The following is a 41671-nucleotide window of genomic DNA, read 5'->3' on the forward strand; positions in this document are numbered from 1 at the left end:
CGGCGGCGGCGCTGTCGGCGAGCGCCGTGGCGACCTCCGCCGGCAGCCGGCACGGCGCGAGCGTCGTGGTCACCGCCGGCCCGGGCGTCGCGGCGAGCACCTCACGCAGCCGTTCGTCCAGGTCGGCCTCACCGGCCGCGGTCGCGGTCCGCGCACCCGCAAGGGCGGTGAGGGTACGCAGATCGTCCGCGCACCGCTCGCGCAACGTCGCCGAGTCGGGTACGGCACCGAGGCCGACCATGGTGAGCGTGCCCAGGACGGTGTCGTGCAGGTCGCGGTTCTGCCGCCGTTCGTCCTCGCGGGCGGCGCGCGCCACCACCGCCTCGTGGGACAGCCGCTGGTAGTCGGCGAACGCGGCGTCGGCGCGGGCGATCCGGCGGCGCATCACCGCCGTCATCACCGCCGCGCTGCCGGTCTGCACCAGCAGTGTGCCGGCGTGCGCCCGAGCCTCGGCCGGGTTGCCGGCCAGCACGGTGCCGGTGACGTACGCGGCGGTGACCAGCAGGCCGGCCGGCACGGACCAGCGGGCCGGGGCGGTGGCCTGCGCGTTGATGACTGTCGAGCTGGCCAGCACCGCGATCCAGCTCGCCTCACCCGGCAGCACCTCCGGCGCGACGAGCCACGGTACGGCGAGTGCGGCGGCGGTGGTCAGCGCCACGTCACCGGCGACCAGCGCGCCGCCGATGCCGTGCCGCAGCGCGCGGAACGCGTACCAGACCGACCAGGCGGTGAGCACGGCGACGGCGGGGATCAGCAGCGCCACCCGCACCGGCGGCGTACGCACCGACAGCGCGACGACCGCGCCGACCAGACCGCAGGTGAGCCGCAGCAGCGCGGGCAGGGTCGTGAAGATCAGGCTGAACGCGTCACCCGCCGGGCGGGCCAGCAGGGGCCGGGGCAGGGGCATGGCGGCAGCGACCGGCATCGGGGAGATGTCCTTCCGGTTGCGACCCGGCCGGGTCCGCGCGGCATAGATTGACGCTGGAGAATAACATGGTTTGTCGCAACTGGTCACCCTTGGTGCTTGACGAGTTTCGCTCCGGCGTAAAGCAGCCGGCCGTCCGGCCCGGCGGTCAGCGGCGCGCTACGGCGAGCAGGTGGGCGCTGGCGCCGAGGATCGCGGCGTCCCGCTCGAACGTCTCGGCGCAGGCCACCGCGTCGGCGAACAGCCGCTCGTCCGGCCCGGTGCCGAGCGCGTTCAGCACCGGCCACAGCGGACCCTCCACCCCGTACACCTGCGGGTTGGGCAGGCCCGCCGCGACGAACTCGGCCGCCAACTCCTCCGGGCGGTGGAAGAACGCGGTGGTGAAGCCGGTGCGTGGATCGTTCACCCCGGTCTCGTACTCGGCGCGCAGCAACTGCCGGTTGTCGTCGTCCAGGCGGCCCTGCACGGTCAGGTCGATCAGCGCGGCGTGACGGCTGATCGCGGCCGCCACGATCGTTCCGCCCGGCCGGGTCACCCGCGCCGCCTCGCGCAGCGCGGCCACCCGGTCGGCCTGCCGCGGCAGGTGGTAGAGCGGTCCGAGCAGCAGCGTCGCGTCCGCCGCCGCGTCGGGCGCGGGCAACGCGCGGGCGTCACCCACCGACGCGGCGACAAGGGGGTACGCCGACCGCGCCGCCGCCACGTGCGCGGGCACCAGGTCGACCAGGTGCACCCGGTAACCGGCCGCGGCGAGCGGACCCGCGTACGCCCCGGGACCACCGCCGACGTCCAGCACGTCGGCCGGTGCGGCGGGCAGCAGGCGGGCGAGCAGATCCCGGGTACGTCGTGCCTCCAGCCGGCCCTGCGGCGACCCTTCCAGCCGGTCGGCCTCGACGTAGACCTCGGTGTAGTAGCGACTGACGTCCGGCTCGGGTGGACGGTGTGCGGGCATCAACCGATGGTCGTCGAGAAGCGGAACCAGGGCATCCGGATTACGGTTGCCCGCGTTTCCTACCCTGCGGGGTATGGCATACCAGCCGGCCATGGTGCCGCCGAAGAAGTCCAAGCGAACCCTCTTCATCGTGCTCGGCTTGGTGCTGGCGATCTGCTGCTGCGGCGGTGTGCTCAGCGGCTTCTTCCTCTTCCGGGCCGTGCAGGAAGCCACCGGCCCGGCGCGGTCCACAGCGGAGACGTTCGCCGAGGCGATCGTCGACCGCGACTATCCGGCCGCGTACCGGCAGCTCTGCACCCGCGCACGCGACCGGGTCAGCGAGGCGGACTTCACCCGGCAGCAGTCCTCCCAGCCGGAGTTCACCGGCTACGAGATCACCGGGCTCAACGTGTCCAACAACAACGGCCGGGTGAGCGGGGCGACGACCATCCGCTTCACCCCGGCGGTCGGCACCAACGTGACGCAGTCGTTCCCGATGGTCAAGGAGGACGGGGAGTGGCGGATCTGCGAGTGAGCCCGTAGCGGGCCTCCGCGCGTACCTGATCCACTTGTCGCATGGCCTCACCTTCCACCGCACCGCTCCCGCCGGCCGTCGCGGACCGGCTCGCCCGCGAACGCAACGTCTGGCTCTGCACGCTGCGCCGGGACGGCTCACCGCACATGACGCCGGTGTGGTTCGTCTACGCCGACGGCGTCTGGTGGATCGGCTGCGAGGCACGCAGCGTCAAGGCCCGCAACGTGGCGGCCGACCCCCGCGTCTCGCTCGCCCTGGAGGACGGTGTCCACCCGGTCGTCGCGGAGGGTGTCGCCCGACTGCACCGTGCCGACTTCCCGCCCGCGATCGTGGCGGCGTTCGCCGAGAAGTACGGCGGCTGGGACATCCGGCAGCCGGTCACGCCGGACGGGGAGCGGGTGCTGCTGGAGGTCCCCGTCCGGCGGTGGCTGCTCGCCGGCCGGGCACGCTAGTCCCCGGGGAACCCCCAGAAGTAGAGCTCGTTCGGGGCACCCGCCTCGTCGTGCAGCACGGCGTACCGGCCGAACCAGCGCTGCTCGGCCAGCGGCTCGAGCGCCTCGACGTGAGCGCGGGTCGGCCTCGCGACGCCCACGCGGGCGAGCGCCTCGGCCTCGGTCACCCGCTGGAGCGTCCCGAAGTCGGGCTCCTCGCCGTCGTCCAGCACCCACGTCATGTCCAGGATGGAGTGGGTGCCGGACTCCTGTACACGCTCGTCGCCGCCACCGCCCAGCGGCGCACGCGATCATGCCGGAGACCACCGACGAAATCGGCGGGTCAACGCGCCCAGGATTCCTGTGCCACCCTCTGCGCCATGTGTCTGTCGCCAAGCCTGGGAGTCGCCGCGGCCGTGGCCGGCCTGCTGTCGGTCGGAGCGGCACTGCTCGCCATGCCGGAGGCGTCGCTTCTCTGGGCGGTGGTCACGCTGGCGGCGCTGGCCGGCCACGCGCTCGCCGCCTCCGGTACGCCCCGGGTGCGGTGGAGCGTCGCCGCCGGCGCCGGGCTGTTCGCCCTGGTGGCAGCCAGCAACCTGCTCTGGCACCGGGAACGGGTGGCGGACGCGGGCGAGCCGCGGGGGAGCCAGGCGGCGACGCGGACGTACCTTGTGGAGAGCCTGCGGGAGGGCCTGGACCAGCAACGCCTGACCGCGTGGGGCTTGGCTCTCGGCGTACTCCTGCTTTCCGTTGCCGTGCCGGCGTCGCCGGCACGCGGCGGACGGCGGGGTGTGGTGACGACGGTCCTGGCGGTGGCCGTGCTCGTCTGGTGCGGGCTGAGCGTGGCGGCGACGCCCGGCGACCCGCCGCTGCCCGAGCTGCTCCTGGCGCTGCAGCCGGCGTTGCTCGCCGCGCTCGTGACCGCCGGGGTGCTGGCGTCGTCCGGATGGCGGGGTGACCGGCGCGGGCTCCTCACGGCGGGGATGGTCCTGCTGGCGGTGGTCGCCGTGCGGGCCTGCGCGGATCTCGCCTCCACGTGGGCGAGTTGGTGGGCGTTTGTCGAGCCCGCCAGGGACGCCTTCCTGCAACCGGGATTCATGGTGAGCGTGGGTGGCTCGGCGGGAGGTGCCCTTGAGGTGTCCTCGGCAGTGGAGACGGCTGTCGCTCTCGGCGGCGCGGGACTGGCGGTCGTCGGCGTGCTGCGTGCCTCCCGCGAGAACGCCCGTCCGTAGTCTCCCCCTTGCGCGGGTGGTCGCGCCTACGGGTGCGAATCGGTGATCGCGATGACCTCGTCGAGGCGGTCCAGCGCGGCCCGCAGGTCGTCGACCTTGGCCTGGATGCGCTCACGCTCGGCGCGCAGCATGGCCCGCTGTGCGGGGTCGGTGTGCCCGGAGTCCCAGCACGGCAGGAGTTCCGCGATCCGGCTGCTGGTCAGGCCAGCGGCGTACATCTGCTGGATGAAGCGCACCAGCGTGACCGTGTCCGGCCGGTAGAGGCGCTGGCCGGACGCGCTGCGCCGGGGGAAGAGAAGACCCTGCTCCTCGTAGTAGCGCACGGCGCGCACCGACACGCCGGCGTCGCGCGCCACCTCGCCGATGCGGATCAGCGGCTCGGTCACGGTGACCCCTCTCACCCCGGTCCCGGCGATCGACACTTGCCTCTGACGTCAACGTCAGGTTTTAGCGTACCGGGCATGGACATCAACGACTCGATCGCCCTCGTCACCGGAGCCAACCGCGGCCTGGGCCGCGCCTTCGCCCAGCGCCTGCGCGAACGCGGCGCCCGCAAGGTCTATGCGACCGCACGCCGGCCCGAGACCGTGGACCTGCCCGGCGTCGAGGTGCTGCCGCTGGACATCACCAGTCCCGCATCCGTACGGGCCGTCGCCGCTGCCGCCCCGGACGTCACGCTGCTCGTCAACAACGCCGGGATCCAGACCGGAACCGACCTGGTGACCGGTTCGCTGGACGCGGTGCGGCACGAGGTGGACACCAACGTGCTCGGCCACCTGGAGATGATCCGCGCGTTCGCGCCGGCACTCGCCCGCAACGGCGGAGGCGCGATCGTGAACGTGCTCTCCGCCATGTCGTGGTTCGGGACCAGGGGCGCAGGCGCGTACCACCTGACCAAGGCCGCCGCGTGGGCGATGACGAACGGCGTACGCCTGGAACTCGCCGACCAGGGCACGCTCGTGACGGCGGTACACCTCGGGCTGGCCGACACCGACATGTCCGCCGGCTGGCCCGTCGACAAGATCGCTCCGTCGGACCTGGCCGACGCGGCGCTCGACGGCGTCGAGGCGGGCGCCGCCGAAGTCCTCGCCGACCAGTGGAGCCACGACGTGAAGTCCCGGCTGACGCTGACGCCGGAGGAGTTCAACGCCGCGATGGACCGCGCCCTGGCGGCGCTGACGGCGGACTGAGATGTTTCAGCCGTCCCGCCCTGCCACGACGTGACGGACCCGCCCGGCTGTACGCTCCTGGTCGTGGCGGCCTTCGACCCGGAGTCGATCTCCGTGGCGATCTGCGTTGCGCCTTATGAGCAATGCGCCGGTGACCCTCGTCTGGCGTATGTCATCCTGCACCGGACGACCGGGTGGCTGCGCGACCACAGCTACCAGGTCATTTAACCGCACGCCTCGGCCTGGAGCACGGGGGAGGTCATGCATCGGGACAGGGCCGTGCTCTGGTTCCCCAGCTACGATGCGTTCGTCACGCACTGCCCGAGGTCCAGCCAGATTCTGCTGGACACCATGGTGCATCACTCCCAAAGCGCGAGCCCCGATTGGCCGACGTATGAGAGCGTCGTGGGTCCGAATCAGAGCTGGCCGATCCTTCGCAGCCCGTTGATGGAGTCGTCTACAAAACGACGCCATGAGTCCAAGTAACGGACCGGCCCATCGGGGTCTAGCTCCTCTAGTAGCCTCCTTCGATTATGAGGGAAGGCTGCCTGAAGGGACTTCCTGCGCCGCCCCGTCGTCTCCGATGCGGTAACGATCAGCTCCTTAAGGAGCGCCTTCGGATCAGCAATCCTCTCCGCTTCCCTAGGAGTTGGAATGTCCAAGCGTACTCGTCCATTCGGATTCCCGGCGACCTCCCTGATCAGCCTTTCGTCTAGCACGAGCCATGCTTCGGTCATGCGTACGGGAATTATAGAAACGTGGATGGCATGCGGTGTCACCTCGCTTATTGCGCTAACGATCTCAGACGTGCGTGCCTCTATGCCTGCTCCGTCCGCATCGCGATGAATAAAGAGGATCTGATATTCGCCACCCAACTGCAGGAGCGCGCGAAGCTTTCCGGCTATTGTCTTGTCTGTGGCTGGTAGCAACTCTGCGTCGGGTGTGGTGAGATGGATTTGGATGCCGCACTCAATCGCGATTCGCTCGATGTGGACCGCGATGCCCGCGTCGCTCGAACCTTCGCCAAGGAACGCTCCTCTCTGCATCACGCGGCATCCAGTTCTAGCGTTAGTTGGGCGCCGGGAGGCGCGACAAGGTATGGAAGAATGTCAGCCTTGGTGTAGGTGCCAGTTTCCCCGGTGGCACGCCATGTACCCGAAAGTGGTCTGAGAATAAGGCCTCGTGAGATCGTGCCATCTGGAGCGGAGCGATGCCCTACAGAGGCGAAGAGTAGATGTTCTGGCTTGACCAATTGTACGACGAATGGCGAGTGAGTGTTGATGATGACTTGGCGAAAGGGGTTGTCTTCTCCTGGCGCCTCTGACGTGTCTACCGCCAACTCTTGGACGAGCCGCACCATTGAGGGTAGGTTCGCCGGATGAATTCCGTTCTCGGGTTCCTCCATACAGAAGAGCCCTTCGGCCCCGGAGTCTTCCAGCAGTACGCAAAGGGCTAGGAAGCGCAAGGTTCCCTCAGAGAGGCTGCGTGCGGGAAGGCGGAGGCCCGAGCGCTCCTTTAAGTAGACCGTCAGCAACTCTCGTACGTCGTCTGCCACAACTTCGATTCCGTGAACTGAGATGCCTGTCAGTTCCGCTAGCCGATTCGCCACGCGGGAGTAGACCCGCTGGGTGTCCCCATTCGGATCAGAAGTGGCAATTCGGTATAGTGCGCCTGGCAAATGCCTGCCGTCCGCCTCCATGAAGCGCGGGTCCACGAACCGGTCCGAAGTTCTAAGGGCCGACGGCTCTAGCGCTAGCCTCCGCCACGATTGCATCTCACGTCGTGTCGCAAGAATTGTCGGATCGTCGCTTCCGGTTACGGTGCTGACAACTGTTCCGGGGGCCCGTGAGGCGGCCGATGGCCTCGGCTTTCCGCGGCTCCCTCCGTCCTGATGAATGCTGATTACCGGCTCGCCGTGCTCTTCGGATGTAGAAATGAAGGCGACGCCGCTACGGCGGCCCTGGAGAACGCTCGAACGGAAGTGTGATGCGCTGTGCGGAAACTTGAGACGAGAGGGTGCATCGCCGATGTTGATGTGACGAAGCGCTTCCTTCAATAGGCGTAGGCGTCCGATTCGTTCTACGCCGGTCGGGGGCTGGTAGCCGATCTCAAGCTCGTATCGTAGAAAAGAGATTGTAGGTCTTGCCACCCGTCCGAAGTCGTCTTCTACGGTAAGCGGCACAATCATCTCAGCAGCAAAGCTTATGCGGCGCCCTTCGGACTCGTACCCGTTCCAGAATAAATCGCGAGGATCGCCGACTCGCTCACCATGGACGCCTCTGACCTGCTGCGCTGCATCCATCATCGGCATATCGGAGAGTAGGCTCAGGAACTGAATCGCGTCGAATACGTTGGACTTGCCCGTTCCATTCGGGCCAGCAATGCACGTAAAGGCCCCGAGGCTGATATCCAATCCAAGTAGATTCTTGAAGCCGTTGACTTCCAACCGTGTAAGCATCGTGTCTCCTAAGATGACCGCTGGCAGCGTACCGCCATCTGCCACTAAAGGGCACGAGGCGCTTATGCCTGGTGGGTCGGGAGGCCTAGCCGTGGCTAGGCGAGCCGGACGAACGTGCCCGGACGTGACGTCGTCAGCCCTGGGAGGGCTCGCCCCGCAGGCCTGCTCGCGACTGCCCCCAAAACCGTCACCCCCTCGCACCAGTGTCTTCACCCAGTAGACAACCAGATGAGGAAAGTGCCTGTGCGCCCGGCAGGATTCGAACCTGCGGCCTTGGGATTAGAAGTCCCCTGCTCTATCCGCTGAGCTACGGGCGCGTGCCGACGGTCGTTGCGCCAAGAGGGTACCGCCGCTCCCCGCGTGCCCGGTGGTACGGGTCGGCGCGTCCGTTCCGCCCCTCAGCGTCCCACGCCGGGGCCCGGACCGGCACCACAGTTCCGGCGGGTCCGGCGCGGGCCGGGCGGGACGCGATCCGTACCCTCGTCGGATGCTGCTCGACCAGGAAACCGAGAACGAGATCGTCTTCGAGCTGTGTCAGCTCCTCGGGCGGGCGATCCTGCCCCTCACCGGCTCGGACGGCCCGGGCACACCGCCCGGCGTCCTCGGCACGGCCTTCTTCTACAGCGAGCTGGTCGGCGCTACGGACGACGGCGAGATCGCGCACGAGTGGCTGCTCACCGCCGACGCGCTCACCGACCGGGCGTACGGCGAGATCGGCTTGCGGCCCAGCGTCACCGACCCGGCCGAGGGTGCGGACGAGCCGATCGACCTGCCCGGTTTCGCCGACCACTGGCTGCACCTGCCGGAACTGGGGCTCGCCGCGATGCCGACCGGCGGTCTGCACGGCTGGGCCGACGATCGGGGCTGGCGCTGGCGTACCCAGCATGTCACCGAGGCGGTGGCCGCGCCGGCCGACGCGGTCGCGCGGATCGGCGCGGCGCCCGCGTCGGCGTTCGTGCTGGCCCTAGGGGTCGGCGACGGCGGGTCGCGGCCGTTGGAGGCGGTGGTCGAGCGGGTCGCCCGGGACGGCGGCGAGGTGCGGGTCACGACGGAACTGCCCGCCGGCTACGTGGGCGCGCCCGTGTTCGCGGTCGAGGCCGGGCCGGACGGCGGGCCCGCGCTGCGTTGCCTGGGCGTGGTGCTGCCGCCGCAGGCTGGTGGCCATCCGATCGCCACCTTCGACCGGATCCGCGCCGCGCTCACGGCGGTCGTCGCCGACTGAGCCGGGCGTCCCGGCGGCGGGACGGACCGGCCTCAGCCCTCGGCGTTCGCGTCGGCCGGCCGCCGAGGGGCCGGAGGCGTCGTGGGCTCCGGCTCGGTCGGCCCGGCGCGGAGGAATCCCTCCGCCCACCGTCCGACCTCCGCGAAGACCTTCTCGCGTACGCCGGGACTGGACAGCGTGAGGTCGTGCAGCCCGCCGTCGAAGCGGGCCAGCGTGACGTGCCGACCGAGGCGGGGCGCCCAGCGCACCATGTGCTCGACGTCGAGCACCGCGTCGGCGCCGGTGGCGCTGTCGTGCCACTTGGTGCCCCGGAAACTACGCGTGGAGCAGGCGAGCAGCACCGGCACCGGGATGTCCAGCCCGGCCCGCAGGCGACGTTGGCCGGTACGGATCGCGTTGAGCCAGCCGGCCCGGACCGGGAACCCGGCGAGCGGCTTCCAAGCCAGGTCGTACCGCCATTCGCCCCGGTGGTCGGCGTGCAGGCTCTCGCCGTACACCGTGCCCAGGCCGAACGGCAGGACACGCTGCGGCGCCCTGCGGCCCAGGCGGGAGACGGCGGCCGCGAGGGGCCGGCGGACCATCCAGGGCGCGTTGATGTCGAAGAAGGGGCTGTTGAGCACGATGCCGTCGACCAGGCCGGCGTCGCGGCGGTCGTGCGCCCACAGCGAGATGATCAGGCCGCCGGTCGAGTGGCCCATCGCGAGCAGGGTGTCGTGTCCCTCCTCGGCGCGGATGATCTCCGCGGCGGCGTCCAGCTCGGGGAAGTAGTCGCTCAGGTCGCGGCAGAAGTTCGGGGTCTGGTGCGGGAGCAGACTGCGGCCGTACTTGCGCAGGTCGAGCGCGTAGAAGTCCCAGCCGCGCTCGGCGAAGAAATCGGCCACGTGGGTCTGGAAGAAGTAGTCGACGAAGCCGTGCACGTAGAGCACGGCGCGGCCGGTCGGGCGGTCGGCGCGCCGCCGCACGAGGGTCGCGACCACCGGCCCCTCGTCGTCGGTGCCCAGCTCGATCGTCCGCCGCTCGTAGGGGGCGCCCAGCACGTCCGGTTCCACGACCGCGACGGTACGCCGCCTCGCTACCCGGCGGTAGCCCCCGTCCGCCCGCACCGGACGGACGGGGGCATACGGCCTCAGACGGTCTCGGCGTCCTCGCGCTCGGCTTCCTGCAACGGGGTGCCCTCGGGCTGGTCGACGGCGCGCAGGTGCTTGTTGTGGCGCGGCTCCTGCCGGGTCTTCGCGTCGTTGAGCTTGCGGCGCAGGTCGTCCCGGACGTCGTTGAGCGCGGCGTGCAGATCCTCCTCGGTCGAGGTGGTGACGATCTTCTGCCGCCCGGCGATCCAGCACTCCAGGGTCACCTTCTGGCCCCGGGCCTCGCGATCCTTGACGGACACCTCCAGCTCGGTGGCGTCGGCGTGGAAGCCGGCGAGCCGGGCGTCCAGGGTCCCGAACTGCTCGGCGATCCAGTTGCGGTCGCCCTGGGAGAACCCGGCGCCGACCCGCAGGCACTCGGCCACGGTCGCGGGGTTCGCCACGGCGCTCATCGCGCTGCCTCGCGGACGTCTCGGAGAAGCATGGGAGCTCCCTTTCTCTCGGTTGATCAAGTACTTACCCAACCGGCGTGATTCCGGAACGCCTGCTTGCCGGCTCCACTCGATCATGCGTCTTTGCAGCTCAGGCACGTAGGGCCGGTCGGCCTAGCAGATCGGGACCTTGATCAGGTGGTTGTCCACAGGTCGGTTCGTCATCCACAGGGCCGGGCCGGCGGGGTGGCCCGGGCCGGGCGTCCGGCCGACGCTCACCGGGACAAGTCGATCCCTGGGAGGGGCGATGTTCGATACGTACGTGACGATCGTCGGCAACGTGCTGACCGCGCCGGAGTGGCGCCGGACCACGCAGAGCGGGACGCTGGTGGCCAACTTCAAGGTCGCCTCGACCGCGCGCCGCCTCGACCGCGACAGCGGCCGCTGGGTGGACGGCAACAGCCTTCGGGTACGCGTCAACTGCTGGCGCCGCCTCGCCGAGGGGGTGGCCGCCTCGGTGGCGGTCGGTGACCCGGTCATCGTGGCCGGGCGCCTCTACACCCGGGACTGGACCGACGAGTCCGGCACCCACCGCACGCTCTACGAGCTGGAGGCGGTGGCCGTCGGGCACGACCTGTCCCGGGGCCGCGCCCGCTTCCTGCGCAACCAGCCCCGCGCGGCCACCAGCACGGTCGAGGACGCGGAGGCCGAGCAGCGGGTGCACGGCGAGGCGACCGAGCCGGTGCCGGATGCCCAGGCCCCGGCGACGTTCGACGACCGGCCCTTCGACGACGACTTCCCGCCGCCGGAGTACGGGGGCCGGGTCGGACTGGCCGGCACCGTCGAGCGGGTGGGCGAGCCCGACCCGTTCGACGGCCGGCCCGGTGTGCGGCAGGCCGCCGGCTTCGACCCCGGGTCGGGCGGCCCGGAGGAGGAGCTGGGCGACGCGGAGGACGACGGCCCGGTGACGGCCGAGGACGACGAACTGGGCGAGGTCACGCCGCCGGAGGCCGACGGGCCGGGTGGTGCCGGACCGGGTGAGGGCGAGCCGGGCGGCGCGAGCCCGGGCGGGACCGCGTCGGGGCGTCGCGGACGGCGGCGTACCCCGGTGCCCGCCTGACTCTTCGTCCGACGGGGGCGGGGGGTGGTGACGTCGGCGACACCACCCCGCGGTACGACTAGGCTGGCCGGCCGGAGGTGGTGACGGGTGCGGCAGGCGACCGCCATGGCGAACGCGACCGGGTTGGTGGCGGGCTACGCGCTCGACGCGCTGCTCGGCGACCCCCGCCGGTGGCATCCGGTGGCCGGCTTCGGCACGGCGGCCGGTGCGCTGGAACGGCGGGTCTACCGCCCCGACCGGGCGGCCGGCACCGCGTTCACGGCGCTCGCCGTCGGCGCGCCGGTCCTGCTCGGTGCCGCCGCCGCGCTGGCGACCCGGCACCATCCGATCGCGCGGGCCGCGCTGGTGGCCGCCGGCACCTGGACGGTGCTGGGTGGGCGCACGCTGCGGCACGAGTCCCGGGTGATGGCGCGGGCACTCGGCCGGGCCGACCTGCCCGCCGCCCGGGCCCGCCTGGGCAACCTCTGCGGGCGCGACCCGTCCGCCCTCGACGAGCCCGAACTCGCCCGCGCCACTGTCGAATCGGTCGCCGAGAACACCTCGGACGCCGTGGTCGCCCCGCTGGTCTGGGGCGCCGTCGCGGGCCTGCCCGGCCTGCTCGGCTACCGGGCGGCGAACACGCTCGACGCGATGGTCGGGCACCGCTCGCCCCGGTACGCCCGCTTCGGCACCCCCGCGGCCCGGCTGGACGACGCGCTGAACCTGCTGCCGTCCCGGCTCACCGGGCTGCTCACGGTGGCCGTCGCGCCGGTGGCGCACGGGGACCGCGCCGCCGCGTGGCACGTGTGGCGGCGGGACCGGGCCGACCACCCGAGCCCGAACGCCGGTCAGTGCGAGGCGGCCATGGCGGGCGCGCTCGGCGTCCGGCTCGGCGGCCGTAACGTCTACTTCGGCCGCGCCGAGACCCGGCCGTTCCTCGGTGACGGACCCCGCCCCGAGGCGCGGCACCTGAAGCGGGCCGCCCGGATCTCCGGTGCGGTCGGTGTGGCGGCGCTCGGCCTGGCCGCGCTCTACCCGGTGACGGTCGGGCGTGCGGCCGGGGCGGCCGGACGGGCCGCGCTTGGCGTCCTCATGCGTGCGGCCCGCCGGGGGAGCGGGCGTTGAGCGGCGGGCTGCTCGTCGCCGGCACCACCTCCGACGCCGGCAAGAGCGTGCTCACCGCCGGCATCTGCCGGTGGCTGCGCCGCCGGGGCGTCCGGGTCGCCCCGTTCAAGGCGCAGAACATGTCGAACAACTCCGCCGTGGTGGTCGGGCCGGACGGTCGCGGCGGCGAGCTGGGCCGCGCCCAGGCGATGCAGGCCGCCGCCTGCGGGCTCGACGCCGACCTGCGCTTCAACCCGGTGCTGCTCAAGCCGGGTAGCGACCATGCCAGCCAGGTGGTGCTGCTCGGCGAGGCGGTCGACACGGTCACCGCCGGCAACTACCACGAGGTACGGTCCCGGCTCGCCACCACGGCGTACGCGGCGCTGGCCGAGTTGCGGGCCGAGTACGACGTGGTGATCTGCGAAGGCGCGGGCAGTCCCGCCGAGATCAACCTGCGCGACGGCGACTACGTCAACATGGGGCTGGCGCGGCAGGCGGGGCTGCCAGCGATCGTGGTCGGCGACATCGACAGGGGTGGCGTGTTCGCCTCGATGTTCGGCACCGTCGCGCTGCTCGACGCGGCCGACCAGGCGCTGCTGGCCGGGTTCGTGGTGAACAAGTTCCGGGGTGACCGCGGCCTGCTCCAGCCGGGGCTGGACATGCTGCGCCGGGTCACCGGCCGCCCGACGTACGGGGTGGTGCCCTGGGCACTGGACCTGTGGCTGGACGCGGAGGACTCGCTCGCGTACGGGCGGGTTCTCGGCCGCCCGGCGGCGCCCCGGGGCACCGACTGGCTCGACGTCGCCGTGGTGCGGCTACCGCGGATCAGCAACGCCACCGACGTGGAGGCCCTCGCGACCGAGCCGGGTGTGCGGGTCCGCCTCACCGTCGAGCCGGCCGAACTGGCCGCCGCCGACCTGGTGGTGCTCCCCGGCACCAAGTCGACAGTCGCCGACCTGGCGTGGCTGCGGGAGACCGGACTGGCCGACGCGGTGCGGGCGCACGCCGCCGCCGGACGGCCGCTGCTCGGCATCTGCGGCGGCTTCCAGATGCTGGGCCGGGCGATCCACGACGCGGTGGAGAGCCGCCGGGGCACCGTACCCGGCCTCGGGCTGCTGCCCGTCGAGATCACCTTCGAGCCGCGCAAGACGGTTCGCCGGGCCGATGGCACCGCCGCCGGCGACGTGCCGGTGCACGGCTACGAGATCCACCACGGCCGGGTCACGGCCGCCGACCCGGGACTCGCGCCGCTGCTGCGCTACGCCGACGGCACCGGCGAGGGCGCGCGCCTCGGCACCGTGTACGGCACGCACTGGCACGGCGCCTTCTCCTCCGACGCGTTCCGCCGCCGGTTCCTGACCGAGGTGGCGGAGGCGGCCGGGCGTACCGGGTTCAAGGTCGCGCCGGACACGTCCTTCGCGGCGGCCCGGGAACGGACGCTGGACCTGCTCGGCGACCTGGTGGAGGAACACCTCGACACGGACGCGCTGTGGCGGCTCATCGAGTCCGGCCCACCGCCGGGGCTGCCGTTCGTGCCACCCGGCGCGCCACCGGCTCAGTAGCGCACGTCGGCCGGGCGGTCGGACATCGGCAGCCCGGCCTCCCGCCAGCCCTGCACCCCGCCGATCATGTCGGTGGCCTGCCGCAGCCCCAGCGTCTGGAGGCTGGCGGCGGCCAGGCTGGAGCTGTACCCCTCCCGGCACACCACGACGACCTCGCGGTCGTACCCGGTGGCCTCCGGGATGCGCCACGCGCTGGCCGGGTCGAGCCGCCACTCCAGCACGGTGCGGTCGATGACGATCGCGCCGGGCAGCTCACCCTCCTCGCGGCGCTGCGCCTCGGTACGCGTGTCGATAAGCAGCGCGCCGCCACGGACCGCCTCGACGGTCTCGTGCGGGGTCAGCCGGCGGAGACCGGCGCGGGCCTGTTCCAGGAGGGCGTCGACGCCCGGACACATCACGTCATGGAGCACCCCCCGATGATGCCCAGCGCGCAGCGCCGCCGCTCGGCGAAACGGTCCGCCCGGGTCGCAGTTTCCAGCGGACGGGGGAACGTTAGCGTCGGTCGGGTGAACGTGGCGGTGATCGAGGCGTACGCCGGGCTGGCCGGTCGGGTGCTGGCCGGTCCGGCGCGGTTGGGGCGTACCCGGCTGGTCGCCGTCGACGGGCCCAGCGGCGCGGGCAAGAGCCGGTTCGCGACGCGCCTCGCGGACGCCCTCGCGGAGCGGGCGGGCGGCGTGCGCCCGCCGCTCGTGCACACCGACGACCTGCTCGACGGCTGGGACGACCAGCTCACGTTCTGGACCCGGCTGGAGGAGCAGGTGCTCGGCCCGCTGCGGGCCGGCCGGGCGGGCGGGTACCGGCGCTACAGCTGGGTGCGCCGGCGCTTCCTGGACCGGGTGGTGCCGGTTCTGGCCGGTCCGGTGCTGATCGTCGAGGGGGTGAGCGCCGCCCGCGCCGCGGTGCGCCCCGAGCTGACGCTGTCGGTGCTGGTCACCGCGCCGGCCGAGCTGCGGTTGCGGCGGGCGCTGGCCCGCGACGGAGAGCAGATCCTGCCGGAGCTGCGCCGCTGGCACGCGGGGGAGCGGGCGCACTTCACCGCCGACGGTACGGCCGCGGCGGTGGACCTGGTCGTCGACGGCGCCCCGGACCTGCCGCACGACGCGGGCCGGTACTACGTGCGCGCGGGGCGGCGATCGGGCTCGGGCGACGTGGTGGGGTAAGGCCAGCATACGATTCCGGTCATGACCACTCCGATCCTCTCCGAGTCCGAGGTGCGGGCCGCCGTCGAGCGGGAACTGCCCGGCGTCCGTGCCGACCTCGAGCGACTCGTCCGCATCCCGGGCATCGCCTTCGAGGGCTTCGACCACTCGCACGTGGAGCGTTCCGCCGAGGCGGTGGCGGAGCTGCTGCGCGGCTGCGGCCTCGACACGCGGATCGTCCGGTCCGGCGGCCAGCCCGCGGTGATCGGCACGAAGGCGGCCCCGCCCGGCGCCCCCACCGTGCTCATGTACGCGCACCACGACGTGCAGCCGGTCGGCGACCTGTCGCTGTGGGAGTCGGACCCGTTCGAGCCGGTGGAGCGCGACGGCCGTCTCTACGGCCGGGGTGCCGCCGACGACAAGGCCGGCATCATGGCGCACGTCGCCGCGCTGCGCGCGTTCGGCGACCGGCTCCCGGTCGGCGTGGTGCTGTTCATCGAGGGCGAGGAGGAGTACGGCTCGGACTCGCTGGAGCGGCTGCTCGCCGAGCACCGCGACGACCTGGCCTCGGACGTCATCGTGATCGCCGACTCCACCAACTGGGACGTCGGCGTGCCGGCGCTGACCACCTCGCTGCGCGGCATCGTCAACTGCTTCGTGGAGGTGCGCACGCTCGACCACGCCGTGCACAGCGGCATGTTCGGCGGCGCCGTGCCGGACGCGCTCACCGCCCTGGTGAAGCTGCTCGGCACGCTGCACGACGAGGCCGGCGACGTCGCGGTGGACGGGCTGGTCGGCCGCGAGGGCGCCAGCGTCGACTACCCGGAGGACCGGTTCCGGGCCGAGGCCGGCCTGGTCGACGGCGCGACGCTGTTCGGCACCGGCCGGATCACCGACCGGCTCTGGACCAAGCCGGCGCTGGCGATCCTGGGCGTGGACGCGCCGTCGACCGGCGAGGCCCCGAACGCGCTGGTGCCGTCCGCGAAGGCGAAGCTGAGCGTACGGCTGGCGCCGGGCGACGACCCGAAGAAGGCGTACGCGGCGCTGACCGCGCACCTGGAGCGGCACGCGCCGTGGGGCGCGCAGGTGTCGGTGACGTTCGAGCACGACGGCGCGCCCTGTGTCATCGACGCCTCCGGGCCGATGTTCGACGCGGCCCGGTCGGCGTTCCGGACGGCCTGGGACGGCACCGACCCGGTCGACATCGGGGTGGGCGGATCGATCCCGTTCATCGCCACGTTCCAGGAGATGTTCCCGCGGGCCGCGATCCTGGTGACCGGTGTGGAGGACCCGCACGCGCGGGCGCACGGCCCGAACGAGAGCCTGCACCTGGGCGAGTTCGCCCGGGTGTGCCTGGCCGAGGCGCTGCTGCTGGCCCGGGTGGCGGAGGCCGGAAACCGCTCCTGAGGTGTCGAAACCGTAACTTCGGGGCCGATGTCGGAGTTTGTGGTGTGTCGGCGGGCGGGGTGTTATAGCCTTTCGAACATGCGTACGAACGACGAGATGGAGCGGCTTCAGGCCGCCGTCCGTGCTCTGGGGGACGTCGACGTCTCCGCGTGGTCCGAGGACACGCTCAACGAACAGATCGGCGAGCTCTCCGCCGCCCTGGTCACGCTCGACGCGCTGCTCACCCGGGTCGCCGAGGGCGTGCGCGGGCGCGGCCTGCGCATCGAGGAACCGGTCTCGGCCTGACCGTCGGCCCGGCGGCCCCGGCGCACCCTTGCGGTGTGCCGGGTCGCCGGATCCGCCCCGATGTCACAGGCGGCTGGCAGGATGTGGACGTGCGTTTCGCGGAGCTGGCGGCCACCTCGGCCGCGGTCGGCGCCACCAGCGGCCGTCGGGCCAAGGTGGAGCTGCTGGCCGCCGCGCTGCGCGGGCTGGAGCCGGGCGAGATACCGGCCGGTGCCGGCTACCTCGCCGGTGAGCTGCGCCAGCGTCAGACCGGTGTCGGCTGGGCGGGCCTGCGTGACCTGCCCCCGCCGGCCGCCGAGCCGACGCTCACCGTCGCCGCCGTGGACGCGGCGATCGAGGAGATCTCCCGCGTCGCCGGGTCCGGTTCGCAAGCCCGCAGGCGGGACCTGGTCGGCCGTCTCTTCGCCGCCGCCACCGCCGACGAGCAGCGCCTGCTGACCGGCCTGTTCCGGGGCGAACTGCGTCAGGGCGCGCAGGCCGGGCTGCTGACCGACGCGATCGCGCGCGCCGCCGACGTGCCGGTGACCGCCGTGCGCCGGGCCCTGCTGCTCGCCGGTGACCTGCGGGCGGTGGCGGTCGCGGCGCTCACCGGCGGCGCCGCCGCGCTGGCCGGTTTCGGGCTCCAGGTGGGCCGGCCGCTCGCGCCGATGCTGGCGCAGAGCGCGCCCTCGGTCGACGAGGCGCTCACCGCCACCGGCGTGCCGGCCGTGGTCGACGTCAAGCTCGACGGCATCCGCATCCAGGTGCACCGCTCCGGGGCGGACATCGCGGTCTTCACCCGCAGCCTGGACGAGATCACCGGCCGGCTGCCCCAGGTGGTCGCAGCCGTCCGCGCGCTGCCCGCACGCGAGCTGGTGCTCGACGGCGAGGCGATCGGGCTGGACGCCGCCGGCCGGCCGCTGCCGTTCCAGGAGACGTCCAGCCGGGCGGCCCGTCGCACCACGCCCAGCACCACCGGGCCGACGCAGGTCGCGCCCGCCGTGCTGGCCGCCGCCGAGCGCACCGGCGAACCGGTGCTCACGCCGTACTTCTTCGACCTGCTGCACCTCGACGGCGCCGACCTGATCGACGCACCCGGCCGGGAGCGGTGGGCGGCCCTGGCCCGCGCTGTCGACGGTTCGCTGCTCGTCGACCGGGTCGAGGTGGACGACGCGGAGCAGGCGGCCACGGCGTTCGCCGCGGCTGTCGACGCCGGTCAGGAGGGCGTGGTCGTGAAGGACCCGGCCGCGCCCTACGACGCCGGTCGGCGCGGCTCGGCCTGGGTCAAGGTCAAGCCGCGGCACACGCTCGACCTGGTGGTCCTCGCGGTCGAGTGGGGCAGCGGCCGGCGGGAGGGCTGGCTGTCCAACCTGCACCTCGGCGCCCGCGATCCGCGCACCGGCGAGTTCGTCATGCTGGGCAAGACGTTCAAGGGGCTCACCGACGAGCTGCTGCGCTGGCAGACCGAACGGTTCCTGTCGCTCGCCGTGGAGAAGGGCGACTGGGTGGTGCGGGTCCGGCCGGAACAGGTGGTCGAGATCGCGTTCGACGGGGTGCAGACGAGCAGCCGGTACCCGGGCGGCATGGCGTTGCGCTTCGCCCGCGTGCTGCGCTACCGCGACGACAAGACCGCCGCCGAGGCGGACACCATCGACGCGGTCCGCGCCATCCACGCCGGCCGGGTCACCGGCTGACGGCTCAGCCCGCCGACAGCGACCGGGCGTAGTTGACCTGGTTGTTGAGCTGCTGCACCTGGAACTGGTCGGTGACCGGGATCCGCGCGACGTACTGGTGCCCGCCGCTGCTCACCGTCACCTGCACGGTGCCGTAGTGCCGCGTCTCCTTGATCAGCAGGAACAGGAGGCTGAACACGGTCAGGCAGAAGAAGCCGAGGATCGCGGCGACGACGGCCCAGGGCGCGATCTTCTCCTCCTTCTGCCAGTAGTCGGTCACGTACCAGGAGGCGCCGGCGAGTGGCAGGACACCGGCCGGGGTACGGATCACCGGCGGCGTCACCACGATCTCGGCGATCTGCACGGCCACCGCCGACTGCGTGGGCGGCACCGGCCCGGGCGGCGGGTACGCCCCGGGTGCGGGCCCGTAGTACGGCGCGACCACCCCGGCCGCCGGCACCGGCGGCGCGGAGAACTGGGCAGGCGGCGCCGAGTATGGGGCGGGCGGCGCGGAGTATTGCGCGGGCGGTGCGGAGTATTGCGCGGGCGGTGCGGAGAACTGCGGCGCGGCCGGGAACTGCGCGGTGGGCGGCGGCGCGGAGAACGGTGCGGGGGTGACCGGTGCGTCCGGCGCGGCGATCACCGGGAACTGCTCGGTGGGGGGCGCGACGGCCGGCGGCATGGCCGACCACGGGTCGTACGCGGGTGGCTCGGCGGCCGGGGGCGTCGTGGCGTCAGAGGTCACCGCGACCCCCACGATTGACGATCATCCGCGGACCCTACCAACGTCCCCGCCGCCCGGTGTGCCGCCGGATCCACGGCCCGCCCTGCGCGGGAGCCTCATCGCTCGGAACGGATATGCCTGAGAGGCATGAACATGCCTCTCAGGCATATCCGTCGTGAGGAGTCCTTCGTCGATGGCGGCTACGGCGAGTAACGGGCGCCTGTGCAGAGGATCGACGAGGCGGGCCGTGCCCGGTGAGGCCTGTTCAGGCGGAGGTGGGAGTGGCCGGCTCGGCGGCGCGGTCCACCGGCTCACCCGGGGTGTCCAGCCCGGCCCGGCGGCGGGCCTCCCGGCGCGCCACCCAGCCGTAGCCGAACAGGCTCATCACCGCGAAGATCCACCACTGCCACACGTAGCCGAAGTTCTGCCAGTTGTTCGTGTGCCCGATCTGGACCGCCTGGAAGGCCGGGTCGGCCGCCGGCGTCTGCCCGTCGAGCAGCACGTAGCCGCCGGTCACCGGGTAGGGGAGCTGATCGGCCAGGCGGGGGATGTCGATGCGCCGGGCCTCCAGCTTGCCGTCGCGCCGGCTGACCGCGCCGCCGCCGCTCTCGCTGCCGACGACCCGGCCGGTCACTGTCACCTCGCCGGTCGGCGCCGCCGGCACCTCCGGCTGGACTGTCGCGCCGGCGCCCGGCACGGGCGGGATCCAGCCCCGGTCGACGAGCACCGCGGTGCCGTCGGTCAGCACCAGCGGGGTGAGCACCTCGAAGCCGACCGTCCGGTCGAGGGTCCGGCCGCGGATCAGGACGGTGTTCGCGCTGTCGTACCGGCCGGTGGCGGTGACCCGGCTCCAGGTGAGTTCCTCGGACGGCGCGGGACCGACGTCGCCGTCGCTGGGCGCGGGGAGCGCGTCGCGCAACGGCGCGGGTGTCATGGTGGCCCCGGCGTCGATGCGCTCGTTGACGGCCGTGCGCCCCCGGTAGCGGTCCAGCTGCCAGTTGCCCAGGAACACCATCACCGTGGCGGCGACGAGCGTGAGCGCGAGGTAGCCGAGCCAGCGCGGGGTCAGCAGGAACCGGTACACGTTGGCCAAGGCTACCCGTATGAGCGATGCCACTCGCCGCTGCCAGGCAGAAACGGCGGTGTGCGCGGCTCTCGCGCGCCGGGCCGGACGGGTATGGTCACGCGGGCGGAAACCACCCACATCAGGAGTCGATGATGACCGACGTGCCGCGCGTCGTGCTGAGTGCGCCCTCCTCGGGGCACGGCACCGGCGCCGTCTCCCTCGGCCTGCTCGCGGCGCTCACCGACCGGGGGATCCCGGTGGCCGGGTTCAAGGTCGGGCCGGACCAGGTGGACGCGGCGTATCTGGGGCTCGCCGCCGGGCGCGCCGGGCGCACGCTTGATCCGAGACTGGTCGGCCCGGAGCGGATCGCCCCCCTCTTCGCGTACGGCGCTGATGGCGCCGGGTTCGCGCTGGTGCAGGGCACGATGGGCCTCTACGACTCGGTCGCCGGACGACCCGAGAGCGAGTCCACGGCGGCAGTCGCCACCGCGCTGCGCAGCCCGGTGGTGCTCGTGGTGGACGTGGCAGCGATGGGCCAGTCGGTGGCCGCGCTGGTGCACGGTTTCCGGGCGTACGACGACGAGCTGTGGCTGGGCGGCGTGATCCTCAACCGGGTGGCCTCGCCCCGGCACGAGGCGCTGCTGCGTGAGGCGCTCGACGACGTGGGCGTGCCGGTCTACGGGGCGCTGCGCCGGCACGAACTGCCCCCGGTGCTGCCCGCCCGCCGGTACGGCACCGGGCCCGTGGTGCGCGCCGACGCGGACGCCGAACGCGGCGTACGCCGGCTCGGTGAGGCGGTGGCCGCCACCGTCGACCTCGACCGGCTGCTGGCGCTGGCCCGCTCCGCCCCCGCGCTCACCGTCGAGCCGTGGTCGCCGGAGCCGGCCGACGCCCCGCAGCCGTCGGGGGAGCGCCCGGTGGTCGCGCTGGCCGGCGGTCCGGCCGGCGCCTACAGCCACCCGGAGACCGCCGAGCTGCTGCGCGCCGCCGGGGCCGACGTGGTCACGCTCGACCCGTTGCGCGACGAGGCGCTGCCCGCCGGGGCCCGCGCGCTCGTCGTCGGCGGCGGGCTGCCCGAGACGTACGCGGAGCAGCTCTCCGCCAACCGCCGCCTGTGCATCGCGGTGGCCGAGCTGGCCCGTTCGGGCCGCCCGGTGATCGCCGAGGGCGCGGGCCTGCTGTGGCTGGCCCGCGAGCTGGACGGCCTGCCCATGTGCGGGGTGCTCGACGCGGTCGGCACGGTCCGGGACGGCCTGGTGGTCGGCTACCGCACGGCCACCGCCGTCACCGACAGCGTGGTGGCGGCGGCCGGTGCCACGGTGACCGGGCACAAGCAGCACGCCGCAGTGCTCACGCCGCGCGCCGGTGACCGGCCGGCCTGGCGCTGGGAGGGTGGCAATCCGGAGGGCTTCGTCCGGCAGGCGGTGCACGCCTCGCAGCTCGTGCCGCACTGGGCCGCGCATCCGGACATCGCGGCCCGGCTGGTGGCCGCCGCGCTGGCACCGGTGGGGGCGTCGGCGTGATCGGGCAGGTGGCGGTACGCCGTTTCCCGGCACTGACCGTCTCCACCCCGCGCATCGAGGTGCGGCACCTCGTCGCCGCCGACGCGGAGGCGATGGACGAGGTGTTCGCCGACCGGCAGACGCAGCGCTGGCTGCCGCTGGCCGATGCGTCCGGGCAGATCGACGGGCGGGCGTGGTGCACCGAGCTGGCCCGGCAGCGGCGGGACAGCGGCGACGGCGACCACTGGGCGGTGGTCCGCCGGGAGGACCAGCGGGTGGTCGGCTCGCTCTGGGCCCGCCGTACCGACTGGGGCGCCCGGCTCACCGAGTTGTCGTACGCGATCGCGCCGCACGCCCGGGGCTACGGCCTGGCGGTCGAGGCGGTGGACGCGGTGGCCATCGCGCTGATCCTGGAGCACGGGTTCCAGCGGGTGGAGCTGCGGGTGGCGGCCGGCAACGTGGCGTCTCGGCGGGTCGCCGAGAAGGCCGGCTTCAGTTACGAGGGCCTGCTGCGCAACGCCGGTTTCGTCAGGGGCGCCCGGGTCGACCTGGAGCTGTGGTCCTTCGTAGCCGCCGACCTCCGCTGACCACCCCCTGCGCCCAACCTCCTCCCGACGTCGATCAAGGAGTTCGCGTCTGCGGATCGGGCGATCCGTGACGCAAACTCCTTGATCAACTACCCGGGCGCACCCCCGGGCGGATCAGGGCGGGTCAGCCGACTATCCGGTCCGAGGGTGGGGTGAACTGGCGGGTGGGCTGGCCCTTCAGGGAGTCCCGCAGGGTCTGCGCCACCGCGTTCACCGGGATCTGCGACTGCCCGTCGCCCACCGCGTTGAACGGATTGTCCGGGTCGGCGATGAAGCTCGCCGCCGCCAGCTCCGGCGTGTAGCCGACGAACCACGCCGACCGGGTGCTGTCCGTCGTACCCGTCTTGCCGGCGACCGGGCGGCCGACCGTACCCCGGACGCTGTCGGCTGTCGACCAGCCGCCGCAGCTTCCCTTGGCCGGGGTGTCGCCGGTGGGGCAGCGCGCCGCGTCGGTGGCGGCGCGGGCCGCGTCGGCGTTCACCACCTGCCGGCACCGCGGCTTGGCCACCTCCCGTTGCACCCCGCCCGGCGTGGTGTACGTGGCCGGCGTGCCGTCCCGGTTCATGATCGCGTTGACCGGGATGGCCTCGCAGTAGCGCCCGTCGGCGGCGATGGCGGCGTACGCGTTCGCCATCTCCAGCGGGGTGGCGTCGGAGACGCCGAGCGTGAACGCGCCCCACTTCTTCGCCTTGCCCGGCGACGCCTGTTCCTTGTCCACGTCGGTACGCCAGCGCAGCCCCAGTTGCTCGGCCAGGCGCACCCCGGCGTCCGCGCCGATCTTCTCCTCCAGTTGGACGAAGTAGGTGTTCACCGACTTGCCGAACCCGGACCACATGGTCTGCCGGCCGGTCATCGCGCCGCTGGCGTTGGACGGCGCCCACCCGTCGTAGACGGCCGACTTGTACGTGTACGGCGAGTCGTACGCGGTGGACAACGGCATCCCGGCGTTGAGCGCGGCGAGCATCGGGAACATCTTGAACGTCGAACCGGCCTGGTAGCCCGGTAGCGTCCCGCCGCCGAGCAGCGGCGCCACCGTGTTCGGGTAGTTCGCCTTGACCTTCGGCCCGGCCTCCGGGTTCGAGCTGTTCGGGTTCTCGGCCAGGTCGAGCGAGTAGTTCCGGTTCACCGCCATCGCCTTGATCCGCCCGGTGCCGGGCTCGGCGACCACGATGCCGTTGGCGAACGGGCTGCCGGTGTTGTCCTTGGCACCCACGTTCTTCTCCGCCGCCGCCTGGGTCTTCGGGTCGAGCGCGAGCACGATCCGGTAGCCGCCACGGCGCAGCTTGTCCATCCGTTCCAGCCGGTTCTCGCCGAACGCGGGCTGGGAACTCCACCAGTTCTTCAGGTAGTCGCAGTAGAAGCCCCAGCTGCGGTGGCCGCCGTCGATGGCGGCGCAGTCGTTGGGCGGGTCGGTCAGCTTCAGCTTGATCGGCTGGCCCTTCGCCGCGGCGGCGGCGTCGGGCGACAGGTAGCCGAGGCGGGACATGTTGTCCAGCACGTAGTTGCGCCGGCCGGTGGCCTCCTTCTGGTCGGAGGTGATCGGGTCGTACTCCGACGGCGACTTCACCAGCCCGGCCAGCGTGGCCGCCTCGACCGGGGTGAGCGTGGCCGGCGTCTTGGAGAAGAAGATCTGCGAGGCGGCGTAGATCCCGTACGCCCGGTGACCGAAGTAGGCCGAGTTGAGGTAGCGCTCCATGATCTGCTCTTTGCTCAGGTGCTTCTCGATGTCCAGCGCCATGCGCATCTCCTTGACCTTGCGCAGGCTTGTCTGCTGGGTCGCCTCCTGGACCTCCTTGGGCGTGGTCGCGCTGTCCCGCAGCGCCATCCGCACGTACTGCATGGTGATCGTCGAGGCGCCCTGGGATACGCCGCCGGATCGGGCGTTGGAGACGAAAGCGCGCGCCACGCCCTTCGGGTCGACGCCGTGGTGCTGGTAGAAGCGGTTGTCCTCGGCGGCGACGATCGCCTGCTGGATGTTCGGCGACATGTTCTCGATCTTGGTGTACTGCCGGTACTCCTCGTAGAACATCGTCAGCACCGTCTTGCCGTCGGGCGCGTAGACGTACGAGGTCTCGGCCGGCAACGCGGTCTTGAGGATGTTCGTCTTCTGTTCGATCGCGTGCGCGGTGGCCTTGGCCCCGATGCCGGTGACGGCGACCAGCGGGTACAGGGCGGCGGCGACCACGATGCCGGCGATCAGCCCGGCGCGGAGAAGGGGAACGAGACGGCCAGCGGAAGCAAGGGGACGACTGCTCACGGGGTCAAGCTATGACATTTCCGATTCGGAAATGAGAAGAACTCATAAACCGGCGGACCGTGACGCGACCCACGCCGGGATGCGCTGTCCCGGGCGGCGGCTACCCGGCAGGATCGCGGACATGCCCGCAGCACCGACCGGGAGCGCCGCCGCGCTCGACGAGCCCGACCTGGGCCACCACGGGGACGCCGAGGCCACGCCCGGCCTGGTGGACCTGGCCGTGAACGTGCGCCGCGCCCCGATGCCGGACTGGCTGGCCGACCCGATCACCGCCGCGCTGGGCGACCTGGCCGCGTACCCGGACCCGGCGCCGGCCCGCGCCGCCGTCGCTCACCGGCACGGGCGACCCCCGGAAGAGGTACTCCTCACCGCCGGCGCCGCCGAGGGATTCGTCCTGATCGCCCGCGCGCTGTCCGGCGTCCGCCACCCCGTGGTGGTGCACCCGCAGTTCACCGAGCCGGAGGCCGCGCTGCGGGCCGCCGGGCACCGGGTGGACCGGGTGCTGCTCGACCCGGCCGACGGCTTCCGCCTGGACCCGGCCCGCGTCCCCGGCGACGCCGACCTCGTCATGATCGGCAACCCCACGAACCCGACCTCGGTGCTGCACCCGGCCGACACCATCGCCGCGCTGGCCCGCCCCGGCCGGGTACTCGTGGTCGACGAGGCGTTCGCCGACACCACCGCCGCACCCGGCGTCGACGGCGAGCCCGAGTCGCTCGCCGCTCGCCGCGACCTCCCCGGCCTCGTGGTGGTGCGCAGCCTCACCAAGACCTGGGGCCTGGCCGGGCTGCGGATCGGCTACCTGCTCGGCGACGCCGCGCTGCTGGCCCGGTTCGCCGCCGCGCAGCCGCTCTGGGCGGTCTCCACCCCGGCGCTCGCCGCCGCCACCGCCTGCGCCGCGCCGGCTGCCGTCGCCGCCGAACGCGCCATCGCCGCCGAACTCGCCGCCGACCGCGACCACCTGGTGGCCCGCCTGTCCGGCCTGCCGGGGGTACGCGTGGCGGGCCGCCCCGCCGCCGCCTTCGTCCTGATCCACGTGGCCGGCGCCGCCGACGTACGCGAGCGGCTGCGCGCGCACGGCTGGGCGGTACGCCGGGGCGACACGTTCCCCGGGCTCGGCCCGGACTGGCTCCGGATCGCCGTACGCGACCGGGGCACCACCGACGCGTTCATCGAGACGCTGGCACGGATCCTGGAGGCATGATGCTGGAGTCCACAGTCGCGGCGATCCGGCCGCTGGACGAGGACGCCATGGCGGCGGCCCGCGAGTTGCAGGGGCGGCTGACCAAGCCCGCCGGCTCGCTCGGCGCCCTGGAGCCGCTCTCGGTACGCCTCGCCGGGCTGGCCGGCGCCTGCCCGCCGCCGCTGCCCGAGCCGGCCGCGGTGGCGATCTTCGCCGGTGACCACGGCGTGCACGCCCAGGGCGTGACCCCGTGGCCGCAGGAGGTCACCGCCCAGATGATCGCCAACTTCCTGGCCGGCGGCGCGGTCGTGAACGCGTTCGCCCGCCAGGCCGGCGCCTCGGTCACGGTGGTGGACGTCGGCGTGGCCACCCCGATCCCCGGCGCCGAATCCGCCGATCCGGCCGGCCCGCGCCTGGTGTCCGCGAACGTCCGCCCCGGCACCCGCGACATGACTGTCACCGCGGCGCTCACCCGGGACGAGGCCCGTACCGCCGTCGAGACCGGCATCCGGGTCGCCGGCGAGCTGATCGACGCCGGGGCGGGCATCCTGCTCACCGGCGACATGGGCATCGGCAACACCACCCCGTCCGCCACGCTCATCGCCGCGTTCTCCGGCGTGGACGCCGAGGCGGCCACCGGGCGGGGCACCGGGGTCGACGACGAGACGTACGCCCGCAAGGTGGCTGTGGTGCGGGCCGCGCTGGCCCGGCACGAGCCCGACCCGGCCGACCCGCTGGGCGTGCTGGCGACCGTCGGCGGGCTGGAGCACGCCGCGCTGACCGGCCTGATCCTCGGCGCCGCCGCGCGCCGCGTGCCGGTGCTGCTCGACGGCGTGATCGCCGTCAGCGCCGCGGTCGCCGCCGCCGCGTTCGCGCCGGACGCGGTGGGCGCCATGGTCGCCGGGCACCGCAGCGCCGAGCCGGGCGCCACGGCGGCACTGCGGCACCTCGGCCTGGAACCGCTGATCGACCTGGGACTGCGGCTCGGCGAGGGCACCGGGGCGCTGCTCGCCCTGCCGGTGGTCACCGGCGCGGTCCGGGTACTGCACGAGGTCGCCACGTTCGACTCCGCCGGGGTGGCGGAGAAGTGACCGAGCCGGCCGGGCCGACGCCGCCCAGCCCGTACCCGCTGGGGTTGCGGCTGGGCGGGCGGCGCGTGGTGGTCGTGGGCGGGGGAGCGGTCGCCACCCGGCGGGTCCCCGCGCTGCTCGACGCCGGCGCGGACGTGCTGCTGGTGTCGCCCGAGCTGACCCCGGCGCTGCGCGCGCACGTCGACGCCGGGCGGCTGCACTGGGAGCCGCGCCGGTTCGCCCCCGACGACCTGGACGGCGCGTGGCTGGTCCAGGTGGCTGTCGACGACCGGGCCGCCGCCGCCGCGGTCAGCGCGGCAGCGGCCGAGCGGCGGATCTTCTGCGTACGCGCCGACGACCGGACGGCGGCGAGCGCGTGGACCCCGGCGGTGACCCGGCACGGCCCGGTCACCGTGGCGGTACTCGGCGGTGGCGACCCCCGCCGAGCGATGGGCGTCCGCGACGCCATCCGCGCCCTGCTCGGAAGGAGGGGCCCCCTTTTAACCCCTGCGGTAGAGGAGGGGCCCCCTGTTAACACCGGCGGGCGCGTCGCACTCGTCGGATCCGGGCCGGGCGACCCGGAGCTGATCACCGTGAAGGGGTGGCGGCTGCTCACCGAGGCCGAGGTGGTCGTCGCCGACCGGCTCGTGCCCGGCCTGCTCCTGGACGAACTGCGGCCGGACGTCGAGCTGGTCGACGCCTCCAAGATCCCGTACGGGCCGTCGCGTGCCCAGGAGGAGATCAACCGGATCCTGGTGGACCGGGCGCGGGCCGGCAAGGTGGTGGTACGGCTCAAGGGCGGCGACCCGTACGTCTTCGGCCGTGGCGGCGAGGAACTGCTGGCCTGCGCCGAGGCGGGTGTGCCGGTGACAGTCGTGCCCGGTGTGACGAGCGCGATCGCGGTGCCCGAGGTGGCCGGCGTGCCGGTGACGCACCGGGGCGTGGCGCACGAGTTCACTGTGGTGTCCGGGCACCTCGCGCCCGACGCGCCCGCGTCGCTGGTGCGCTGGGACGCCCTCGCCGGGCTGCGCGGCACGCTCGTGATCCTGATGGGCCTGAAGAACCTCGCCGCGATCAGCGCCACGCTGATCGCGCACGGCAAGCCGGCGGAGACTCCCGCCGCGGTGATCCAGGAGGGCACCACAGCCGCCCAGCGGATGCTGCGATCCACACTGGGCGCGGTCGCGCAGGACGTCGAGACCGCCGCCCTGCGTCCACCCGCGATCGTGGTGCTCGGCGACGTGGTCCACGCCCTGACCCCCGACGCCCCGACGCGCGCCTGACCTCGGCCTGACCTCGGCCTGACCTCGTCGATCTTGCACTTGGTGCCCACCAGGCGCCCGTTATGGCCCTTATGTCGGGGCGGTAAGTGCAAGATCGCCGGGCCGGGGACGGGGGACGTCAGTCCCCCGCCCCGGTCGGGTCACTGCTTGAGCATGTTGTCGAGCAGCAGGGCGCAGCGGATCAGGCCGAGGTGGCTGTACGCCTGCGGGTGGTTGCCCAGCCCGCGCTCGGCCAGCGGGTCGTACTGCTCCGGCAGCAGCCCGGTCGGACCGGCCGTGTCGACCATCTGGGTGAACAGCTCCTCGGCGTCGCTGCGGCGGCCGGTGCGCAGGTACGCCTCGATCAGCCACGACGTGCAGATGTGGAAGCCGCCCTCCCGGCCGGGCAGGCCGTCGTCCCAGTGGTACCGGTAGACGACCGGACCGCTGCGCAGCTCCGCCTCGATCTTGAGCACGGTGGAGAGGAAGCGCGGGTCGTCGCCGGCGAGCAGCCCGGAGATGCCGATCCACAGCGACGAGGCGTCCATCTCCTCGTACCCGTAGGCGACGCTGTAGGCCTCGGCCTCCGGGTGCCAGCCGTGCTCCAGCACGTTCGAGGCGATCCGGTCGCGCAGCTCGACCCACTCGGGCCGGTCCTCGCCGCCGTGGCGGCGGACGACGTGCAGCGCGCGGTCCACCGTCATCCAGAGCATGACCTTGGAGAAGACGTGGTGCCGCGGGGGGAGGCGGGCCTCCCAGATGCCGTGGTCGGGCTCGTGCCAGCGGCGGCGTACCGCCTCGACCATATTCTCCAGCACCCGCCACTCGTCGTCGCGGATCGAGCCCCGGGCGTCGGCCACCGCCGCGATCAGGTCCGCGACCGGGCCGAAGACGTCGAGCTGAAGCTGGTGGTTGGCGAGGTTGCCGACGCGTACCGGCCGGGAGCCGGCGTAGCCGGGCAGCGTGTCGATGACCGCCTCGGCGCCCAGCTCGAAGCCGTCCACCGTGTAGAGCGGGTGCAGCCGTTCCGGGTGCCCGCCGGTGCGCTCGACCACGCCGTCGATCCAGCGCAGCAGCCCTTCGGCCTCCTCGGTCGAGCCGAGGTCGACAAGCGCGCGGGCGGTCATCGCCGCGTCCCGCAGCCAGCAGTAGCGGTAGTCCCAGTTGCGGACACCGCCCAGCTCCTCGGGCAGCGACGTGGTGGCCGCGGCGAGGATCGAGCCGGTCGGTTCGTGGCAGAGGCCGCGCAGCGTCAGCGCGCTGCGGGCGACCAGGTCCCGGGCGGTGGCGGGCAGCCGCAGTGAGGCCACCCAGTCCTTCCAGGGCTGCTCGGCGGCGGTCTGCCGCTCGTGCAGCGGCAGCCGGTGCGGCTCCAGGCTCTGCGTGCCGAAGCGCAGCTCCAGCACCACCTGGCCGCCGGCCGCCGACAGGTCGACCACCGCCTTCGCGGTCTCGTACCCGGCGTCGTTCGTGACCTCCCACTCGACGCCGGGAGAGTGCAGCGCGACCGGCTCGTTGGAGCCGAGCACCAGCAGCCCGTCGTCGAGCGGCTGGAGCTGCACCGCCACCTGACCGAACTCGGGGCGCGGCGCGAACTCGACCCGGGCCCGCCCGGTGCCGCTGAGCACCCGGACCAGTGTCGAGTCGCCGCTGACCACTGCCGGGTCGTCCGGCGTGGTCTCCCGTACCGGAAGGTCGAGCCAGTCGGTCACGGTCAGGCCGGACCAGCGGGTCTCGACGGTCATCGTGTTGCTGCGGTAGCGCTGGCCCAGCGGGATGCCGCCCCGCTCCGGGCCGACCGTGAAGTGCCCGGCCGGGCTGCCGCCGACCAGGTCGGCGAAGATCGCCGCCGAGTCCGGCTTCGGGTGGCACAACCAGGTGATCTTGGCTTCCGGCGTGACGAGCGCGACGGTACGGCCGTTAGCGAGCATCGAGTGCCGCTCGATCGGCACCGCCCGCTCGCCGAACAGCCAGTGCCGCCGCGTCTCCAGCAGCAGACCCAGCGCGCGGGCCGCCTCGATCGGCTCGGCCACCCGGTAGTCGGCCCGCGTCTCCCCGGGACCGATCTTGATGCCGACGTCCGGCCCGGTCAGGTTGCCGAAGGCGTTCTCGTCGGTGACGTCGTCGCCGATGAACAGCACCGCGCTGGCGGCGAGCTGGGTACGGAGCTGGTCGACGGCGGTGCCCTTGTTGGTCACGACCACCGACAGCTCGATGACCTCCTTGCCCTGGGTGACTGTCACGCCCTCCCAGGTCGCGGGGCCGTTGCGGACCGCCTCGACGGCCCGGGCGGCGACGTGCGGGTCGACGCCGCGGGTGTGCACGGCCACGCTGGCCGGCTTGCGTTCCAGGCGGATGCCGGGGTGCTCGGCGGCGATCTCGCGCAGCGCCTCGCGGAGCCGGTGCCGGACCGCGATCAGCTCGGGGGTGAGCCGCTCGACGAAGCCGATGTCGAACTCCGAGCCGTGGCTGCCGACCAGGTGCACCTCGCTCGGCAGCCGGGAGAGTGTGGCCAGGTCGCGCAGCGCCCGGCCGGAGACGACGGCGACGCTCGTCTGCGGCAGAGCGGCGAGCGCGCGTACGGCCGCCACCGACTCGGGCAGCGGCACCGCCTTGCTGGGGTCCTCGACGATCGGCGCCAGTGTGCCGTCGTAGTCGCAGGCGACCAGGAGTTGCGGAACCCGGGCGATACGGCCGATGGCGGCACGCAGTTCGGGATCCAGCACGCCGCCGTGGGCGGCGGCGGGGGCGGGCGAGGTCACGCAGCCTCCGTATCGGGGACGCCGAGCTCGCTGAGGAACGACTTGGCCCAGTGGCCCACGTCGTGGCTGCGCAGATGGCGCTGCATGACGCGCATCCGGCGGCGGGCTTCGGGCTTTTCGACATGCACGGCCCGCAGCAACGCGTCCTTCACCGCGTCCGGGTCGTGCGGATTACACAGGAACGCCTGGCGCAGCTCTGTCGCGGCGCCGGCGAACTCACTGAGCACGAGCGCGCCGCCCTGGTCGGCGCGCGATGCGACGTACTCCTTGGCCACCAGATTCATTCCGTCTCGCAGCGGGGTCACCATCATCACGTCGGCCGCGACGTACATCGCGGCCAGTTCGGAGCGACTGTACGACTGATGCAGATAATGCACTGCAGGCACGCCGACCCGGCCGAATTCACCATTGATCCGGCCAACCTCGCGTTCCACCTTCACCCGAAGTGCCTGGTAGTGCTCCACACGCTCACGGCTGGGCGTGGCGACCTGCACCATAACCGCGTCCGGAACTGTCAACTTTCCGTCAGCGAGGAGTTCGCGGAAGGCCTTCAGCCGGAGTTCGATGCCCTTGGTGTAGTCGAGCCGGTCGACGCCCAGGATGATCGTCTTCGGGTTGCCCAGCTCCTCGCGGATCTGCTTGGCCCGGGCCTGGATCGCCGGGTCCTCGGCCAGCCGCTCCATCTCCTTGGTGTCGATCGAGATGGGGAACGCGCCCGCCTTCACCTGCCGGCCGTCGACCTGGATCATCTGGCCCTCGTAGCGCAGGCCGAGCAGGTGGCGGGCCAGGCGGACGAAGTTCTGCGCCGCCAGCCGCTGCTGGAAGCCGACCAGGTCCGCGCCGAGCAGTCCACGCAGGATCTCGGTGCGGAACGGCATCTGCATGAACAGCTCGATCGGCGGGAACGGGATGTGCAGGAAGAAGCCGATCCGCAGGTCCGGCCGCAACTCGCGGAGCATCGCCGGCACGAGCTGGAGCTGGTAGTCCTGGACCCAGACCGTCGCGCCCTCGGCCGCCACGTCCGCCGCGGCCTCCGCGAACCGGGCGTTCACCAATCGGTACGCCTCGCGCCAGCGCCGCTTGTATGCGGGCGTCTCCACCGCGTCGTGGTAGAGCGGCCAGATCGTCGCGTTCGACTGGCCCTCGTAGTAGCGCTCCAGTTCCTCGGCGCTCAGCGGCACCGGGTGCAGCCGGATGCCCTCCAGGTCGAACGGCTCGGGCGCGGCGCCGGTGCCGCCGGCCCACCCCACCCAGGTGCCCTGGTGCTCGGCGAGCACCGGGTGCAGCGCGGTCACCAGCCCGCCGGGGCTGCGCCGCCACTGCCGTCCCTCGGGTGTGCTCACCTCGTCGACCGGCAGACGATTGGCCACTACGACAAAGGAGCTACGGACGGTCACGATCGGCCACCTCCGGGTACTGACGGGTCCACCGCGATGAGCGTACTGAGCGTAGCTGCGGCGTCTGATCCCCCGTGCCGGAGTTACCTACCCGTCCCAGAACCGCCGAACCCACCGCGTGATCTTGTCGACACCGGCGGCTCAGAGGTCGATGATCGGCCACTCCTTGGGGAGCACCTCACCGAGCAGTTCCCGCCGGTCCGTCACGATCGGCACGAGCGGGTTGGCGGCTGCCTCCATGGCCAGCTGCGCGAGGTCCATCCGGCCGGTCATCCGGCGCGACCAGCCGCCGAGATACGCACACATGTCCGGTTCCACCGGGGTGATCTGTACTTGCGGCAGCGCGGCCAGCAATTCGAGAAGCTCCCACTGCGCGGCCGTGGCCTGCTGATGCGCGTGCGCCAGGCAGAGGGCGGGCACCAGCACGTCACGCGCGTAGTCGGCAGCCTCGGCGATCCTCGCGCCGACGTCCTTGGCGCCCGAGGCGTAGGCCAGCAGTGCGGCCGTGTCGAGCGCCAGGCCGAACTGCGTCACCGGCGTGCCTTCGCCCTGGCCGCAAGGACCTCCGACTGGAGCTTGGTGGCCTGCTCGCGCAGCTCGGGCGTGATGCTCGCGGCGAGTTGCTGCATCTCCGCGTGGGCCCGGTCCACGTCCTCCTCGGCGATCGTGACACCGGCGCGAGCGAGCACCACCCGCGTCTGTTCGCCGGCCATCTGACGGCGCACGGCACGTGCCACGAAGGCGGACACATTCGGCTCCTTGGCCAGCCGCTCCGCGACATCGTCCGGAAGGCTCACGGCGATCTTCTTGGTCATACGTCAAGGCTATTCAGTCATACCTGCGCTGGCAACGCGGCACCCCGCCGTACCCCTGGGGTGGGGTGATGTGGGCGTGGCGGTCCGTACCTGTCAGGATTGACGACGGCGTGCGCGCGGCCGGCTCCCGGCCGGCGGCGGCAGGCGGAGATCGACGCCCGCGCCCCGCACCCGACAAGCCCGCGATCGCAACCCGACGGAGGTAGCCCGCACCGTGGCCCAGTTCATCTACGTCCTGGACAAGGCGCGCAAGGCGCACGGCGACAAGGTCGTGCTCGACAACGTGACGCTGAACTTCCTGCCGGGTGTCAAGATCGGGGTGGTCGGTCCGAACGGCGCCGGTAAGTCCAGCCTCCTCAAGATCATGGCAGGGCTGGACCGGCCGAGCAACGGCGAGGCCCGGCTCATGCCCGGCTACTCCGTCGGCATGCTCGCGCAGGAGCCGCCGCTCAACGACGCCAAGACGGTCCTCGGCAACGTCGAGGAGGCGGTCGCCGAGACCAAGGCCAAGCTGGAGCGGTTCAACAAGATCGCCGAGCAGATGGCCACGGACTACTCCGACGAGCTGATGGAGGAGATGGGCAAGCTCCAGGAGGAGCTGGACGCCTCCGACGCGTGGGACATCGACTCCAAGCTCGAACTCGCGATGGACGCGCTGCGCTGCCCGCCGCCGGACGCCGACGTCACCAAGCTCTCCGGTGGTGAGCGCCGCCGGGTGGCGCTGTGCAAGCTGCTGCTGGAGGCGCCGGACCTGCTGCTGCTCGACGAGCCCACCAACCACCTGGACGCGGAGAGCGTGCAGTGGCTGGAGCAGCACCTGGCCAAGTACGCCGGCACCGTCCTGGCGATCACCCACGACCGGTACTTCCTGGACAACGTGGCCAACTGGATCCTGGAGCTGGACCGCGGCCGGGCCTACCCGTACGAGGGCAACTACTCCACCTACCTGGAGAAGAAGGCCGCCCGGCTGTCCGTCGAGGGACGCCGCGACGCCAAGATGAAGAAGCGCCTCTCCGAGGAGCTGGAGTGGGTCCGCTCGAACGCCAAGGCGCGGCAGACCAAGTCCAAGGCCCGGCTGGACCGCTACGACGAGATGGCCGCCGAGGCGGAGAAGACCCGGAAGCTGGACTTCGAGGAGATCCAGATCCCGCCGGGCCCGCGCCTGGGCAACACGGTCATCGAGGCGCAGAACCTGACCAAGGCGTTCGGTGACCGGGTGCTGATCGACGACCTGTCGTTCTCGCTGCCCCGCAACGGCATCGTCGGCATCATCGGCCCGAACGGCGTCGGCAAGACCACGCTGTTCAAGACCATCGTCGGTCTGGAGCAGCCGACCAGCGGCTCGGTCCGGGTCGGCGAGACCGTCTCGCTGTCGTACGTCGACCAGAACCGGCAGGGCCTGGACGGTGACAAGACCGTCTGGGAGGTCGTCTCCGACGGGCTGGACCACCTCATGGTGGGCAAGGTCGAGATGCCGTCGCGGGCGTACATCGCCGCGTTCGGCTTCAAGGGGCCGGACCAGCAGAAGCCGACGAAGGTGCTCTCCGGCGGCGAGCGCAACCGGCTCAACCTGGCGCTGACGCTGAAGATCGGCGGCAACGTGATCCTGCTCGACGAGCCGACGAACGACCTGGACGTGGAGACGCTGTCCAGCCTGGAGAACGCGCTGCTGGAGTTCCCCGGCTGCGCCGTGGTCATCTCCCACGACCGGATGTTCCTGGACCGGGTCGCCACGCACATCCTGGCCTGGGAGGGCGACGACCAGAACCCGGCCAAGTGGTTCTGGTTCGAGGGCAACTTCGAGGCGTACGAGAAGAACAAGGTCGACCGGCTCGGCGCCGAGGCGGCCCGTCCGCACCGGGTGACCTACCGCAAGCTCACCCGTGACTGACCGCTTCGTCTACCACTGCGCGCTGCGCTGGTCCGACCTGGACGCGTACGGCCACGTCAACAACGCCCGCTTCCTCACGCTCTACGAGGAGGCCCGGGTGGCGATGATGTTCGCCGGCGGCCGGGCGTGGGGAGTGGGCTCGTTCGCCGACGGGGTGGTCATCCGCCGGCACGAGGTCGACTACCTGCGCCCGGTCGACTACGCGCTCGGCCGGGCCAGCGCGGAGGCCGCCCCGACGGTACGGATCGAGCTGTGGGTGGATCAGATCAGGGCCGCCTCCTTCTCGGTCGCGTACGAGCTGTACGACGGCGACACGCTGGCCGGCACCGCCCGGTCGCTGCTGGTGCCGTTCGACCTGACGGCGCAGCGCCCGCGCCGGATCTCGCCGGAGGAGCGGGCGTTCCTGCTCCGCTACGCGCCGGGGCTGAGCGGATGACCGGGCACGGGTTGACCGGAACGGCCGACGCCGGGGCCTTCCTGGCCCGGCTGGTCCGGCTCGACCCGGCCACACTGGTGCGGCTGCGACCGGTGCCGGGCGCGGGCCGTACCGCCCTCTGGGCGCGGCTGCCGTGGGGCGTGCTCGTGGTCCGTACCGTGCCCGGCACCGCCCCCGGTGACGTCACGGTCGCCGCGGGGGAGCTGCTGGCCGAACTCTCCGCCGAGGGCGAGGCGCTTCCGGTACGCCGGGACGACGGCTGGCGGTGGCAGCTCCCGCCGGCGGCGAGCCGGGCGGTGGAGGCGCTGCCCGGCGCCGAGCTGCGCCGGATCGCGGAGGCGGCGGCCGGGACGCTGCGCGAGGCGGCCACACACGGCGTGGCGGGCCGCGCGGTCGGGCAGCGGGTGCTGCGGGACGCGCTGCTGGACCACGTCGCCGTGGTGGTGACCCCGGACGAGGCGCCGCGGACGCCGGTGGAGGTGTCGCAGCGACTGGTGCAGGCGCTGGTCCGGATGGGTTTCCTCGGCACCGGCGCGGACGACGTTCAGGTGCGGACGGCTGGTCGATGGGTCGGACTCGTCGGACCGTTCGGGGCAGCCTGGTCGCGGACCGTCGCCGATCTTGCACTCAGGCCGACGCCAGGTCATCCGAACGGATGACCCCGCGTCGTCCTTCCGGTTTGGGGCGGTCGTTGGGGGGATGCCTCAGGCCGCCTGTCCGGGTACCGTCCATCCTCGGATCCAACGCACCGTAGGCGTCCGGATCCGCTGGGGAGTGAGGTGCGCGAGCGATGCCGTGGTGGTCATGGCGCCCTGGTCCCGCCGCTGGCGGGGAGCCGGAGACTCGAAGCGGGACCACAGTGGATGACACCATCCGGGTCGGACCACCGACCCCTCGCCAGCCGGGGGACGACGTGGCGCCGCCCGAGCGGCCGGCCCTCGCGGACATGCCGGCCACCGTCGCGCCGGTCACGCTGAGCCGGGTCTGCGACGCGCTCGACCTGCTCGACGTGCGCTATCTGGCCGACGGCGACGGCAACCTGCTGGCCATGTGGGAGCGGCACGCCGTGCTCGTCGCGCTGGAGGGCCCCGAGGACGAGATCCTCGTGATGCGGGCCCGCCCGCACGCGACGGTCCCGCCGGACTGGGCCGACCGGGCCTACCGCGTCGTGAACGAGTGGAACCACACCCGGCGCTTCTGCAAGGCGTACATCGGTGACCCGACCGAGCGCGGTCAGCTCCCGATCTACGCCGAGTTGCAGGTCCCGCTCGGCGCCGGCGCCCACGACGCGCTGCTGGTCGAGATGCTCGACTGCGGCGCCGCCGTCGCGGTGACGTTCGTCGACTGGCTGCACGACGAGGGCGCCCTGCTCTGAGCCGGGCTCAGCCGGCCGGGTCCTCCATCACGTTCACCATGAAGTAGGCGGCCCGCTCCAGGTAGTCCCAGAGCGCCGTGGCGAGCTGCGGCGGCAGGTCCAGCGCGTCCACCGCCCGGCGCATGTGGTGCAGCCAGGCGTCCCGCTCGGCCGCGCCGATCCGGAACGGTGCGTGCCGCATCCGCAGCCGCGGGTGGCCGCGCTGCTCCGAGTAGGTGTGCGGGCCACCCCAGTACTGGATGAGGAACAGGGTCAGCCGGTCCGCCGCCGGGCCCAGGTCCTCCTCCGGGTACATCGGCCGCAGCAGCGGGTCGTCGGCCACACCGGCGTAGAACTCGTCCACCAGCTTGCGGAAGGCCGGTTCACCGCCGATCGCCTCGAAGAGGGTCATCGACTCGCCTGGGGAAGTCACGCTTCCATCCTGCCAGGTGCGGCCCGGCACCCGCGCCCGCCCGCCGGGCGGCGCGGATCACGTCACCGCGTGCCGGCGTCGGCCGTGCTCCCGGTTCCGGTCACCGGAGGCGGGGCCGGGCGCGTGGGAGTGCGCCGGTCCGCCACCGGCCGCCGACTCCGCGCGGGCGGCCGCGACGGCCTCGTGGATCACCTGTGGCCGGGGCCAGGCGAGCGCCGCCACCGACATGATCAGCACCCCCGCGGCGCTCCACACGCCGACCACCGACGGGACCGAGAAGCGCTCGGCGAGCGCGCCCGTGGCCAGCACCGCGGCGCCCTGGATGATCTGTGTGCCGCTGGCCATGACGCCGAACGCCCGGGCCCGGAAGCCCTCCGGGAGCGCTTGCACGAACAGGCCGTTGGCGACCGGGACGAGCCCGGCGACGGCGAAGCCGCAGCCGGCGGCCAGCAGCGCCACCACCGCCGGCGGCGGGTTGAACAGCGCGGGTACGAGCGTCGCCGGCGCGATGATCATCAACGGTCGCATCAGCGTCAGCCGCCGGTCCGGGCCGACGAGCCGGCTGATGGTCAGCCCGCCGAGGATGTATCCGACCGGGACGGCGGCCATGATCAGACCTTGGGCGGTGCCGGCGTCCATCCGGCCGTCGGTCCGGTCGGCGGCCCAGCCCGCGGCCAGTCCTTCGGGGACGATCGAGAAGAGCATCGCGCTGAACACCAGCACCGCGATGGCGCGCAGCACCGGCCGCTCGAAGACGATCTGGAAGCCCTGGACGGTCTCCCGCAGCAGGTGGCTGCGGTGCACCTCGGTCATCGCCGGTGGCCGCTCGCGTACGCCGAAGCGGACGATCGCGGCCGACACGGCGAAGGTCACGGCGTTGACGAGCAGCGCGGTGTTCGGGTTGAGCGCCGCCACCGTGGCGCCGATCAGGTAACCGACGACCTGGGCGGCCTGGCCGGCGCTGGTGAACGCGGCCAGGCCCACGACCAGCCGGTCCCCGGTCAGGATGTGCGGCATCAACGCGGACCGCGCCGCCTGGCTCGGCGGGTTCGCGAGCGTGGCCAGGAAGATCAGCGCGAAGATCGACCAGGTCGGCATCCAGGGCATCGCGACCAGCGCCATCAGCGCCATCCGCAGCAGGTCGCAGACGACCATGACCCGGCGGTAGTGGTGCCGCTCGGCGAGCGCGGAGAGCAGCGGGCCGCCCACCAGCCAGGGAAGGTAGCTGGCGGCGAACGCGGCGGCGGAGAGCGCGACCGAATCGGTCTCGCGCAGCACGAGCACGGTGACCGCGGCGCGGGCCAGATAGTCACCCACCCAGGAGAGGGTGTTGGCGGCGAAGATGGCGCGGAACTCCGACTGACCGAAGACGTCCCGGAATGTGGCCGGGGCCTCCCGGGCGGGTCGCGCGTCGGACACCGTCGCCTCCATCGTTCCTGGTCGACCACTTGTGATGGCCCGACCGGGAACCGTCGTCAGATCGATCGATCAGCGAGGACACGAGCACGCCCCCCGGTGGAGCGTGTGCACCGGATTCTGCCCGATCGTCTGACAACTGGCTAGGGCGAACGGATCGATCGTCGCATCTCCGACTGAACGAACGGACGATACCCGAGGGGCCGCGCGGTGCGGAACCCCGGAAATCGTCCGGCTCGTCCGGCGGCTCAGGTGGGTCCGCCGGTACCGGTACCCTCGGCGGCGGGCGGCGCCGGCGGCTGGACCGGGAGGCCGGGGAACAGCCGGGCAGCCGCGATCTGCGCGACGATCCCCGAGTTCTCCAACGCCTCCGCGAGGCGGCGGCGCAGCTCACGCCCGACCGCGAACTGCCCGTCAGCGGTGGTCTTGACGACGGTACGGATCACCGCGCCGTCGACAGTCATCTGCTCGACGCCCAGGACCTCCGGCTGCTCCACGATGCTCGGCGCCAGCTCCGGGTCCAGCGCCACCGACGCCGCCGCGGTACGCAGCACTGCGGTGGCATCCTCGGTGCCGGCGAACCCGATCGGCAGGTCGACCACGACGAGCGCCCAGCCCTGGCTCTTGTTCCCGACGCGGACGATCTCGCCGTTGCGGATGTACCAGAGCACGCCCCGGCCGTCCCGGACCGTGGTGACCCGCAGCCCGACCGCCTCGACCACGCCTGTGGCCTCGCCCAGGTCGACCGTGTCGCCGACGCCGTACTGGTCCTCGATCAGCATGAACAGGCCGGCGATCAGGTCCTTGACCAGGCTCTGCGCGCCGAAGCCGAGCGCCACGCCGGCGATGCCCGCGCTGGCCAGCAGCGGGGCCAGGTCGAAGCTGAACTCCTTGAGCACCATCAGCAGCGCGATGCCGAAGACGAACGCGGTGACCATGCTGCGCAGCACCGACCCGATCGCCTCGGCCCGCTGCCGCCGCCGCTCCGGCACGAACTGGTCCGGGTCGAGCGTGGCGCTGGGGATGCGTTCCCGCAGCGGGCGGAGCATGGTCGGCACCGCGCCCTGGGTGGTGGTCCGCACCAGCCGGTTGATGGTCCGGTGCAGCGCCCATCGGGCGGCCACCGCGATCAACAGGATCAACGCGACCCGTAGCGGCTTCAGCAGGACCCAGTAGCTGCTCTCGGCGAACCAGGCGGAGCCGGTGAGCCGGTACAGGAACTCGCAGGAACTGCTGCCCTGGCAGTCCGGCTTCCGGTCGGAGAAGGCCGACAGCAGGGCGGAGATCAGGTCGGAGACGTTCACCCTGCTTTCGTACCGCACCGGTGACGGGCGGCGGACACCGCCACCTCGGCGAAGTGTCGCTACCGGAGGGGGTAGCCCGGATTAGTACGTGCAATCCGGGGCGCGATCAGGGACTATTGGCGCAACGGACGTCGGTGATCCGGCCGGCGTCGGAGCCGTTCCGCGCTGTCCGCGGGGCGGGTCCGGCGCAGACGAGGCGGGAACGACTGGACCGGGAGGGTGAGCGCGATGCCTGACATACGACCCACGGCGGGCTCCGGTGCACTCGTTCTCAACGCCACCTACGAGCCCCTGTGCGTCGTGTCGGTGCGTCGTGCCGCGATCCTCGTCCTCAGCGCCAAGGCGGTCTGCGTCGCCGACGGCGAGGGCATCCTGCACAGCGCGCGCAACGCGTTACCGGTGCCCTCGGTGGTGCGCCTGACCCGCTACGTCCGGGTGCCGTACCGCACCCACGTCGGGTTGTCCCGGCGGGCGGTGTTCGCCCGCGACGGGTGGCGGTGCGCGTACTGCCGGGGGCCGGCCGAGACCATCGACCACGTCTTCCCGCGCAGCCGGGGCGGCCGGCACGCCTGGGAGAACGTGGTCGCCGCGTGCGCGCGGTGCAACCACACCAAAGGCGACAAGACGCCCGCCGAGCTGGGCTGGCGGCTGCACCACCTGCCGGCCGCGCCCAAAGGAGCCGCCTGGCGGGTGCTCGGGCACCGCGCCCCCGACCCACGCTGGGCGGACTGGCTCGACCTGCGCGAGCCCGAGCCCGAGGCGGCCTGACCGGCCCGCTCAGCGCGCCTTGACCAGCGCGGCGTAGACGACCAGGTTGTCCGCGTACCCGGTCTCGCCGCCCACCCAGCGCCCGCCGCAGGTGATCAGCCGCAGGTTGGGCCGGCTGAAGTCGCCGTAGACGTCCTCCACCGGCAGCTTCTCCTTGCCGTACCGCTCGATCGACGTCACCTCGAACACCGCCACCGAGCGGTCCTCGCGGGTCACCTCGATCCGGTCGCCGTCGTCGAGGTCCTTCAGCCCGTGGAAGACGGCCGGACCGGTGGTGGTGTCGACGTGCCCGACGAGCACCGCCGGGCCGTACTGGCCGGGCGTGGGGCCCTTGTCGTACCAGCCGACCTCGCCTGCGCGCTCCACGTCCGGCACCGCGATGCTGCCGTCGGGCGCGATGCCGACCCGGTGCACCGGCGCGCGCAGGTTCAGCTTGCCGATGCTCAGGTCCGTCGGCGGGCTGGCCGGCAGGACCGGGAACTTCTTCGGTGGCGGGCGTAGGCCGGCCACGATCCGGTCCGGCAGCACGCTGACGCCGGTCACCCGTTCCACGCCGAGCATCGCGACGATCAGGGCCATCACGCTCGCCACCACGAGCACCGGGATCCCGGGGCTGCGGCTCGGGGCGTACCGGCGGGTGGTGGTCCCGGCGGCGCGGGCCGGGACCGGCCGGGACTGCGGGTCGGCGGTGGCGACGCTGGCCGAGAACGCGTGCCCGGCGACGTGGGCGAACCGGCGCGCGGCGCGGGACGTCAGCCGCAGCGCGGCCCGGAGCCGGCC

43 protein-coding genes and 1 tRNA gene are annotated in these 41671 nt (G+C 72.7%); 23 read left to right on the plus strand and 21 right to left on the minus strand.

The features are described from left to right. On the minus strand, nucleotides 1-925 hold a 925-nt coding region (locus AC2CHG_RS11240), incomplete at its 3' end, for an ATP-binding protein (RefSeq protein ID WP_484524686.1). A 148-nt stretch (nucleotides 926-1073) separates the two neighbouring features. After that, nucleotides 1074-1874 carry a class I SAM-dependent methyltransferase gene (locus AC2CHG_RS11245; protein ID WP_355508975.1) on the minus strand — a complete coding sequence of 267 codons (801 nt, stop codon included), beginning with the start codon at nucleotides 1872-1874 and terminating at the stop codon, nucleotides 1074-1076. Nucleotides 1875-1947: 73 nt separating this feature from the next. On the opposite strand from AC2CHG_RS11245, the gene AC2CHG_RS11250 reads away from it, so the two are divergent. Together AC2CHG_RS11250 and AC2CHG_RS11255 are read left to right on the plus strand one after the other, a co-directional pair. Further along, nucleotides 1948-2388: an Rv0361 family membrane protein gene (locus tag AC2CHG_RS11250; RefSeq protein WP_484524687.1), complete on the plus strand. Its 441-nt coding sequence runs from the start codon at nucleotides 1948-1950 to the stop codon at nucleotides 2386-2388. Nucleotides 2389-2429: 41 nt separating this feature from the next. Beyond that, nucleotides 2430-2840 (plus strand): TIGR03618 family F420-dependent PPOX class oxidoreductase, encoded by a 411-nt coding sequence (locus AC2CHG_RS11255; protein WP_357209716.1) that lies wholly within the window; start codon nucleotides 2430-2432, stop codon nucleotides 2838-2840. Here AC2CHG_RS11255 and AC2CHG_RS11260 read toward each other — a convergent pair. After that, on the minus strand, nucleotides 2837-3061 hold the full coding sequence (locus tag AC2CHG_RS11260; protein ID WP_484524688.1) for a hypothetical protein: 225 nt from the start codon (nucleotides 3059-3061) through the stop codon (nucleotides 2837-2839). The two genes, AC2CHG_RS11255 and AC2CHG_RS11260, sit on opposite strands and share 4 nt — an antisense overlap. 138 nt (nucleotides 3062-3199) lie before the next feature. Between AC2CHG_RS11260 and AC2CHG_RS11265 the strand changes: the two genes are divergently transcribed. Beyond that, nucleotides 3200-4051, plus strand: a complete 852-nt coding sequence (locus tag AC2CHG_RS11265; RefSeq protein WP_484524689.1) for an aminopeptidase — start codon at nucleotides 3200-3202, stop codon at nucleotides 4049-4051. Nucleotides 4052-4077: 26 nt separating this feature from the next. Here the strand turns inward: AC2CHG_RS11265 and AC2CHG_RS11270 are convergent, their stop codons facing one another. Beyond that, complete coding sequence (locus AC2CHG_RS11270) at nucleotides 4078-4437, minus strand: MerR family transcriptional regulator (protein WP_128138284.1); 360 nt, start codon at nucleotides 4435-4437, stop codon at nucleotides 4078-4080. 75 nt (nucleotides 4438-4512) lie between these two features. Here AC2CHG_RS11270 and AC2CHG_RS11275 point away from each other — a divergent pair, with 75 nt between their 5' ends. Then, the gene (locus tag AC2CHG_RS11275; RefSeq protein WP_484524690.1) at nucleotides 4513-5241 is read left to right on the plus strand and encodes an SDR family oxidoreductase; all 729 of its coding nucleotides are present in this window, start codon (nucleotides 4513-4515) and stop codon (nucleotides 5239-5241) included. A 63-nt stretch (nucleotides 5242-5304) separates the two neighbouring features. After that, the gene (locus AC2CHG_RS11280) at nucleotides 5305-5448 is read left to right on the plus strand and encodes a hypothetical protein (RefSeq protein ID WP_484524691.1); all 144 of its coding nucleotides are present in this window, start codon (nucleotides 5305-5307) and stop codon (nucleotides 5446-5448) included. A gap of 188 nt (nucleotides 5449-5636) precedes the next feature. Here the strand turns inward: AC2CHG_RS11280 and AC2CHG_RS11285 are convergent, their stop codons facing one another. The 3 genes from AC2CHG_RS11285 to AC2CHG_RS11295 form a co-directional block, all read right to left on the minus strand. Further along, nucleotides 5637-6269, minus strand: coding sequence for a hypothetical protein (locus AC2CHG_RS11285; RefSeq protein ID WP_484524692.1), 633 nt, complete (start codon nucleotides 6267-6269; stop codon nucleotides 5637-5639). After that, nucleotides 6266-7678 (minus strand): AAA family ATPase, encoded by a 1413-nt coding sequence (locus tag AC2CHG_RS11290; RefSeq protein WP_484524693.1) that lies wholly within the window; start codon nucleotides 7676-7678, stop codon nucleotides 6266-6268. The genes AC2CHG_RS11285 and AC2CHG_RS11290 overlap by 4 nt, the downstream gene beginning before the upstream one ends. A gap of 244 nt (nucleotides 7679-7922) precedes the next feature. Continuing rightward, nucleotides 7923-7995, minus strand: a tRNA-Arg gene (locus tag AC2CHG_RS11295). A gap of 170 nt (nucleotides 7996-8165) precedes the next feature. Between AC2CHG_RS11295 and AC2CHG_RS11300 the strand changes: the two genes are divergently transcribed. Continuing rightward, nucleotides 8166-8900: a hypothetical protein gene (locus AC2CHG_RS11300; RefSeq protein WP_262014114.1), complete on the plus strand. Its 735-nt coding sequence runs from the start codon at nucleotides 8166-8168 to the stop codon at nucleotides 8898-8900. A 32-nt stretch (nucleotides 8901-8932) separates the two neighbouring features. Here AC2CHG_RS11300 and AC2CHG_RS11305 read toward each other — a convergent pair whose 3' ends face one another. Both AC2CHG_RS11305 and AC2CHG_RS11310 read right to left on the minus strand, forming a co-directional pair. Then, nucleotides 8933-9949 carry an alpha/beta hydrolase gene (locus AC2CHG_RS11305; protein ID WP_262014115.1) on the minus strand — a complete coding sequence of 339 codons (1017 nt, stop codon included), beginning with the start codon at nucleotides 9947-9949 and terminating at the stop codon, nucleotides 8933-8935. A 77-nt stretch (nucleotides 9950-10026) separates the two neighbouring features. Next, nucleotides 10027-10437, minus strand: a complete 411-nt coding sequence (locus AC2CHG_RS11310) for an HPF/RaiA family ribosome-associated protein (RefSeq protein ID WP_484524694.1) — start codon at nucleotides 10435-10437, stop codon at nucleotides 10027-10029. A gap of 286 nt (nucleotides 10438-10723) precedes the next feature. Here AC2CHG_RS11310 and ssb point away from each other — a divergent pair, with 286 nt between their 5' ends. The 3 genes from ssb to AC2CHG_RS11325 all read left to right on the plus strand — a co-directional run bounded on the left by ssb (nucleotide 10724) and on the right by AC2CHG_RS11325 (nucleotide 14181). Beyond that, nucleotides 10724-11536 carry a single-stranded DNA-binding protein gene (ssb, locus tag AC2CHG_RS11315; protein WP_484524695.1) on the plus strand — a complete coding sequence of 271 codons (813 nt, stop codon included), beginning with the start codon at nucleotides 10724-10726 and terminating at the stop codon, nucleotides 11534-11536. An 87-nt stretch (nucleotides 11537-11623) separates the two neighbouring features. After that, nucleotides 11624-12640, plus strand: a complete 1017-nt coding sequence (locus AC2CHG_RS11320) for a cobalamin biosynthesis protein (protein ID WP_484524696.1) — start codon at nucleotides 11624-11626, stop codon at nucleotides 12638-12640. Beyond that, nucleotides 12637-14181 carry a cobyric acid synthase gene (locus AC2CHG_RS11325; RefSeq protein ID WP_484524697.1) on the plus strand — a complete coding sequence of 515 codons (1545 nt, stop codon included), beginning with the start codon at nucleotides 12637-12639 and terminating at the stop codon, nucleotides 14179-14181. The genes AC2CHG_RS11320 and AC2CHG_RS11325 overlap by 4 nt, the downstream gene beginning before the upstream one ends. Here the strand turns inward: AC2CHG_RS11325 and AC2CHG_RS11330 are convergent. Continuing rightward, nucleotides 14175-14576: a rhodanese-like domain-containing protein gene (locus AC2CHG_RS11330; RefSeq protein WP_194800739.1), complete on the minus strand. Its 402-nt coding sequence runs from the start codon at nucleotides 14574-14576 to the stop codon at nucleotides 14175-14177. The genes AC2CHG_RS11325 and AC2CHG_RS11330 overlap by 7 nt on opposite strands. A 111-nt stretch (nucleotides 14577-14687) precedes the next feature. Between AC2CHG_RS11330 and AC2CHG_RS11335 the strand changes: the two genes are divergently transcribed. The 4 genes from AC2CHG_RS11335 to AC2CHG_RS11350 all read left to right on the plus strand — a co-directional run bounded on the left by AC2CHG_RS11335 (nucleotide 14688) and on the right by AC2CHG_RS11350 (nucleotide 18685). Continuing rightward, nucleotides 14688-15341: a uridine kinase family protein gene (locus AC2CHG_RS11335; protein WP_484524698.1), complete on the plus strand. Its 654-nt coding sequence runs from the start codon at nucleotides 14688-14690 to the stop codon at nucleotides 15339-15341. Between the two features lie 21 nt (nucleotides 15342-15362). After that, nucleotides 15363-16727, plus strand: coding sequence for a dipeptidase (locus AC2CHG_RS11340; RefSeq protein ID WP_262014120.1), 1365 nt, complete (start codon nucleotides 15363-15365; stop codon nucleotides 16725-16727). 78 nt (nucleotides 16728-16805) lie between these two features. Further along, nucleotides 16806-17012 carry a hypothetical protein gene (locus tag AC2CHG_RS11345; RefSeq protein ID WP_030273275.1) on the plus strand — a complete coding sequence of 69 codons (207 nt, stop codon included), beginning with the start codon at nucleotides 16806-16808 and terminating at the stop codon, nucleotides 17010-17012. A gap of 89 nt (nucleotides 17013-17101) precedes the next feature. Further along, nucleotides 17102-18685: an ATP-dependent DNA ligase gene (locus AC2CHG_RS11350; RefSeq protein WP_262014121.1), complete on the plus strand. Its 1584-nt coding sequence runs from the start codon at nucleotides 17102-17104 to the stop codon at nucleotides 18683-18685. Between the two features lie 4 nt (nucleotides 18686-18689). Here the strand turns inward: AC2CHG_RS11350 and AC2CHG_RS11355 are convergent, their stop codons facing one another. Both AC2CHG_RS11355 and AC2CHG_RS11360 read right to left on the minus strand, forming a co-directional pair. Next, complete coding sequence (locus tag AC2CHG_RS11355) at nucleotides 18690-19409, minus strand: hypothetical protein (protein ID WP_484524699.1); 720 nt, start codon at nucleotides 19407-19409, stop codon at nucleotides 18690-18692. A gap of 244 nt (nucleotides 19410-19653) precedes the next feature. Then, complete coding sequence (locus AC2CHG_RS11360; RefSeq protein ID WP_484524700.1) at nucleotides 19654-20472, minus strand: SURF1 family cytochrome oxidase biogenesis protein; 819 nt, start codon at nucleotides 20470-20472, stop codon at nucleotides 19654-19656. Nucleotides 20473-20606: 134 nt separating this feature from the next. Between AC2CHG_RS11360 and AC2CHG_RS11365 the strand changes: the two genes are divergently transcribed. Together AC2CHG_RS11365 and AC2CHG_RS11370 are read left to right on the plus strand one after the other, a co-directional pair. Further along, the gene (locus AC2CHG_RS11365; RefSeq protein ID WP_262014124.1) at nucleotides 20607-21977 is read left to right on the plus strand and encodes a cobyrinic acid a,c-diamide synthase CobB; all 1371 of its coding nucleotides are present in this window, start codon (nucleotides 20607-20609) and stop codon (nucleotides 21975-21977) included. Further along, the gene (locus AC2CHG_RS11370) at nucleotides 21974-22543 is read left to right on the plus strand and encodes a GNAT family N-acetyltransferase (RefSeq protein WP_135241673.1); all 570 of its coding nucleotides are present in this window, start codon (nucleotides 21974-21976) and stop codon (nucleotides 22541-22543) included. The genes AC2CHG_RS11365 and AC2CHG_RS11370 overlap by 4 nt, the downstream gene beginning before the upstream one ends. A gap of 124 nt (nucleotides 22544-22667) precedes the next feature. Here the strand turns inward: AC2CHG_RS11370 and AC2CHG_RS11375 are convergent, their stop codons facing one another. Further along, nucleotides 22668-24800 carry a transglycosylase domain-containing protein gene (locus AC2CHG_RS11375; protein WP_484524701.1) on the minus strand — a complete coding sequence of 711 codons (2133 nt, stop codon included), beginning with the start codon at nucleotides 24798-24800 and terminating at the stop codon, nucleotides 22668-22670. Nucleotides 24801-24921: 121 nt separating this feature from the next. On the opposite strand from AC2CHG_RS11375, the gene cobC reads away from it, so the two are divergent. From cobC to cobA, 3 genes are read left to right on the plus strand one after another with little or no spacing between them, the layout of a single operon-like run. Beyond that, a complete protein-coding gene (gene cobC / locus AC2CHG_RS11380; RefSeq protein ID WP_135241671.1) occupies nucleotides 24922-26004 on the plus strand; it encodes an Rv2231c family histidinol phosphate aminotransferase CobC in 1083 nt (360 codons plus the stop codon). After that, nucleotides 26004-27074: a nicotinate-nucleotide--dimethylbenzimidazole phosphoribosyltransferase gene (gene cobT / locus AC2CHG_RS11385; protein ID WP_262014155.1), complete on the plus strand. Its 1071-nt coding sequence runs from the start codon at nucleotides 26004-26006 to the stop codon at nucleotides 27072-27074. The genes cobC and cobT overlap by 1 nt, the downstream gene beginning before the upstream one ends. Then, the gene (gene cobA, locus AC2CHG_RS11390; protein ID WP_484524702.1) at nucleotides 27071-28336 is read left to right on the plus strand and encodes a uroporphyrinogen-III C-methyltransferase; all 1266 of its coding nucleotides are present in this window, start codon (nucleotides 27071-27073) and stop codon (nucleotides 28334-28336) included. Before cobT ends, cobA begins: the two co-directional genes overlap by 4 nt. 140 nt (nucleotides 28337-28476) lie before the next feature. On the opposite strand, the gene otsB is transcribed toward cobA, so the two are convergent. From otsB to AC2CHG_RS11410, 4 genes are all read right to left on the minus strand, one after another. Then, on the minus strand, nucleotides 28477-31077 hold the full coding sequence (gene otsB, locus AC2CHG_RS11395) for a trehalose-phosphatase (RefSeq protein ID WP_318335400.1): 2601 nt from the start codon (nucleotides 31075-31077) through the stop codon (nucleotides 28477-28479). Further along, nucleotides 31074-32474, minus strand: coding sequence for an alpha,alpha-trehalose-phosphate synthase (UDP-forming) (locus AC2CHG_RS11400; RefSeq protein ID WP_013288079.1), 1401 nt, complete (start codon nucleotides 32472-32474; stop codon nucleotides 31074-31076). The genes otsB and AC2CHG_RS11400 overlap by 4 nt, the downstream gene beginning before the upstream one ends. Nucleotides 32475-32615: 141 nt before the next feature. Beyond that, a complete protein-coding gene (locus AC2CHG_RS11405; RefSeq protein WP_262014128.1) occupies nucleotides 32616-33008 on the minus strand; it encodes a hypothetical protein in 393 nt (130 codons plus the stop codon). After that, a complete protein-coding gene (locus AC2CHG_RS11410; protein ID WP_262014129.1) occupies nucleotides 33005-33289 on the minus strand; it encodes a hypothetical protein in 285 nt (94 codons plus the stop codon). Before AC2CHG_RS11410 ends, AC2CHG_RS11405 begins: the two co-directional genes overlap by 4 nt. A gap of 214 nt (nucleotides 33290-33503) precedes the next feature. On the opposite strand from AC2CHG_RS11410, the gene ettA reads away from it, so the two are divergent. From ettA to AC2CHG_RS11430, 4 genes are all read left to right on the plus strand, one after another. Next, entirely contained in the window at nucleotides 33504-35180 is a 1677-nt protein-coding gene (gene ettA, locus AC2CHG_RS11415) for an energy-dependent translational throttle protein EttA (protein ID WP_262014130.1), read from the plus strand. Then, on the plus strand, nucleotides 35173-35616 hold the full coding sequence (locus AC2CHG_RS11420) for an acyl-CoA thioesterase (protein WP_135241665.1): 444 nt from the start codon (nucleotides 35173-35175) through the stop codon (nucleotides 35614-35616). The genes ettA and AC2CHG_RS11420 overlap by 8 nt, the downstream gene beginning before the upstream one ends. Further along, nucleotides 35613-36275 (plus strand): DUF8185 domain-containing protein, encoded by a 663-nt coding sequence (locus tag AC2CHG_RS11425; protein ID WP_484524703.1) that lies wholly within the window; start codon nucleotides 35613-35615, stop codon nucleotides 36273-36275. The genes AC2CHG_RS11420 and AC2CHG_RS11425 overlap by 4 nt, the downstream gene beginning before the upstream one ends. A gap of 131 nt (nucleotides 36276-36406) precedes the next feature. Beyond that, on the plus strand, nucleotides 36407-36991 hold the full coding sequence (locus AC2CHG_RS11430) for a type III secretion system chaperone family protein (protein WP_252450198.1): 585 nt from the start codon (nucleotides 36407-36409) through the stop codon (nucleotides 36989-36991). Nucleotides 36992-36998: 7 nt separating this feature from the next. Here AC2CHG_RS11430 and AC2CHG_RS11435 read toward each other — a convergent pair whose 3' ends face one another. The 3 genes from AC2CHG_RS11435 to AC2CHG_RS11445 all read right to left on the minus strand — a co-directional run bounded on the left by AC2CHG_RS11435 (nucleotide 36999) and on the right by AC2CHG_RS11445 (nucleotide 40096). Beyond that, nucleotides 36999-37382, minus strand: coding sequence for a globin (locus tag AC2CHG_RS11435; protein WP_484524705.1), 384 nt, complete (start codon nucleotides 37380-37382; stop codon nucleotides 36999-37001). Between the two features lie 78 nt (nucleotides 37383-37460). After that, nucleotides 37461-38834 (minus strand): MFS transporter, encoded by a 1374-nt coding sequence (locus AC2CHG_RS11440; protein WP_484524704.1) that lies wholly within the window; start codon nucleotides 38832-38834, stop codon nucleotides 37461-37463. A 233-nt stretch (nucleotides 38835-39067) separates the two neighbouring features. Next, the gene (locus AC2CHG_RS11445) at nucleotides 39068-40096 is read right to left on the minus strand and encodes a mechanosensitive ion channel family protein (RefSeq protein ID WP_436798904.1); all 1029 of its coding nucleotides are present in this window, start codon (nucleotides 40094-40096) and stop codon (nucleotides 39068-39070) included. A 255-nt stretch (nucleotides 40097-40351) separates the two neighbouring features. Between AC2CHG_RS11445 and AC2CHG_RS11450 the strand changes: the two genes are divergently transcribed. Then, nucleotides 40352-40891, plus strand: a complete 540-nt coding sequence (locus tag AC2CHG_RS11450) for an HNH endonuclease (protein WP_013288071.1) — start codon at nucleotides 40352-40354, stop codon at nucleotides 40889-40891. 9 nt (nucleotides 40892-40900) lie between these two features. On the opposite strand, the gene AC2CHG_RS11455 is transcribed toward AC2CHG_RS11450, so the two are convergent. Beyond that, nucleotides 40901-41653, minus strand: coding sequence for a class F sortase (locus AC2CHG_RS11455; RefSeq protein ID WP_484524706.1), 753 nt, complete (start codon nucleotides 41651-41653; stop codon nucleotides 40901-40903). Nucleotides 41654-41671 lie beyond the last annotated feature (18 nt).

This window comes from Micromonospora sp. ATLC20, from assembly GCF_057196585.1.

What these genes read in the sequence shown, in the direction of transcription:
- AC2CHG_RS11310 (WP_484524694.1), bottom strand. Translation starts at nt 10,437, where the DNA reads ATGAGCGCCGTGGCGAACCCCGCGACCGTGGCCGAGTGCCTGCGGGTC.
- AC2CHG_RS11450 (WP_013288071.1), top strand. Translation starts at nt 40,352, where the DNA reads ATGCCTGACATACGACCCACGGCGGGCTCCGGTGCACTCGTTCTCAAC.
- AC2CHG_RS11275 (WP_484524690.1), top strand. Translation starts at nt 4,513, where the DNA reads ATGGACATCAACGACTCGATCGCCCTCGTCACCGGAGCCAACCGCGGC.
- cobC (WP_135241671.1), top strand. Translation starts at nt 24,922, where the DNA reads ATGCCCGCAGCACCGACCGGGAGCGCCGCCGCGCTCGACGAGCCCGAC.
- AC2CHG_RS11260 (WP_484524688.1), bottom strand. Translation starts at nt 3,061, where the DNA reads ATGACGTGGGTGCTGGACGACGGCGAGGAGCCCGACTTCGGGACGCTC.
- AC2CHG_RS11245 (WP_355508975.1), bottom strand. Translation starts at nt 1,874, where the DNA reads ATGCCCGCACACCGTCCACCCGAGCCGGACGTCAGTCGCTACTACACC.
- AC2CHG_RS11440 (WP_484524704.1), bottom strand. Translation starts at nt 38,834, where the DNA reads ATGGAGGCGACGGTGTCCGACGCGCGACCCGCCCGGGAGGCCCCGGCC.
- AC2CHG_RS11430 (WP_252450198.1), top strand. Translation starts at nt 36,407, where the DNA reads ATGCCGTGGTGGTCATGGCGCCCTGGTCCCGCCGCTGGCGGGGAGCCG.
- AC2CHG_RS11265 (WP_484524689.1), top strand. Translation starts at nt 3,200, where the DNA reads ATGTGTCTGTCGCCAAGCCTGGGAGTCGCCGCGGCCGTGGCCGGCCTG.
- AC2CHG_RS11345 (WP_030273275.1), top strand. Translation starts at nt 16,806, where the DNA reads ATGCGTACGAACGACGAGATGGAGCGGCTTCAGGCCGCCGTCCGTGCT.
- AC2CHG_RS11435 (WP_484524705.1), bottom strand. Translation starts at nt 37,382, where the DNA reads ATGACCCTCTTCGAGGCGATCGGCGGTGAACCGGCCTTCCGCAAGCTG.
- AC2CHG_RS11340 (WP_262014120.1), top strand. Translation starts at nt 15,363, where the DNA reads ATGACCACTCCGATCCTCTCCGAGTCCGAGGTGCGGGCCGCCGTCGAG.
- AC2CHG_RS11410 (WP_262014129.1), bottom strand. Translation starts at nt 33,289, where the DNA reads ATGACCAAGAAGATCGCCGTGAGCCTTCCGGACGATGTCGCGGAGCGG.
- AC2CHG_RS11330 (WP_194800739.1), bottom strand. Translation starts at nt 14,576, where the DNA reads ATGTGTCCGGGCGTCGACGCCCTCCTGGAACAGGCCCGCGCCGGTCTC.
- AC2CHG_RS11365 (WP_262014124.1), top strand. Translation starts at nt 20,607, where the DNA reads ATGACCGACGTGCCGCGCGTCGTGCTGAGTGCGCCCTCCTCGGGGCAC.
- AC2CHG_RS11255 (WP_357209716.1), top strand. Translation starts at nt 2,430, where the DNA reads ATGGCCTCACCTTCCACCGCACCGCTCCCGCCGGCCGTCGCGGACCGG.
- AC2CHG_RS11425 (WP_484524703.1), top strand. Translation starts at nt 35,613, where the DNA reads ATGACCGGGCACGGGTTGACCGGAACGGCCGACGCCGGGGCCTTCCTG.
- AC2CHG_RS11300 (WP_262014114.1), top strand. Translation starts at nt 8,166, where the DNA reads ATGCTGCTCGACCAGGAAACCGAGAACGAGATCGTCTTCGAGCTGTGT.
- ssb (WP_484524695.1), top strand. Translation starts at nt 10,724, where the DNA reads ATGTTCGATACGTACGTGACGATCGTCGGCAACGTGCTGACCGCGCCG.
- AC2CHG_RS11250 (WP_484524687.1), top strand. Translation starts at nt 1,948, where the DNA reads ATGGCATACCAGCCGGCCATGGTGCCGCCGAAGAAGTCCAAGCGAACC.
- cobT (WP_262014155.1), top strand. Translation starts at nt 26,004, where the DNA reads ATGCTGGAGTCCACAGTCGCGGCGATCCGGCCGCTGGACGAGGACGCC.
- AC2CHG_RS11290 (WP_484524693.1), bottom strand. Translation starts at nt 7,678, where the DNA reads ATGCTTACACGGTTGGAAGTCAACGGCTTCAAGAATCTACTTGGATTG.